This window comes from Kitasatospora sp. NPDC056184, assembly GCF_042268405.1.
Taxonomy (GTDB): Bacteria; Actinomycetota; Actinomycetes; order Streptomycetales; family Streptomycetaceae; genus Kitasatospora.
This window is the reverse complement of sequence record NZ_JBHJUI010000010.1, coordinates 111,697-168,286: the sequence shown is the minus strand read 5'-3', so window position 1 is coordinate 168,286 and position 56,590 is coordinate 111,697. Positions and strand designations below refer to the sequence as shown.

Annotated in this window: 49 protein-coding genes and 1 pseudogene (2 of these 50 running past the window's edge); 22 read left to right on the top strand and 28 right to left on the bottom strand. The window is 75.1% G+C overall.

Features of this window, described 5'->3' with window-relative positions:
- The 4 genes from ACFC0B_RS21375 to eccD form a co-directional block, all read right to left on the bottom strand.
- A protein-coding gene (locus tag ACFC0B_RS21375) for a hypothetical protein (RefSeq protein WP_376087769.1) crosses the window boundary here: on the bottom strand, window positions 1–180 show its 5' portion. Its footprint begins 123 nt before the window's first position; the window shows 180 of its 303 coding nt (coding positions 1–180); its start codon is at window positions 178–180; its stop codon lies beyond the left edge, outside the window.
- Window positions 181–264: 84 nt separating this feature from the next.
- Entirely contained in the window at window positions 265–567 is a 303-nt protein-coding gene (locus tag ACFC0B_RS21370) for a hypothetical protein (RefSeq protein WP_376087766.1), read from the bottom strand.
- A gap of 189 nt (window positions 568–756) precedes the next feature.
- The gene (gene eccB / locus ACFC0B_RS21365) at window positions 757–2,214 is read right to left on the bottom strand and encodes a type VII secretion protein EccB (RefSeq protein WP_376087763.1); all 1,458 of its coding nucleotides are present in this window, start codon (window positions 2,212–2,214) and stop codon (window positions 757–759) included.
- Window positions 2,215–2,305: 91 nt separating this feature from the next.
- Window positions 2,306–3,679: a type VII secretion integral membrane protein EccD gene (gene eccD / locus ACFC0B_RS21360; protein ID WP_376087760.1), complete on the bottom strand. Its 1,374-nt coding sequence runs from the start codon at window positions 3,677–3,679 to the stop codon at window positions 2,306–2,308.
- Between the two features lie 236 nt (window positions 3,680–3,915).
- Between eccD and eccCa the strand changes: the two genes are divergently transcribed.
- On the top strand, window positions 3,916–7,947 hold the full coding sequence (eccCa, locus tag ACFC0B_RS21355) for a type VII secretion protein EccCa (RefSeq protein WP_376087757.1): 4,032 nt from the start codon (window positions 3,916–3,918) through the stop codon (window positions 7,945–7,947).
- Window positions 7,948–7,988: 41 nt separating this feature from the next.
- Entirely contained in the window at window positions 7,989–11,057 is a 3,069-nt protein-coding gene (locus ACFC0B_RS21350; protein ID WP_376087754.1) for a hypothetical protein, read from the top strand.
- A 414-nt stretch (window positions 11,058–11,471) separates the two neighbouring features.
- Here ACFC0B_RS21350 and ACFC0B_RS21345 read toward each other — a convergent pair whose 3' ends face one another.
- A complete protein-coding gene (locus tag ACFC0B_RS21345) occupies window positions 11,472–12,293 on the bottom strand; it encodes a hypothetical protein (RefSeq protein WP_376087751.1) in 822 nt (273 codons plus the stop codon).
- A 714-nt stretch (window positions 12,294–13,007) separates the two neighbouring features.
- Between ACFC0B_RS21345 and ACFC0B_RS21340 the strand changes: the two genes are divergently transcribed.
- Entirely contained in the window at window positions 13,008–16,103 is a 3,096-nt protein-coding gene (locus tag ACFC0B_RS21340; protein ID WP_376087748.1) for a BTAD domain-containing putative transcriptional regulator, read from the top strand.
- On the opposite strand, the gene ACFC0B_RS21335 is transcribed toward ACFC0B_RS21340, so the two are convergent.
- A complete protein-coding gene (locus tag ACFC0B_RS21335; protein WP_376087745.1) occupies window positions 16,092–16,523 on the bottom strand; it encodes a hypothetical protein in 432 nt (143 codons plus the stop codon). The genes ACFC0B_RS21340 and ACFC0B_RS21335 overlap by 12 nt on opposite strands.
- 310 nt (window positions 16,524–16,833) lie before the next feature.
- Here ACFC0B_RS21335 and ACFC0B_RS21330 point away from each other — a divergent pair, with 310 nt between their 5' ends.
- Window positions 16,834–17,802, top strand: a complete 969-nt coding sequence (locus tag ACFC0B_RS21330; protein ID WP_376087742.1) for a DMT family transporter — start codon at window positions 16,834–16,836, stop codon at window positions 17,800–17,802.
- A gap of 477 nt (window positions 17,803–18,279) precedes the next feature.
- Here the strand turns inward: ACFC0B_RS21330 and ACFC0B_RS21325 are convergent, their stop codons facing one another.
- The 7 genes from ACFC0B_RS21325 to ACFC0B_RS21295 form a co-directional block, all read right to left on the bottom strand.
- Window positions 18,280–18,795: a GNAT family N-acetyltransferase gene (locus ACFC0B_RS21325; RefSeq protein ID WP_376087739.1), complete on the bottom strand. Its 516-nt coding sequence runs from the start codon at window positions 18,793–18,795 to the stop codon at window positions 18,280–18,282.
- Entirely contained in the window at window positions 18,792–19,634 is an 843-nt protein-coding gene (locus tag ACFC0B_RS21320) for a hypothetical protein (protein ID WP_376087736.1), read from the bottom strand. Before ACFC0B_RS21320 ends, ACFC0B_RS21325 begins: the two co-directional genes overlap by 4 nt.
- On the bottom strand, window positions 19,598–20,167 hold the full coding sequence (locus ACFC0B_RS21315) for a hypothetical protein (protein WP_376087733.1): 570 nt from the start codon (window positions 20,165–20,167) through the stop codon (window positions 19,598–19,600). Before ACFC0B_RS21315 ends, ACFC0B_RS21320 begins: the two co-directional genes overlap by 37 nt.
- 83 nt (window positions 20,168–20,250) lie before the next feature.
- On the bottom strand, window positions 20,251–20,676 hold the full coding sequence (locus tag ACFC0B_RS21310; protein ID WP_376087730.1) for a hypothetical protein: 426 nt from the start codon (window positions 20,674–20,676) through the stop codon (window positions 20,251–20,253).
- Window positions 20,677–20,814: 138 nt separating this feature from the next.
- A complete protein-coding gene (locus ACFC0B_RS21305) occupies window positions 20,815–20,964 on the bottom strand; it encodes a hypothetical protein (RefSeq protein ID WP_376087727.1) in 150 nt (49 codons plus the stop codon).
- 4 nt (window positions 20,965–20,968) lie between these two features.
- Entirely contained in the window at window positions 20,969–21,214 is a 246-nt protein-coding gene (locus ACFC0B_RS21300; protein ID WP_376087724.1) for a hypothetical protein, read from the bottom strand.
- Complete coding sequence (locus ACFC0B_RS21295; RefSeq protein ID WP_376087721.1) at window positions 21,211–21,378, bottom strand: hypothetical protein; 168 nt, start codon at window positions 21,376–21,378, stop codon at window positions 21,211–21,213. Before ACFC0B_RS21295 ends, ACFC0B_RS21300 begins: the two co-directional genes overlap by 4 nt.
- A 436-nt stretch (window positions 21,379–21,814) precedes the next feature.
- Here ACFC0B_RS21295 and ACFC0B_RS21290 point away from each other — a divergent pair.
- The 4 genes and pseudogenes from ACFC0B_RS21290 to ACFC0B_RS21275 all read left to right on the top strand — a co-directional run.
- Window positions 21,815–21,997 (top strand): annotated as a pseudogene (locus ACFC0B_RS21290) (helix-turn-helix transcriptional regulator); the annotation flags it as partial.
- Between the two features lie 87 nt (window positions 21,998–22,084).
- Window positions 22,085–23,083, top strand: a complete 999-nt coding sequence (locus ACFC0B_RS21285; protein ID WP_376088151.1) for a transcriptional regulator — start codon at window positions 22,085–22,087, stop codon at window positions 23,081–23,083.
- Between the two features lie 3 nt (window positions 23,084–23,086).
- Window positions 23,087–23,446 (top strand): hypothetical protein, encoded by a 360-nt coding sequence (locus tag ACFC0B_RS21280; RefSeq protein WP_376087718.1) that lies wholly within the window; start codon window positions 23,087–23,089, stop codon window positions 23,444–23,446.
- Window positions 23,447–23,732: 286 nt separating this feature from the next.
- Window positions 23,733–24,488, top strand: a complete 756-nt coding sequence (locus tag ACFC0B_RS21275; RefSeq protein ID WP_376087715.1) for a hypothetical protein — start codon at window positions 23,733–23,735, stop codon at window positions 24,486–24,488.
- An 11-nt stretch (window positions 24,489–24,499) separates the two neighbouring features.
- Here the strand turns inward: ACFC0B_RS21275 and ACFC0B_RS21270 are convergent, their stop codons facing one another.
- The 3 genes from ACFC0B_RS21270 to ACFC0B_RS21260 form a co-directional block, all read right to left on the bottom strand.
- Window positions 24,500–27,055 (bottom strand): AAA family ATPase, encoded by a 2,556-nt coding sequence (locus ACFC0B_RS21270; RefSeq protein ID WP_376087712.1) that lies wholly within the window; start codon window positions 27,053–27,055, stop codon window positions 24,500–24,502.
- A gap of 160 nt (window positions 27,056–27,215) precedes the next feature.
- The gene (locus ACFC0B_RS21265) at window positions 27,216–27,521 is read right to left on the bottom strand and encodes a hypothetical protein (RefSeq protein WP_376087709.1); all 306 of its coding nucleotides are present in this window, start codon (window positions 27,519–27,521) and stop codon (window positions 27,216–27,218) included.
- A gap of 52 nt (window positions 27,522–27,573) precedes the next feature.
- Window positions 27,574–28,092 carry a DinB family protein gene (locus ACFC0B_RS21260; RefSeq protein ID WP_376087706.1) on the bottom strand — a complete coding sequence of 173 codons (519 nt, stop codon included), beginning with the start codon at window positions 28,090–28,092 and terminating at the stop codon, window positions 27,574–27,576.
- Window positions 28,093–28,437: 345 nt separating this feature from the next.
- Between ACFC0B_RS21260 and ACFC0B_RS21255 the strand changes: the two genes are divergently transcribed.
- The gene (locus tag ACFC0B_RS21255) at window positions 28,438–29,250 is read left to right on the top strand and encodes a class I SAM-dependent methyltransferase (protein WP_376087703.1); all 813 of its coding nucleotides are present in this window, start codon (window positions 28,438–28,440) and stop codon (window positions 29,248–29,250) included.
- Between the two features lie 87 nt (window positions 29,251–29,337).
- Here the strand turns inward: ACFC0B_RS21255 and ACFC0B_RS21250 are convergent, their stop codons facing one another.
- Complete coding sequence (locus ACFC0B_RS21250) at window positions 29,338–31,224, bottom strand: flavin monoamine oxidase family protein (protein ID WP_376088148.1); 1,887 nt, start codon at window positions 31,222–31,224, stop codon at window positions 29,338–29,340.
- 339 nt (window positions 31,225–31,563) lie between these two features.
- On the opposite strand from ACFC0B_RS21250, the gene ACFC0B_RS21245 reads away from it, so the two are divergent.
- Together ACFC0B_RS21245 and ACFC0B_RS21240 are read left to right on the top strand one after the other, a co-directional pair.
- Entirely contained in the window at window positions 31,564–33,006 is a 1,443-nt protein-coding gene (locus ACFC0B_RS21245) for a GH1 family beta-glucosidase (RefSeq protein WP_376087700.1), read from the top strand.
- Window positions 33,007–33,120: 114 nt separating this feature from the next.
- Window positions 33,121–34,551: a condensation domain-containing protein gene (locus tag ACFC0B_RS21240; RefSeq protein WP_376087697.1), complete on the top strand. Its 1,431-nt coding sequence runs from the start codon at window positions 33,121–33,123 to the stop codon at window positions 34,549–34,551.
- Window positions 34,552–34,630: 79 nt separating this feature from the next.
- Here the strand turns inward: ACFC0B_RS21240 and ACFC0B_RS21235 are convergent, their stop codons facing one another.
- From ACFC0B_RS21235 to ACFC0B_RS21210, 6 genes are all read right to left on the bottom strand, one after another.
- Complete coding sequence (locus tag ACFC0B_RS21235) at window positions 34,631–36,166, bottom strand: M1 family metallopeptidase (protein ID WP_376087694.1); 1,536 nt, start codon at window positions 36,164–36,166, stop codon at window positions 34,631–34,633.
- A 201-nt stretch (window positions 36,167–36,367) separates the two neighbouring features.
- On the bottom strand, window positions 36,368–37,240 hold the full coding sequence (locus ACFC0B_RS21230; protein WP_376087691.1) for a sulfurtransferase: 873 nt from the start codon (window positions 37,238–37,240) through the stop codon (window positions 36,368–36,370).
- Between the two features lie 81 nt (window positions 37,241–37,321).
- Window positions 37,322–38,398, bottom strand: coding sequence for a class I SAM-dependent methyltransferase (locus ACFC0B_RS21225; RefSeq protein ID WP_376087688.1), 1,077 nt, complete (start codon window positions 38,396–38,398; stop codon window positions 37,322–37,324).
- A gap of 84 nt (window positions 38,399–38,482) precedes the next feature.
- Complete coding sequence (locus ACFC0B_RS21220; protein ID WP_376087685.1) at window positions 38,483–40,156, bottom strand: beta-N-acetylhexosaminidase; 1,674 nt, start codon at window positions 40,154–40,156, stop codon at window positions 38,483–38,485.
- 150 nt (window positions 40,157–40,306) lie between these two features.
- Complete coding sequence (locus ACFC0B_RS21215) at window positions 40,307–40,645, bottom strand: hypothetical protein (RefSeq protein WP_376087682.1); 339 nt, start codon at window positions 40,643–40,645, stop codon at window positions 40,307–40,309.
- Window positions 40,646–40,819: 174 nt separating this feature from the next.
- On the bottom strand, window positions 40,820–41,782 hold the full coding sequence (locus ACFC0B_RS21210; RefSeq protein WP_376087679.1) for a polysaccharide deacetylase family protein: 963 nt from the start codon (window positions 41,780–41,782) through the stop codon (window positions 40,820–40,822).
- 175 nt (window positions 41,783–41,957) lie between these two features.
- On the opposite strand from ACFC0B_RS21210, the gene ACFC0B_RS21205 reads away from it, so the two are divergent.
- Complete coding sequence (locus ACFC0B_RS21205) at window positions 41,958–42,812, top strand: SAM-dependent methyltransferase (RefSeq protein ID WP_376087676.1); 855 nt, start codon at window positions 41,958–41,960, stop codon at window positions 42,810–42,812.
- A 93-nt stretch (window positions 42,813–42,905) separates the two neighbouring features.
- Here the strand turns inward: ACFC0B_RS21205 and ACFC0B_RS21200 are convergent, their stop codons facing one another.
- A complete protein-coding gene (locus ACFC0B_RS21200; RefSeq protein ID WP_376087673.1) occupies window positions 42,906–43,775 on the bottom strand; it encodes an Fpg/Nei family DNA glycosylase in 870 nt (289 codons plus the stop codon).
- Between the two features lie 125 nt (window positions 43,776–43,900).
- Here ACFC0B_RS21200 and ACFC0B_RS21195 point away from each other — a divergent pair, with 125 nt between their 5' ends.
- The 5 genes from ACFC0B_RS21195 to ACFC0B_RS21175 all read left to right on the top strand — a co-directional run bounded on the left by ACFC0B_RS21195 (window position 43,901) and on the right by ACFC0B_RS21175 (window position 47,332).
- Complete coding sequence (locus ACFC0B_RS21195) at window positions 43,901–44,398, top strand: SRPBCC family protein (protein WP_376087670.1); 498 nt, start codon at window positions 43,901–43,903, stop codon at window positions 44,396–44,398.
- An 87-nt stretch (window positions 44,399–44,485) separates the two neighbouring features.
- On the top strand, window positions 44,486–45,145 hold the full coding sequence (locus ACFC0B_RS21190; protein ID WP_376087668.1) for a hypothetical protein: 660 nt from the start codon (window positions 44,486–44,488) through the stop codon (window positions 45,143–45,145).
- An 84-nt stretch (window positions 45,146–45,229) separates the two neighbouring features.
- The gene (locus ACFC0B_RS21185; RefSeq protein ID WP_376087666.1) at window positions 45,230–46,048 is read left to right on the top strand and encodes a DsbA family protein; all 819 of its coding nucleotides are present in this window, start codon (window positions 45,230–45,232) and stop codon (window positions 46,046–46,048) included.
- Window positions 46,045–46,677 (top strand): vitamin K epoxide reductase family protein, encoded by a 633-nt coding sequence (locus ACFC0B_RS21180; RefSeq protein WP_376087664.1) that lies wholly within the window; start codon window positions 46,045–46,047, stop codon window positions 46,675–46,677. The genes ACFC0B_RS21185 and ACFC0B_RS21180 overlap by 4 nt, the downstream gene beginning before the upstream one ends.
- Before the next feature lie 73 nt (window positions 46,678–46,750).
- The gene (locus tag ACFC0B_RS21175) at window positions 46,751–47,332 is read left to right on the top strand and encodes a dihydrofolate reductase family protein (protein WP_376087662.1); all 582 of its coding nucleotides are present in this window, start codon (window positions 46,751–46,753) and stop codon (window positions 47,330–47,332) included.
- Here ACFC0B_RS21175 and ACFC0B_RS21170 read toward each other — a convergent pair.
- From ACFC0B_RS21170 to ACFC0B_RS21160, 3 genes are read right to left on the bottom strand one after another with little or no spacing between them, the layout of a single operon-like run.
- Complete coding sequence (locus ACFC0B_RS21170) at window positions 47,296–48,306, bottom strand: adenosine deaminase (protein ID WP_376087660.1); 1,011 nt, start codon at window positions 48,304–48,306, stop codon at window positions 47,296–47,298. The two genes, ACFC0B_RS21175 and ACFC0B_RS21170, sit on opposite strands and share 37 nt — an antisense overlap.
- Window positions 48,307–48,352: 46 nt before the next feature.
- On the bottom strand, window positions 48,353–49,633 hold the full coding sequence (locus ACFC0B_RS21165) for an MFS transporter (RefSeq protein ID WP_376087658.1): 1,281 nt from the start codon (window positions 49,631–49,633) through the stop codon (window positions 48,353–48,355).
- A complete protein-coding gene (locus ACFC0B_RS21160; RefSeq protein ID WP_376087656.1) occupies window positions 49,630–50,244 on the bottom strand; it encodes an ArsR/SmtB family transcription factor in 615 nt (204 codons plus the stop codon). The genes ACFC0B_RS21165 and ACFC0B_RS21160 overlap by 4 nt, the downstream gene beginning before the upstream one ends.
- A gap of 150 nt (window positions 50,245–50,394) precedes the next feature.
- Between ACFC0B_RS21160 and ACFC0B_RS21155 the strand changes: the two genes are divergently transcribed.
- The 5 genes from ACFC0B_RS21155 to ACFC0B_RS21135 all read left to right on the top strand — a co-directional run bounded on the left by ACFC0B_RS21155 (window position 50,395) and on the right by ACFC0B_RS21135 (window position 56,557).
- Window positions 50,395–50,676 carry a DUF6158 family protein gene (locus ACFC0B_RS21155; RefSeq protein ID WP_376087654.1) on the top strand — a complete coding sequence of 94 codons (282 nt, stop codon included), beginning with the start codon at window positions 50,395–50,397 and terminating at the stop codon, window positions 50,674–50,676.
- Between the two features lie 126 nt (window positions 50,677–50,802).
- Complete coding sequence (locus ACFC0B_RS21150) at window positions 50,803–52,206, top strand: NADP-dependent succinic semialdehyde dehydrogenase (protein ID WP_376087652.1); 1,404 nt, start codon at window positions 50,803–50,805, stop codon at window positions 52,204–52,206.
- A gap of 337 nt (window positions 52,207–52,543) precedes the next feature.
- A complete protein-coding gene (locus tag ACFC0B_RS21145; RefSeq protein ID WP_376087650.1) occupies window positions 52,544–52,999 on the top strand; it encodes an RICIN domain-containing protein in 456 nt (151 codons plus the stop codon).
- A 344-nt stretch (window positions 53,000–53,343) separates the two neighbouring features.
- Entirely contained in the window at window positions 53,344–54,765 is a 1,422-nt protein-coding gene (locus tag ACFC0B_RS21140; protein WP_376087648.1) for a DUF2079 domain-containing protein, read from the top strand.
- A gap of 97 nt (window positions 54,766–54,862) precedes the next feature.
- Window positions 54,863–56,557 (top strand): DUF2079 domain-containing protein, encoded by a 1,695-nt coding sequence (locus tag ACFC0B_RS21135; RefSeq protein WP_376087646.1) that lies wholly within the window; start codon window positions 54,863–54,865, stop codon window positions 56,555–56,557.
- 16 nt (window positions 56,558–56,573) lie between these two features.
- On the opposite strand, the gene ACFC0B_RS21130 is transcribed toward ACFC0B_RS21135, so the two are convergent.
- Window positions 56,574–56,590: the end of a hypothetical protein gene (locus ACFC0B_RS21130; protein ID WP_376087644.1), read on the bottom strand. The gene runs 268 nt beyond the window's last position; only the last 17 of its 285 coding nucleotides appear in the window; the start codon falls outside the window, past its right edge; it ends in the stop codon at window positions 56,574–56,576.

Below are 56,590 nucleotides of genomic sequence, written 5' to 3'. Positions count from 1 at the left end.
GGAGAAGTTCCGAGCGGCGTCCGCGTAGAAGCCCTGGAGGTCGCCGCCGAAGTGCTGGTTGAGCGTGTTCCTGGTCTTCTCCATCGCGGTCATCATCGCGTGGCCCTCGTTGCGCAGGTAGTCGATCGCTTCCTGCACACCCGCGTGCTTGACGAACAGCGAGTCCTGGGGGGTCGTCATCTGGTCGCACTCCCGTTCCTTGGAGGTCGGCCGGGGCGGGGCGCCCCGGGCCGGGGTCGTGAGGGGGTCTCCACCGGAGGCCCGTTACTTCTTGCCGCCGAGGACGCCCTCGATGTAGCTGCCGGCACCGTTCCCGATGCCGGTGGCGATGGTGTTCGAGTGCTCCTGGCCGCTGTTGATGCCGCGCTCGCCCTGCTCCAGCTGGCTGTGGAAGATGTCGTACTTGCCGGCCAGCTCGTTGTACTTGGTCTGCCAGTCCGCGATCTTCTGCTGGAAGATCGTGCTGGAGGTGGCCTGGAAGTTCTGCCGGAGCTCCTGGATGCTCTTCTCGATGTTGGCGTCGATCGCCTTCATCGCGTTGAACTGCTCGTCCACGGTGCCCTTCACGGACCGGATCGCCGTGGCTTCCGTCCTCGTCGTCCCCGTCGTCATGGCACTCCCTCTCTCGCGCGCCCCGTCTCCCGTGCCGTTGCCGGCGGGCGGACCGTCCGGGGCGTGGTGGCGGTCCGCCAGGCTGAACGGGCCCGGGGGCCGGGCCGGTTCAGCCGCCCCGGACGGCGGTCCGCCGGCCGCCGCTCACCGGACGCACTTGCCCTCGGCCGCGGCCGGCTGGACGAGGGAGGCGCCGGCCAGTACGGCCGGGTCCAGGCTCGGCCCGGCCGGGAGCAGGGCCAGCAGCCGGCCCGGGACGGACACCGGGGCGGCCCCCGCGTAACCCAGCTTCTCGACCGCCGACGGGGCCAGCGGGTAGCGCACCCCGTTCTCGGTGACCAGGTACAGCGTCGCGCCCTGTCCGGAACCGGAGAGGGCCCGTACCAGGGCGCCCCCGCCGGGCCGGACCGCGATCCGGTCGGCCGGGGTGCAGCTGGGCACGACGCCCGGCTCGGACACCGGGGGCAGGCCCAGGACGGCGGTCGCGTCCGCCGTCCGCAGGTCGACCTCACCGGTCCCGGCGCCGGGCCCGGCGGTGGGCAGTCCGGCGCACAGCGCCTGGCCCTGGCCCGGCGCCAGCAGCGCGGGCGGCCGCTCGGGCAGGCCCGCCGGGACGAGCTCGGCCGTCGCGGCGGCGGGGGCGGAATGGGCCGCCAGGTCCGCGGCGCCGACCTGGCCCACCGTCACCGGCCCGTTGGCGTAGGCGTCCACCTGGGTGCGCGGGTCGCCCTGGACGAGGGCCAGCATCGTCGGCCCGACCGGGACCAGGCCCTGCGCGGTGAGCAGGTAGCGGTCCTCGCCGGCGCCGGCGAACAGCTGGCCGGTCCGGGTCGGCCGCCCGGAGAGCTCGGGCCCCGCCGTGCCCCGGCCCGGCAGGTCGGGCCCGCGCAGGCCGGGGCCGGTCGCGAAGGTCTCCAGGAAGGCCGCCGTCACGGGGACGGGGGTCGCCGTCTGGTAGCCGAGAGCGCGCACCGCGCCCTCGGCGACACCCAGCGCGTAGCGCCGGCCGTGCCAGAGCAGGTGCGGGGCGCCGTCGGGCCCGGCGACCAGCGCCGCCCGGTCCCCGGCGGAGCCGCCGCCGGGCCCACCGCCGACCGCCACGGCCAGCATCGGCGCGGGTCTGGCGCCCGCGGTGGCCGCCTGCACGGTGCAGGCCAGCCAGTCCGAGCGGTCCAGCCCGCCGGGGGCGGGCAGCGCGTCGGGGGCGCCGACGATCCCGACCGGCCCTCCGCGGGGGGCGCCCTCCAGCGAGTTGCGGGACACCTCGTCGACGACGAGCTGGCCGCCGGCGAGGAGCCTGGCACTGGCCTGGTTCAGCACCGGATGCAGCAGGCCGCCGGCGTAGAGGTACCGGGTGCCGGTCTCCTTGACGACGACCACGGTGCCGGGCTTGCGCCAGCCGGCCGCGCCGCCGGGCTTGACGATCCCGTAGACGCCCGCGCCCAGGCCGGCCAGCAGTGCCAGCGCCACACCGATGGCCGCGCCCCGGTTGGTCCGGCCGATGGGGGTGTCGGGGGCGTCGGGCTCGGCCCTCAGGACGCCGGCGGCGACCCGGCCCATGACGAAGAGGTGGGCCTGCACCTGGTCGCGGCGGGACTGCATGGGGTTGGTCCTCCCTGCGGTTCGTGGGGTCCGGTCCGGCGGGGCGGCCGGGCCGGGGCGGCCCGGCGGCGGGCCGGGACCGGACGGCGGCTCAGCCGCCGAGCCCCCGCATGGTCCGGTAGAAGCCGAGCACCTGGAGGGCGAGCGGCAGCAGGGCCAGCGCGGCCAGGCTGTGCACCAGGTCGCCGGCCCGGCCCCAGTACGGCAGCAGCCGGCGCCCCGGCACCGTCCAGGCGAGGACGCCGAGCCCGACCGCGAGGACCAGCGAGGCCCCGAACAGCACCAACCGGTCCGCCCCGTCGCCGTCCACGCCGAGCCGCACGGCCAGCAGCACCAGGCCGAGCGCCCCCGGGAGCAGGACGGCGAGCCGCTGCCGGATGCCGCCGATGTCGCGGGCGTGGAGCATGAGCAGCAGCGACAGGTCGACGGCGGTGGCCCGCGCGCCCCAGCCGGTGTCCGGGGACCACGCGAGGGCGGTCAGGGCCGCCGCGCAGACGGCGCCGAGGGCGATCAGGAAGGCCGCCAGGTAGCCGTCGGCCACCGTGCTGCGGGAGAGCACGTCCTCGGCGGGGAACGGCTCGATCTCCTCCTGGAGCTCGTCGGAGTTGCGCGGGAGGGCGGGCAGCCGCAGTCCGGCGAGCTTGAACGCCAGCCCCGGTACGAAGGCCCCCAGCAGCACCGCGCCGGCGGCGCCCACGGCGGCGATGCCGGCCGCGCCGGCCCCCGCGGCGGCCATCGCCCCGGCGGCCAGCGCGAACAGGGCGGCCACCAGCAGGCCGGGGAGGAAGAATCCGCCGCCCGCCACGGCCAGCGCCACCGCGGTCGCGCCGACCGCGGCCGAGCCGCCGGCCAGCATCCGGGTGGACCCGTCGAGGCCGGGCAGCAGCGCCGCGGCGGCCGCCGCGTGGGCCACGCCGGCGGCCGCCAGCGCGGTGGCGGCCGGAGTGTCGCCGACGGCCCGGCCGGCCGCGGCCGCGCCGCCGAGCAGCAGGACGGCCGCGCCGGCGGCGCAGGCCCAGCGCAGGTCCCCGTCGCCGGGCAGGGCGAGCAGGAACAGGCCGGTGGCGAGCGCGACCAGGGCGAGGACGAGGGCGAGGTGGTGGGTGACGGCGGGCCGCCAGGAGTCGCCGCGGGCTGCCATGCCGCTGCGCACGCCGTCCACCAGGTCGTCGAAGTGCACCTCCGGCAGGGTGTCGCGGCGCGGGCGCAGGTGGAGTTCCTCGCCGTCCCGCACGCCGAGCGCCTCCAGGCTCAGCTCCTCGTCCAGGGGCTCGCCGCCGGCCCGCTGGAGCACCCAGCCGTCGTGCTCGACGCCGCTCTCCTCGACGCCGGGGCCCGCGAAGCCGAGCACCGTCGGCAACAGGTCGGCGAGCACGATGTCGCCGGGCACGGCGAGTTCGAACGCGGCATCGGGTGCGCGGAACCTCAGCCTGCACAGTCCGGTCGCCGCCACTCCACCGCTCACCTGTCGCGCCTCTCGCTCGCCCGGCCTCTCCGGTCCCCCACCGGCACTACGGGCGGCGGGGGCGGCGCGGTTCACCCGCGCGGCGCACCGCGCCCGGTCCGGGTGAACCGCACGGGACGCGGCGGCCGTTGGCCAGGGTGCGGTCCCGGTCCGCCGCCCGGGCGCGGTGCCCGCGCCAGGGTGCGGCCGGCCGCAGTGGAGCGAGGCGCCGCGCGCGCGGCGAGAGGAGAATCCCGTTGAGCGTGGTCCTGGTCGACCGTCCGCCCCGGCGCCCCGGACCGGAGATGCCGGACGGCGAGATCCAGCTGCAGGAGCCGCCCGGTCTGCCGGAGCCGCAGAGCGGCGTCTCGCAGATGCTGATGATGGCCCCGATGGCGTTGAGCTCGCTGTCGATGGTGATGATCTTCCTCAACCCGAACGGCGGCAGCGGCCCCCTCCAGTACGTGGCCATGGGCATGATGGGCCTGTCGGCGGTCGCCATGCTGGTCACCCAGCTGGTCCGCGCCTCCGGCGACCGCAAGCGGCAGCTGCGCGGCGAGCGCCGCGACTACCTGCGCTACCTGTCCCAGATGCGCCGCCAGGTCCGCCGCCACATCGTGCGCCAGCGGACGGCACTGGCCTGGCGCCACCCCGCGCCGGGCTCGCTCGCCTCGCTGGTGCGGACCTCCCGGCTGTGGGAGCGGCGCTCGTCCCACCCGGACTTCGGTGACGTGCGGATCGCGACCGGCCCGCAGCGCCTCGCCGTCCGCCTGGCCCCGCTGGCCACCAAACCGGTGGAGGACCTCGAACCGCTGTGCGCGCACGCGCTGCGCCGCTTCATCCACGCCTACGGGTCGATCGCCGACCAGCCGATGGCGGTCCACGTCCGGGGCTACGCGCAGGTCCTGATCCGCTGCGCCGCCCCGGAGGGCGACGGCGGCGAGCCCGGTCCGGCGCCGGACCAGGAGCCGGCCCGCGCCCTGGCCCGGGCGATGCTCGCCCAGCTGGCCTTCTTCCACGCCCCGGACGAGCTGCGGATCGCCGCCGCCGTCGCCCCCGGGCGGCAGGCGGACTGGGACTGGCTGAAGTGGCTGCCGCACGCGCTGCACCGGACCGAGACGGACGGCGCCGGCCCGGTGCGCCTGGTGGCCGGCTCCCTGGTGGAGCTGGAGCAGTTGCTGGGGCCGGAGTTCGGCGAGCGCCCGCCGTACGAGCCGGAGTCGCAGCCCGCCCCGGACGAGCCGTTCACGGTCGTCGTGCTGGACGGCGTCCAGGTCTCCTCGGGCAGCCGGGCCGCGCTGGCCGGCTACCGCAACGCCGTGCTGCTGGACCTCGGCGACGCCCTGGAGTGGAAGCACAACAAGTACCGGCTGCGGCTGCGGATCACGGACGACCGGCTCGACCTGGTCGGCGCCGACCGCAACCGCAACGACGAGACCACCCCGCTCGGGCGGCCGGACGCGCTCGCGGTCGTGGCCGCCCGCCGCTACGCGACCCTGATGGCGCCCTACCGGTTGGGTGACGCGGTGGACGCCGCCGAGCCGCTGAACACCGACTTCGACCTCACCGCCCTGCTGGGCATCGGCGACCTGCACCGGCACGACGTGCGCCGGGCCTGGGACGGCCGACCCCGCCACCAGCGGCTGCGGGTCCCGCTCGGCCTGGGCGCCGACGGCCGGCCAGTCGACCTCGACCTCAAGGAGTCCGCGCAGGGCGGCATGGGCCCGCACGGCATGCTGATCGGGGCCACCGGCTCCGGCAAGTCCGAGCTGCTGCGCACCCTGGTGCTGGCGCTCGCCCTGACCCACTCCTCCGAGACCCTCAACTTCGTCCTGGTGGACTTCAAGGGCGGTGCGACCTTCCTCGGCCTGGACCGGCTGCCGCACACCTCGGCGGTGATCACCAACCTGGCCGACGAGGCCGCGCTGGTCGACCGGATGCGCGACGCCCTGCACGGCGAGATGAACCGCCGCCAGGAACTGCTGCGGGCCGCGGGCAACTACAGCTCGTTGCTGGACTACGAGACCGCCCGGGCGGCCGGCACCCGGCTCGACCCGCTGCCGACGCTCTTCGTGGTCGTCGACGAGTTCAGCGAACTGCTCTCGGCCCACCGGGACTTCATGGAGCTGTTCATCATGATCGGCCGCCTCGGCCGATCACTCGGCGTCCACCTGCTGCTCGCCTCGCAGCGCCTGGACGAGGGCCGGATGCACGCCCTGGAGTCCCACCTCTCCTACCGGATCGGCCTGCGCACCTTCTCCGCCATGGAGAGCCGCGGCGTGCTCGGCGTGCCCGACGCCTACCAGCTGCCCTCGCAGCCCGGCAACGGCATCCTGCGCAGCGACATCGCCACCCTCACCCGGTTCAAGGCCTCCTACGTGTCCGGCCCCTACCGCCGCCGGCGCGGAGCCGCCCGGCAGGCCGCCGCCGCCGGGCAGGTGATCCCCTACGACACCGCCTACGTGATGCCGCGCCGGCCCGATCCGGTGGCGGTCGAGGAGGAGACCACCGAGGAGGAGACGACCGTCACCCTGCTGGAACTGGCCGCCGAGCGGCTGCTGGACGCCGGTCCGCCGGCGCACCGGGTCTGGCTGCCGCCGCTGGAGGTCCCGCCGACCCTGGACGAGCTGCTGCCGCCACTCGGCCCGGACCCCCGGTACGGCCTGACGCCGGAGGGCTGGCCCGGCCGGGGAGGACTCGCCGTGCCGGTCGGCGTGGTGGACCGGCCGTTCCAGCAGATGCGCGAGCTGCTGGTCGCCGACCTGTCGGGCGCGGGCGGCCACGTCGGCATCGCCGGCGGTCCGCAGAGCGGCAAGAGCAACCTCCTGCGCACCATGATCACCGGGCTGGCGCTCACCCACTCGCCGCAGGAGGTGCAGTTCTACTGCCTGGACTTCGGCGGTGGCACGCTGTCCTCGCTGCGCGGGCTGCCGCACGTCGGCGGCGTCACCGGACGCCACGACCCGGAACGGATCGGCCGCACCCTCGCCGAGGTCACCGCCGTGATCAGCCGGCGGGAGCAGAGCTTCGCCCGGCTGGGCATCGACTCGATGGCCGCCTTCCGCCGCCGCCGGGCGGCCGGGGACCCCGAGCTGGCCGACGAGCGGCACGGCGACGTCTTCCTGGTCGTCGACGGCTGGAACACCGTCCGCCAGGAGCTTCCGGACGTCCTGCCGGTCTTCACCCTGATCGCCGGACGGGGCCTCAACTACGGCGTGCACCTGGTGGTGGCCGCCAACCGCTGGGGCGAGATCCTCGGCGGTCTGCGCGACCAGCTCGGCACCCGCCTGGAGCTGCGGCTCGGCGACTCCATCGATTCGATGATCAACATGCGGGCGGCCGCGACCGTGCCCCGGATCCCCGGCCGGGGCCTCACCGAGGAGCGGCTGCACTTCCTGACCGCGCTGCCCCGCATCGACGGCCAGGGCGGCGCGGACGACGTCGCCGAGGGCGTGGCCGACCTGGTGGACGCCGTCAACGAGCACTGGACCGGCCCGCGCGCCCCCGAGGTGCGGATGCTGCCGCTGCTCCTGGACGCCGCCGACCTGCCGGCCCCCGAGGGCCGGCTGCGGGTCCCGCTCGGCCTGGAGGACACCAACATCGCGCCGCTCTGGCACGACTTCGAGGAGTCCCCGCACCTGCTGGTGGTCGGCGACAGCGAGAGCGGCAAGACCAACCTGCTGAAGCTGATGATCAAGGCGATCACCACCGCGTACACCCCGGACCAGGCCCGCATCATGCTGATCGACTTCCGGCGCGGGCTCTACGAGAGCCTGCCGGAGGAGTACCGGCTCGGCTACGCCGTCTCGGTGGACGTGGTCAAGCAGATCGTCACCGGCGCGGCCCGGGCGATGGAGGCGCGGGTGCCCGGCGAGGACATCAGCCCGGCGCGGCTGCGGCTGCGCGACTGGTGGACGGGCCCCGAGCTGTTCGTCATCGTCGACGACCTCGACCTCGTCCCGGCCGCCTCCCCCAACCCCTTCGAGCCGCTGCTCACCCATCTCGCCCAGGGCACCGAGCTGGGCCTGCACCTGATCGTCGCCCGCGGCGCCAACGGGATCGGCCGCGCGTACGGGGACCCGGTGCTGCGCCGGCTCCAGGACATCAACACCCCGGTGGCGCTGCTCTCCTGCCCGCCGAGCGAGGGCACGCTGTTCGGCAGCACCAAGCCGCGCGAGCTCCCGCCGGGCCGCGCCCTGCACATCAGCCGCCGCAGGACGGTGCAGCTCCAGACGGCGCTGATGCCGGAGCCGGGCGGGCCCGGGGCGGCGCCGGAGGGGCTGGAGTGAGCGGTGAACCGGGGGCGCGGCGGGAACCGTAGTCCAGGACGATGAGCCTCTCCCGCACCGGTGCGCGCCCCGGCGACCCCGCACCCCCGGCCGAGCCCCGCCGCCGCTTCGGCTTCCGGCGCGGGCCGCAGGCGCTGCCCGCCGGGGGCGGCGCCGACGCGGCCGCGCCGGCGCCCGGTCCCGCACCGGCGCCCGGTCCCGCACCGGCGCCAACGGCGACGACACCGACGCCGGCCGCCCTGCCCGTCCCGGTACGGGCCGCCGCCCCGGTCCCGGGCCCGTCGGTGCTCCGCGCGGTCGGCCCGCACTTCGTGATCGCCTCGTCCACCGCCCGCGAGGACGAGCTGTCGGCGGCGGTCGGCGCGCTGCGGCCCGTCCCCGACGCCGTCGTGGTGGTCGCCGCCGCACCCGACTCGGCCAAGGTCCTGCGCGACCGGATGGCCGACCTCGGCGTGATCGCCCGCGCCCGGGGCGCCGCGCACCTGGTGCTCGCCGCCTCCGGCCTGGCCGCGCTCGCCCCCAACGGCCGGCGGCCGGCCGAGGTCGTCGCCGAGCGCGCCGGGGTGCCCGTGGTCGCGCCGGACGGCCTGGTGGAGATCACGCCCGGCGGCAACCTCAAGGTCACCGACCCCGCGGGCGCCGTCGAGGCCTCGTCCTGGTGGCGCTGCGAACCGGGCGAGGCGCCGCGCCGGATCAACGACACGATCGGCGCCTCCGCTCCCGCACCCGCCCCTTCCCCCGCGCCCTCCCCCGTGCCCGCTCCCGCGCCGGTCGTCGCACCCGCCGCCGGCCGGGCCGACGCCGTGCGGGTCCTGCGGCTGCCCGCCGGCTTCTGGCTCACCGACCGGGCCGACCCGTCCACCACCCCGCTGCCCGACCTCCGGCTGGCCGCCGCGCCGCCCGGCAACGCCGTCGTCCTGATCGGCACCCCGGCCCGGCCGGTCCTGCTGCCCGAGGACTTCACCGAGGCCGTGCTCGCGCTGCCGCTCGGCGCCGACCGCCCCCTGGTCTGCGCCCCCTGGGCGGCCCCCGACCAGCTCGCCGCGCTCACCGGCGCCCTGGCCGCCCGTACGGCCCGGCCGGTGCAGGCCTCGATCGGCCTGCCGGTGCTCGGCCCCGGCGGCCCCACCTCGCGGATCCTGGACGGCGGCGGCCGGGCCGGCTGGGAGCCGTTCCTGCTGCGCCTCGCCACCGGCCCCGGCGCGCCCACCACCCCGGCCGCCTGGCGCAACGGCGGCGCCGACTGGCACACCGACGGGCCCGCCGTCTTCCGGGCCTTCCCGCACTGGGCGCTGGAAGCCGTCCCGGCCGGGCTCTGGCTGCGTCCGGAGCCCCCGCACGTCCTCACGCCGCGCTTCCGGCGCCCCGAGGCGGCCCGGCCCCTGCTGATCATCGGGGAGCGCGACCGGCCGGTGCCGGCCGACGCCTTCGAGGAACTCGGCGCCCTGCTCGACCGGCTGCCGGCCGCCGGTGCCGAGGGGTTCGGGCTGCTGGTCCACGGGCTGCTCGAACCGACCGCCGAACGCGTCGGCCGCTTCGTGGCGCGGATGCACGAGCTGGAGTGGCTCGGGGCGGAGCAGCCGCTGAACGGCCCGCGGGGCGTGGCCCCGGTGTCGTACGGCATCGGCCGCCCGACCGCTGTGCCGCGCCCGGCCCCGGTGGCCCCGACAGCCCCGGCAGCCCCGGCGGCTCCGGCGGCCCCGGCAGCTCCTTTGGCCCTCGGAGCGACCGGCTTCGGGCCGGCCGCCCGGCCCGAACTCCCGTCTCCCCGGCGGGTGCCGACGGCTCCGGAGCCGGAAGCCGGGGCGTCGGCGCGTCACCAGGTGCCCCCGGTGCCCGAGCCGGAGCCGCTGCCGGTCCCGCTGCCGACGCCCGTCCGGGCGACCGCCGCCCCCGCCAGCGGCAGCTCCGCCGGTGCCACCGCGCCGTCCCGCCGGGCCCCGGACCCCGTCGGCGAACCGGCCGCTCCCTCGTCCGCCGCCGGCAGCGCCGCCGTCGCCGGTGCCGACCCGGCCGCTCCGCCGGCCCGGCCCGCCACCAGCGGCGCGCCCCTTGCCTTCCGGACCCCCGAGGTCCCCCCGGTCGAGTCGCAGGCCGAGCCCCCCGTCGGGCCGCCCGCCCGACCGACCGCCGAGCCCGACGCCGAAGCGCCGCCCCTGACGGCCGAACCGGAGGAGACGGCACCCGGCCCCGAACCGGCCGGCGAGCCCGACGCGGACGCGCCGGACGAGGACACGCCGGACGCGGACACGCCGGACGCGGACGCGCCGGGCGAGGACACGCCGGACGCCGGGACGTCCGCACCCCCGCCCCGCCGAACGGCGGCCCGCTACTTCGGCGTCGACGACTGCCCGGCACCGGTGACCGGGACCAGTGCCGCCGAGCGCGACGCCGTCCGCACCCTGCTCGGCGAGCACTACCACCGCTGCACCGGCCGGCTGGAGCAGCTCGCCACCCGGCTCCCCGGACTGCGCTCCACCTCCCAGGACGACTTCAAGCCCGACCTGGCCGCCGTCCTGCTCCACCACACCGACACCGGCGTCCCCACGAGCCGCGCCGATCTGGTGGCCGCCGCACGGTCCGGCGACCCGGCCCTGCAACCGTTCCTGCGGTGCCTCGGCTCCGGCCTGCGCCGACTGCCGAGCCACCACGGCGCCGTACTGCTCGGCGCCGCGGCCGGCCCGGACCCGGAGGCCGTCCTGGCCCACTACCCGACCGGCCGGCAGTTCCGCGAACCGGCACCGCTGTCCGGGCTGACCGCGCCGGGATCCGAACTCCCGGGCTCCTCCGTGGAGTTCCTCGTCTGGTCGGCCACCGGCCGGCGCACCTCGGTGTTCGACTCCGGCGACGGTCCGACCCAGGCGGTGTTCCCGCCGGGAACGGCGTTCACCGTCGTCGGCGTGGTGCCCGCCGACGACGACCGGCCGGCCTGCGTCCTGCTGCGCGAATCGGGCGGCGACCCCTCCGAACGCAACCGCAACGCCCTCACCCGCCTCCGCGCCTGGCTGGAACGCCGCGCCACCATGCCCGCGGCCGAACGTCCCCGGGCCGACTCCCCGGCCCGCTTCCACCTCACCCCGGGCGTCGACCTCGACACCCCCACCCCATGAGCCCCGCCCGTCCGGACCCTCGGCGGGACTCCGGACGGGCGGACCGGCCCGTTCACCGCCGACGCGACGTCCACCCGGATCCGGCGCCCGCGCAGGCACGCCGCACGGCCACCGCCGCGTCGGCTCCGACCCGAGGACGCCCACACCCGGCCGTCACCTGCACGGCAGGCACGGACCCGGCTTCGCCCCCCGGCACTCACGGGCACCGCCGCACACGGGCCGGACGGAGGACCACCGGCTCCAAACTCGGCACCCGGCACCCGGCAGGACACGATCACCCACCTGACCGGCGCCCTCCCCAACCAGCCCCGGCCCCACCGCATCCGCCCCGCACGGCCGCCGCGCGCGGGCAGGACGAAGGACGGCCGCGCCCACGCCCCTGTCCACGGCGCGCGACCGGCGGCTTCGCCCCCGCTACCGCCCGCTCGCCCACGTCTCGGAGGCCGTCGCCACCGGCGCGGCCGGCGGGGTGCCCGTCACCGCCGGACGGGCGGGCGCGGCGGCGACGGGTGCCGCCGACTCCGCCGGCAGCACCCGGCCCACCGTCAGCCTGGCCGCCTGGGGCTGGAGGTGACCGCCGTCCCTGCGCACCGCCGGGACGAGGGTCCCGTACTGCCCGGCCCCGACGGCCGGCACCTCCCCCGCCGCGGCCGCCGCACCCGGAACCGTGCCCGCGCCGGACCCGGGCGTCCCCCCGTGCGCGGGCACCCCGGGAACCGCCGTCGTGCCGTGCGCCGCCCGCGCGACGTACGCGGGCACGCCGGCCGGCGGCGCCGCCGGAACCGCGGTCGGGGCCTGGCCTCCCACCGTCCCGACGGCCCCGCCGACGGCCGCGCCGCCGCTGGTCCGCAGCCCGCCCCGGGTCGCCGGGCCCAGGCCCTCCGTGGGGGACGCCGCCTCGCCCGGGCGCTCGGCGACCGTTCCGGACAGCCGCAGGATGAGGTTGCGCTCGGTGGGGTCGCCATGGGGCCAGTCGCAGTCCTTGCTGCGCACGATCCGGCTGCGCAGGCCGCTCCGCGAGGTCTGCCACGGGTACGGCAGCACCCGGACGTTGGGCCGCCAGCCGACGCCGGGCACGCGGTGCTGGAGTTCCATCTCCCATTCGTCCGCCCGGACGTCCAGCGAGGCTCCGGTCCGCCCCTCCAGCACGAAGGTGCCGTACGGGGTGCGCACCACCACGCGCTGGTCGAAGTCGGCGTCCTTGTCGAGGACGGTGATCCGCAGCGGCTCGTTCATTCGCAGCATGGTCGCCCTTCCGGCGCTCGAAGCCCGCGGAACCGCCACGGCCCCGCCACTTCTGTCGACGGCGCGTCCGGAGGCCCGGGTTCACGGGCACCCCCGCCCCGGCCGCGACCGCACCCGCCGGTGAACCCTTCACCCCGACCCGGCCGTTGAACAGCCGTGACGGGTCGCCCCCGCACGACCCCGAGGTCCGTGCGACCGGCGCGACCGGCCACGACGGCCTCCGCGCCGGTTTCCCGATCGGGCAGGCCGACCCTCCCCATCGCGCACTCCTCCGCAACCTCCGTGCACGCACGGTGCACCGGACGGCCGGGCCGGCCCGGGACCCTGGTCCCGCCCGGCGCCGCCCCGCTCCCCGGAGGTCCCACCCGCCCCACCCGCCACATCCGCCACGCCGTCCCCGGCCCGGCGGGCCCGGCCGCCCGGCGCCGGGCCCTCGTTCGCCCCCGGAAGACACCGGTCCGGCCGCGCCGCCGCGGCCGACACCGCAACCGGGCCGCCCCGGCCGCCGTCCATGACCACCGGGGGAGCGGCGCCCGGCCGCCGCCGTGGAGACGGCGGACGGGCTCACGTCAACCCCCCGGACGGCCCGATCCACAGCTTCTCCAAGCCATCCACCGGAGGTCACGAACCGAACATTTGCCGTGGCTAGACTGCGCCCGCATCGGACGGGGACCCTCGTCCACCTGCTCTCACCTGGGAGAATCCGTGTTCGTTCGGCTGCTGGGCCCGGTGGAACTGCGGACCCCCGACGGCCGGTCCGTCGAGCCCGCCGCCGCCAAGCGGCGTGCCACGCTCGCCCTGCTGGCACTCGAACTCGGCCGCACCGTGCCGGTCGGACGGTTCTTCGAACTGCTCTGGGGGGACACGCCTCCGGCCCGGGCCCGGGCCGCCCTGCAGGGCCACGTCGCGGCGCTGCGCAAGGTGATCGCCGGCTCCGACCTCGTCCTGTCGACCCGTCCGCCGGGCTACCGGCTGGACGGCCCGGCCCACGCGGTGGACTCCCTGCTGTTCGAGCGGCTGGTCACGCAGGCCGCCGCGGAGAACGCCCCGGCCGGCGACGAGGCGGCGGCCGGTCTGCTGCGCCGGGCGCTCGACCTGTGGCACGGTCCCGAAGCCCTGGCCGACCTGCCCGAGACCGACCTGCGGGACGCGCTCGCCGACCGCCTCCGCAAGGACCGGTCCCGCGCGCTGGAGGCCTGGGCCGACCGGCTGCTGCGGCTGGGCCTCGGGGCGGACGCGGTGTCCGAACTCGACCGCGCGCTGGAGTCCGACCCCTGGAACGAGCCGCTCGCCGCCCTGCTGGTGCTCTGTCTGAACCAGGCCGGGCGCCCCTGGGACGCGCTGAACACCTATCACCGGACCCGCCGCCGGCTCGCCGCCGACCTCGGCGTGGGCCCGGGCTCCGCCCTGCGGTCGGCGGTCTCGGGACTCCACGCCGAGGAGCCGGCGCGACGTCCGGCCGGCACGGCCCCCGTCCGGATCATCGGCCTCCCCCGCCAGGGCGGCACCACCGCGGCGGCCGCCGCGCCCGCCGCCGCCCCGCGCTCCCCCCTCCCGGCCCCGGCCCCGACTACGGCCCCGGCTTCGGCCCCGGCGCCGCCGCCGTTCGCGAGCTGCAAGCCCACCCCGCGCGCGTCCACCGTGCGGGGCGAGGGCCGGAGCCTCGGCCGGGTCCCCTCCCAGGCCGACGCGTTCCCTCCGACCCCGGCCGCCCACCTCGCCGCGCCCGACCGCCGTGCCACGCCCACCCACCTCGCCGCGCCCGACCGCCGTGCCACGCCCACCCACCTCGCCGCGCCCGACCAACTCCCGCGCCCGACCACCGGATTCGTCGGCCGTTCCGCCGAACTCCGGACGCTCGGCGAGCGGTTGCGGCACGGCGGCGGCATCGGCGTCCTGGTCGGACCGGCCGGCACCGGGAAGACCGCCACCGCCGTGCGGTGGGCGCACGACGCGGCCGCCGCCTTCCCGGACGGGCGGCTCTTCGCCGACCTCAACGGCTTCGGCCCCGGCCGGCCCGCCGAACCGGCCGCCGTGCTCGGCCGGTTCCTCCTCGCCCTCGGCGTGCCGGAGGCCGCGCTGCCCGGCGACCGGGCGGCCCGCGCCGCGCTCTTCCGCTCGCTCACCCGCGAGCGCCGGCTGCTGGTGGTGCTGGACGACGTCCGCGACGCCCGGCACCTCACCGACCTGCTGCCGTCCGGCCCGTACGGCGCGACCGTGATCACCAGCCGCAGCAGCCTGGAGGACCTGGTGGTCACCGAGGGCGCCGCCCCGCTGCGGCTCGGCCCGCTGCCCGCCGAGGACGCCCGCGGCCTGCTGGAGCACCTGCTCGGCCGCGCCCGGGTGGCCGCCGAGCCCGAGGCCGCCGACCGGCTGGCGGAGCTCTGCGGACGGCTGCCGCTCACGCTGCGGATCACCGCCGCCCGGCTGGCCACCCGCCCCGGCTGGGCGATCGCCGACCTGCTGCCCGAACTCGCCGACGAGCGGACCAGGTTGAACGCCCTGGACACCCGGGGAAGCAGCAGCCTCCGGGCCGCCCTCGACCTGACGCTCGCCCATCTCCCGGACACCGCCGCCCACCTGCTGGCCCTGCTCGCCGTCCACCCCGGCACCGAGACCGACGTCCCGGCGGCCGCCGCGCTGCTCGGCGCCGACCCCGCCGACGCGGGCGCCGCCCTCGCCGCGCTCGCCGCGCACCACCTGCTCACCGAGACCTCCCCCGGCCGCTACCGCCGCTGCGACCTGGTCCGGCTGTACGGCACCGAACTCCTCGACGCACGGCCCGCAGACGAGCGGGCCGAGGCCGTCGAGGCGCTGGCCGACCACTACCTCGCGGCGGTGGCCCACGGCGCCGCCCTGCTCCAGCCCGCCCCCGGTGCCGCCCCCGCGGGCGCCGGCACCGGCGGCGGCGTCCGGCGCGCCGTCCGCGCCGTCCGCGCGCGCTTTCCCACCGTCCGATCGGCCCTGGACTGGTTCCAGGCCGAGGAACCCGCCGTCCGCGGCCTGGTCACCGCCGCCGCCGAGGGCGGCGACGCCCACCGCGCCTGGCAACTCGCCTACCGCGCCGACGGCCTCTACTACAGCGTCGGCCGCCGCGCGGACCGGCTGTCCTGCCTGCGGACCGGCCTCGACGCGGCCGGCCGCACCGGCGACCCGGCGGCCGTCGCCGCGATGGAGGCCGTGACGGCCCGCGCCCTGAGCGGCCGGGGCCGGACGGCGGAGGCGCACCGGCTGGCCCGCCGGGCGGTCGACCGCACCGACGGGACCCGCGACACCGTCCGGGTGCAGGCCCTCACCGTGCTGGCCGTGACCACGGCGGCCGGCGGCCGGCCGGCCGAGGCGGTCCGGCTGGGTGAGCGGGCGATCGCCCTCGCGGAGGCGCAGGGCCATGCCGAACATGCCCCCTACGCGCTCAGCAACACCGCCGGACTGTACGGGCTCGTGGGCGAGCCGGCGCGGGCGCTGCGGCGCGCCCGCGAGGCCCGGGCGCTGCTCTCCGAGCACCCGCTGGCCGTCTTCCAGCTGTCCGCGATGATCAACGAGGCGCACGCCCTGCACCTGCTCGGCCGGTCCACGGAGGCGGAGACCGCCTGGCGGCAGACCCTGGAACGCTGCCGGCTCGCCGGCGCCGTCCACCCGCACGCGGTGGCGGAGCGGCACTTCGCCGACTTCCTGCTGGCCTCCGGCCGCGCCCCGGAGGCCGTCGGAACGCTGCGCTCGGCCCGCGGCCTGTACCAGCGGCTCGGCGACACCGCGGTCGTCCGCCGACTGGACGAACGGCTGGCGGCTCTAGCCGGCTGAGCGCCGCCCGGCCTCCGGGTCCGCCATCCCGGGGTCCCCCGGCACCCCCGCCAGTTCCGCCGTCAGCGCCGCCACGCCGTCCTCGCCGAAGCGGTGCAGCAGCAGCGCCACCCACTCCACCGCCTGCGCCCGCTCCAGCGGCGACCACCGCGCCGCCGAGGGGTGCTCGTCGACCACCAGCGCCTCGGCGATCCTCCGCAGCCCGTCCGGGACCACCGTCCGCGGCCCGCGCCGCCCCAGGCCGTCCACGGCCAGCCGGCGGGCGGCCGCGACCACCTCCGCCCCGTCGGCCGGCGGCACCGCCCACCCGCTACCGGCCCGCTCGTCCGCCCCGGCGCGCCCGTCGTCCTCGGCCGGCTCGGCCGCGAGCCAGCCCGCGACCAGCTCCCGGATCCCCGTCTCGCCCACCGCATCCGCCATGGCAGCCAGCTTGCCAGCACCACGTCCCGTGGTCATCACCGTCACGGTGACGAGTACGGCTGCCGGCCCGTGCCGCGTTCACCGCGGGCCCCGGCCGGGCCGTCGGCGGCGGGCGGTAGCATCGCCGCATGACCTCGTACTGGCACGTCGTGCTGCCACCGCTGTCCGCCTGACCGGGCGCACACACCGGCAGTCCTGATCCCGCGACCCCGGCCGGCCCGCAAGGGCGCCGGGGGTCCGTGCCGTGCGCCCGTTCCGAATCCAGTCCGCCTGCCGGAATCCCGGAATTCGACAACGGAAGTCCACGACTGTGCCGAACCGCGCCTCCACGCCCGCGTCCCCGTCCGTCTGCGCGCCCGCGCCCGCGTCCCCCGCCGTGGGGGCCCGCCGCCCCGGGGCCCTCGCCGGCCCCCTGCCGGTCCTCGCCGCCGCCGTGCTCTGGGGCACCACCGGCACCGCCGGCTCGCTCGCCCCCGCCGGCGCCCCGGCCGCCGCCATCGGCTGCGCCGGGCTGGTGCTCGGCGGGCTGCTGCTCCTGCTGTCCGACCGCACCGCCCACTCCCTGCCCCGCACGTGCACGCCCCGCGAACGGCGGCTGCTGCTCCTGGGCGCGCTCGCGGTGGCCGGATACCCGCTCACCTTCTACCCCGCCGTGGCCCGGACGGGGGTGGCGGTGGCCACCGTGATCGCCCTGGGCAGCGCTCCGGTCCTCACCGGCCTGCTGGCCTGGCTGACCGGCGGCCCCCGGCCCACCGCCCGCTGGGCGTGCGCCACGGCGACGGCCGTGCTCGGCTGCGCCCTGCTGGTGCTCGGCCCCCGACTCGGCGGCGGCGCCACCCCGACGGACCTCGCCGGCGTCCTGCTGGCGGCCCTCGCCGGACTCTCCTACGCGGCCTACTCGCTCGTCGGCGGCCGGCTCATCGCCCGGGGCCATCCGTCCGCCGGGGTGATGGGCGCGATGTTCGGCGCGGCCGCCGTCCTGGTCCTGCCCGTCCTGCTGATCGGCGACCCCCACTGGCTGGCCGCGCCGCGCGGACTGCTCGTGGTGCTGCACCTGGGCGTGGTCACCACCTTCCTCGCCTACCGCCTCTTCGGCCGCGGCCTGCGCCACACCTCCGCCCAGACGGCCACCGCCCTGACGCTCGCCGAACCGGCGGTCGCCGCCGTCCTGGGCGTCACCGCCCTCGGCGAACGCCTCCCCGCCGCCTCCTGGTCCGGCCTCGCCGTCCTCACCCTCGCCCTCGCCGTCCTCACCGCCCCCCTCCCCCGCCGCCGCTGAGGCCCGCCGCCGAGACCGGCCGCCCCACCCGCCGAGCGCCGCCGGCCGGCGCACCGTGGCCGATCGGCGCGGCCCCCGGCGAACGCCCCCGCCTCTCCCGGCCCGGCCCGGCAGCCCTCACCCGCCCAACGCCGCCAACCGACGCGCCAAGGCCGGGTTGGGACGGCCCTCGGCGGTGTGCAGGGCGAGGGCGCGCCGCCAGCAGTCGGCGGCTTCCCCGGGACGGTCGAGTTCGGCGAGCACGGCACCGTTGAAATCGAGGGCCAGCAGAGCGAGCCGGGTCTCACCCTGCTCCTCGGCGACAGCGAGTGCCGCGCGAGGGCTCGGATCACGGCCCGCCGGCCTGGTTCGGTGGTGGCCTACATGGCTACTCCTTGTGACGTGGAGAACGCCCCCGTTTCGTGACTGCGGGGGTCGTCACAAAACGGGGGCAGGCCCACCCTCGGGGGTCGAAGCCGCCGGGGCCGGAGCTGTCACTCATGGGGTGTCCCTGCGGGTCGGGAGTGCGGGTTCGAGAAGGGAGCCGCCGACCGTTCGCGAGGGCCGGACGACGTACGTCAGGCATTCGGTGTGCTCCCCGGTCGGGACGAATCCCGCTTTGAGGAGGACGCGTCCGGAGGCCGGGTTGTCAGGGTGGTGCTTGGCGTGGACCTCCGGCAGGCCGAGGCGGCCGAACGCCAGGGCGAGGATCTTGTGAACCCCTTCGGTGGCGTAGCCCCGGCCCCAGGCGTCGGGGCGCAGGACGTAGCTGATGGCGGCGGCGGGGCGGTCACAGTGCAGCTTGACGATGCCCAGGAGGTCGGCGTCCACGACGAGGCCGAGCATGTACAGCGTGCGGGGATCCTGGGCTGCGTGGGCGGCGGCGCTTTGGGCGTAGTAGCGGGCTTCGGCGGGATCCATCGGTGCCCGGCCCAAGTACTCGGTCGCCTCCGCGCTGTAGATCCGCAGCAGGGCCTCGGCGTCGCAGGGAACCAGCTCCCGTAGCTCGATCACCCGTCCACCGCTTCGATGAGCTTGACGAGTTCGGTGGCGGTGGGCCGGTCGTCGGGGGCGGCCAGCAGGACGTAGCGCAGCCGGGCCTGGAGGGCAGGCCAGGGCGTGGCGGTGGACATCGGGACGGCACGGTGGGCGATGGCCTTGCGTTTCGCCTCCACCGGGGCGTCCTCGGCGAATCCGCCGGCCTCGTAGTCCAATGGCCAGGCACCGGTGGCACAGGTCCACAGGGTTGCGGCGAGGGCGTAGACGTCGGCGGGCTGGGTCGTTCGGACGGGCTGGGGGCCGTTGATGATCCGGGCGGCCAGTTCGGGCGAAGTGAGGTGGATCATCGTGCCGTCGAACCTCGACCAGGGGGTCTCGCCGAGTCGCCGGGACCAGGCGAAGTCGAGGAGCCGGACGCCGTGCTCGGTGTGGATGCCGTGCTGCGGTTGGAGGTCCCCGTGCACCCACCCGGCGTGGTGCAGGTCGGCCACGGCGCGACACAGGTCGACCGCGGCGGCCAGGGCGTCGTCCCTGCCCTCGTCCTTCTTGCACAGGGGCCGGAAGACGTCCCAGGTGGACGGTCCGGCCAGCCACGGGGTGACGTACCAGACGCCGTGGTCGAAGCGGCCGGCGGTTACGGTGTAGCCGGGGAGCTGGTCCAGCACGGAGGCTTCGCGGGCGGTGACCTCGGCGGCCTCGCCGGTGCCGAGCTTGATGCTCACCGCCCCGCGCGGACCGCTGGCCTTCCAGACCGCCGAGCCCCGCCGGTCGCTGATCTCCTCCAGCTCGACCGGTCCGCAGGCTGCCTCCGCGGCCTTCAGCGCGGCTGCGGCAACGGAAGTGAACTCGCCCATTCTCGTACTGCCTTCCACTCGCAAGGGATGTGCTCGAAGACGTCCCGACCGTCATCGACTGCCACGGACAGCGCCGTCGCGAGGTCGGGCGTGGTCTCCAAGAACTTCGGGTCCAACGGCCGCACGCCCGCCCGTACCGGGAGGAACGAGAACGGCGGCGGCGGGATGCTCTGCCCGCGCCGACCGGTCTCGACGGCGCCCTGGGCGAACTTGCCGAACATGATCCCGACCGGGGCGTACAGGTTCTTCAGCGCCCAGTGCGGCCAGGTCAGCAGTTCGCGGTGGTCCGCGCCTTCGCAGCGCCCGAGCAGCACCACGTTCTCGCACGCGAGAACACCGTACGGTCGGCCCATCAGCGGCCGGACCCATTCCGCGGCCTGGACCCCGGCGTAGAACAACTCGGCCTCCACGGCGTACCGGTGGCTGCCCGGAGTGATCTCGTACACGGTCCATCCGGTCATGCCCCGTCGGGTGGAGGGGCGCAGGAACGGACAGTGCTGGTAGAGCCCGGTGAGATAGTCGTCCACGTCCACGCTGGCGGGGTTCTCCGTCCGGGCCTCGGTGAGGCGGAGCGCCCCGGTGGTCGGCCGGGACGCTCCGTCGAACGGTGCGGTGATCACAGGTAGGACGACGCCGGGGCCAGGTCGTCGCCGTCGCCGGGGCCGGGATTGGGGCCGCAGTCCCACTCGGCGGTGACGGTTCCGGTCTCGCGGTACTGCGTGAGGGCTTCGGTGTTCACGGTGCCGTCGACGTTGGTGAACCAGATCTCCGGCAGGGGACCGTACGCCTCCTCGTACGCGGCCACCCAGGAGATGGGCCCGGAGCCCGTCATCTCGACGTGGGTCAGCTTGCTGCCGGCGTGCCGGAGGGTGAACGCCTCGTGCGCGGCCGGGTCCGCGAGGAGGGCGTGCCACGCGGAGTCGACGGCGGCGGAGAACATCTGCGGCGCGGTCTGACCCGCGTCGATCCGGCGCGCGGCGATCGTGAAGAACTTGCCCAGCTCGTCCAGCTCGACGCTGGGCTTGAGGGTGGTGGTGCTCATGTGCCTCTCCAATCGGGTTGGCCACTGCTCGCCCGGGAGTGGGCGAGCAGTGGTGGGTGGTGGTGCGGCCCGGGTTCGGTGGAGGGCCCATTCCGTCGAACCGGGGGCTCATGGGGCGCCCGACGGCGCGGTTGGGGGTCAGAAGCGGCTGGAGGCGATCAGCGCCGTTGCCAGCGCTATCAGCGCGAACAGCGCGAGGGTGTAGGCGACGGCGACCGAGCGAGGGGTGGGAGCCCCGCGAGCGAAGCGTTCGGCCGCCTCTCGGTAGTCGTCCTGGCCGTCGTCCACAGGCCTACCCCGGCCGCTTGGCGCGCGCGGGCCGCAGGGCGGCCCGGCGGAGGGGCGTCCGGGCTCGGGCGATGCAGTCAGCGCAGGTCATGTGGCAGGTGCTCCGGGTGTCGCCGGAGACCTGGAGCAGAGCGCCCGCGCAGACCAGGGTCTCCCGCCGGCAGGCCCAACAGGTCCCGTTGCGGTAGCCGTCGGGGCGGTCGGCGATGGTCCCGTCTTCAGCAACCCGGATGGTCGGCAGGGTGCTCAATCCGCCAGCTCCAAGTCCTCCAGGAGAACCAGCTCCGGGTAGGGGTCGGAGCTGGTCCGGTTCACCCAAGCGTGGTTGGCGAGCTTGCTCGGGGTCTCCGCGACGGTGCCCGTCCAGCCCTCCGTGCGGTGCCGGACCGGGTCGCCCTGGATCACACTGTTCACAGTTGCGCCTCTCCATCGAGTCGTGGACACGAGGGTGGTTGAGCCGATGCCCGTCAGGCCGATCGGGCCGGCAGATCGGTGCGACGAGCCGTACACTCCCGGCAGGAGCAGGTCGAGCGCACGGCGGCGATCTGGAGCAGCGTTCCGACGGACGGGGCTTGACCGGCCGCGTTGGCCGCTCGGTAGTCGTCCAGCGGGTTCCAGTCACGGGGAGGCCCGTGAGACTCAGACTTCGAGGGTCTGGTCACGATCTCGCGGTACACCAGTGGGGCGGTGCGTCTCGCCATCGCTCTGCCTTCCTTCGCCGCCTGGAATAGATGAATCCAGTGAACGACCCGGGAGTTGTACCGAACCAGAGCAGAAGGTGAGCACCTATCAGGCATAATCAAGGCACTGTCCGGCCTGACCTGGGCCTTCGATCCGAGCGGAGGCCGTTGTGGCTCCGAGAAGGACGCGACTCGCGCAGCGCCGCAAAGCCCTGGGCTACAGTCAGGAAGCGTTCGCCGAGGCACTGGGAGTGGCGGTCTCCACAGTCACCCGCTGGGAGGCCGGCAGGAACGACCCCCAGGGGTACGTACACCCCAAGATGGCAACGGCCCTCAAGGTCACCCCTGAGGGGCTGGCGGACCTCCTCACACCAGAGGTGACAGCCCCTGACTGTTCGGTGGTCTACGCCGCTGCCCCGCCTCTTGGTGATACTGACGACATGAAGCGCCGCGATGTCCTGAGTCTGCTCGCCGTGACTGGTGCGCTCATTGCACTGCCGGGCTCTGAAGGGCCCTCGTCTCGGCCCGGAACGACTGCGTCCCTGGCCGAAGCCGGGCCGGAGCTCAACTCGCACCTCTGGAAGGTGTTCGTACTCTCTGACTCCAAACAAGCCGTGTACCCAATGGTCAGGCACCAACTAGGTCTCCTGGCCAAGGGGCTGGGAGAGAGCCGGAGCGATACCTCTCATCGGCAGCTCTGTGCGCTGGTTGGAGACCTGTATCAGCTGGCCGGCGAGATCTTTTTCGATGCCAACCGGTACACAGACGCAGCACACTGCTACACCCTGGCCGCCAGCGCCAGCCGCGAGGCCGGCGCTTTCGACATGTGGGCCTGCGCACTGACCAGGCACGCCTTTGTGGAGCTCTACGAGAGGCGTTTCACCCTCGCTGCTCCGATACTTGCAGCGGCCTCTCGAATCGCCGAACGAGGAGACAGTCAGCTGTCGACCCGATACTGGGTGGCAGCGGTCCAGGCGGAAGTTCATGCCGGGCTCGGCGATCTCGACGCCACCAAGCGCGCCCTCGACGACGCCGAGCGAGTACACAGCTTGTCGGGAGAGCTCCATAACGGCGGCTGGCTCCGATTCGACGGTTCGCGTCTCGCCGAGGAACGCGGGACCTGCTATCTCGCGCTCGGCCGTCCGGATTTGGCGGAGCAAGCGTTGACAGCCGCGCTCTCGCAACAGCTCTCGCTACGTCGCCGCGGGGCAGTGCTTGCGGAGCTGGCAGCCCTGAGTGCCGAGCGCCGTGATCTCGACAAGACGAGCCACTACACTCGCAAGGCCCTGGAACTGGTGGACCAAACCGGCTCGGGCTTCATCAGCAGGAAGATGCAGGGCGTCAGGAATCACCTTGTCCCGCTCATGGCCGATGGCCGCGCTTCAGCACTGCACCAGCAGATTTCGGCGCTTGACAGTGCCCCCTTGGCGAAGGAGTAATGAATGGCGTCTGACGGGCGGATCTTCCGCGATGCGTGGATCGAGGGTGTTCGGAAGCACTTCCCGGGCGAACCAAAGGCCGGCTACGTCGCTCCCTGGGACGAGACTCCGGATTGGGAGCGGGAGTGCGCCAGCGCGGTCTACGGCCAGGTCCGTGACTTCATCGTCGTGAGCGGCGGCAATACGTCGAAGCTCACTCGGGAACAGAAAGGCCGGTTCGTGGCGACGTGCTGGATCGCTCAGATCCACAAGCACATCGAGAATCCGAAGCCTGGATACGTCGCCGACTGGAGCGACCTCCCGCTCTGGCAACAGGAGACTGACGCGGACATCTTCGAGGCGATCGAGCGCGCGCACTCCTGAGCGGCCTGACCCTGCCCCGCCCGCCCGCTCTCCCAAAGTCGGAGAGGTGATGGGCGGGGTGGGGGCAGCGGGGGTAGGGCCTGGGGTTCCGCGCGGGCGGGCCAGGGCTCGGCGAGGTCGGCGCGGTGGTGCTGCCAGATGGTGCGCATGGCGCGGCCGTCGGGGGTGGCCACGATGTCGCCGTTCTTGTCCTGGCGAAGGAAGCCAGCGGCGATGACCAGCTCGACCACGCGTCGGCGTACCCGGCACACACCGATCCACATGTCCCGCACATGCCAAGAAACCCATGTCTTCGCCCTGCATCACCCCCGCCCTGATCCGCCAGGCCCAGACCCCCAAGCCCCTTCCTGCCCTGACCGGCCTGGGCCGGCTCGACCGGGGCCGCGTCGCCACCGAGGAGATCCTGAACGGGCTTGAAGACATCGCCCGGTCCGTCTCCCGCAAGCGCGCCCATCAGATGGAGGGCGACAGCCACCACACCGCCCAGGAGATGCGACTGAGCTTCTGGCGCGCCCTCCACACCTGCGACACCGACGCCGACAACCGGGCCGAGTTCACCTCGTACGCCTTCCAGCGAGCCAAGCTCGACGGCCGCGCGGCTGCCACCCGCGAGATCGCCCCCGGGGTGTCGCGCGATGAAGGGCGTCGGCAGCTGACGCGTGAGCGGGAGGAATACTTCCGGCTCGTGAAGCAGGGTGTCAGCTATGCCGAGGCCGCCAGGACCGTCGGGATCAACCTTCGTACGGGCAAGAGATGGCGCAACGGCCGGAACGTCTCCGGTCGGAACAGGGCGGCAGCACCGGTCAGGCCGGTGCTGCCGCCCTGTGGCGCGTCGCGGTACCTGCGCGAGGAGGACCGCATCTACATCGCCGACCGGCTGCGGGAGAAGGCCACCGCCCTGACGCTCGCCGAACCGGCGGTCGCCGCCGTCCTGGGCGTCACCGCCCTCGGCGAACGCCTCCCCGCCGTCTCCTGGTCCGGCCTCGCCGTCCTCACCCTCGCCCTCGCCGTCCTCACCGCACCCCTCCCCCGCCACCGCTGAGACCCGCCGCCTCACCCGCCCAACGCCGCCAACCGACGCGCCAGGGCCGGGTTGGGACGGCCCTCGGCGATGTGCAGGGCGAGGGCGCGCCGCCAGCAGTCGGCGGCTTCCCCGGGACGGTCGAGTTCGGCGAGCACGGCACCGTTGAAATCGAGGGCCAGCAGAGCGAGCCGGGTCTCACCCTGCTCCTCGGCGACGGCGAGTGCCGCGCGTGACGCGGCCAGCGCCTCCTCCGCGCGGCCGAGGACGCGCAGGGCCTCCGCCCGGCTGAAGCGCAGCGCGCCGTGGAGCGGGTCGTCGGGATGGTCGCGGACGAGGTCGAGAGCGCGGTCGGTGTGGGCGAGGCCGCGCTCCGCCTCCCCGACCCGGTGCAGGCAGTGGGCGAGGTGGTCCAGGGCGCGGGCCGTCGACGGGCCGTCGCCGCGCGTCTCGCAGGAGGTGACCACGCGTTCCAGCACGGCGATGGCCTCGTAGCCGCGGCCGGACGCCGCGAGGGTGCCGGCCAGCGCGGTGAGGCAGCGGTCGCGGACGGCGGTGTCGTCGACGGCCCCGGCCTCGGCGACGGCCTCCTCGGCGGTCCGGGCGGCCTCGGCGAAGCGCTTGCGGGAGACCAGGGCGAGGCCCAGGTCGGTCCGCAGCCGGAGCCGGGCGGCCCGGTCCCCGAGGCGTTCGGCCGCCGCCAGGCCCTCCCGGGCGAGTTCCTCCCACGCGTCCGGGTGGGCGCCGTCGTGGTAGTACAGCGGCCCGCAGCCGTGGGCCAGCCGCCACACCGCCGCGTCGAGGCCGTGCGCGGCACCGGCGCGGGCCAGGGCCGGCAGGGCGGGCCGCACCCGGCGGAACCACGCCACGGCGCCGGCCCGCTCCCCCGGTTCGTGCGACCCGGCGGAGGCCGCCTCGGCGGTGTCCGCCCACCGGCCGAGCAGCCGGCCGAGCGCGGCCGCCCGCTCGCCGGCCGGGAGCCCGGCGGCGAGTTCGGCCGCGTACCGGCGGACCGGGCCGGGCCGTTCGAACCCGCCCGGCCCGGCCGGCTCCACCAGCCGGGCGGCGACGAGTGCCGCGAGCAGCTCGCGCGCCCGGGGCTCCGGCACCTCGCCGAGCGCGGCGAGGTCCCGCGCCTCCAGGCTCCCGCCGGGGAGCAGGCCGGTCAGCGCGAGGACCCGCCCGGCCTCCGGCGGCAGGGCCCGCAGCCCCACCCGGAGGGCTGCCGCCACCGCGGCGGAGCCCGCCCGCCGCTCCTCGGCCAGCTCCTCCACCAGGGCGGCGGCGCTGTCGCCACCGGCCGCGAGCCGGGCGCCCACCACTGCGACCGCGAGCGGCAGTTGGTCGCAGAGCGCGGTCAGCCGCGCGGCGGCCGCCGGTTCCCGGGCGACCGGCCCGGCGCCGGCCGCGGCGGCGAGCAGGCCGACCGCCTCGGCGGGGGCGGGGGCGCCGAGCGGCAGCGGGACGGCTCCCTGCCGGGCGACCAGGTCGGTGGTGAGCCCGGAGCGGCCGGTGACCAGGACCAGCACCTCGGGGTGGCCGGGCAGCAGCGGTTCGATCTGCTCGGCGGAGCGGGCGTTGTCGAGCAGGAGCAGCAGCCGGCGGTCGGCGGTCGCCGTGCACAGCAGGGCGGCGCGGCCGGCAGTGTCGGCGGGGAGTTCGCGCTCGTCGGCGCCGCCGCCCCCACCGGTCCCCACGCCGGTCCCGTCTCCGGCGCCGTCTCCGGCACCGAGGTCGCGGAGCAGCGCGGCCAGCGCGGCGGCGGGGGTGAGCGGGGCGGTGTCGTCGTCGCCCCGGAGGTCGACGGTGTGGCGGCCGTCGGGGAAGCGGTCGGCGCGGCTCTCCGCCCAGGCGCGGGCGAGGCGGGTCTTGCCGACGCCGGCGGGTCCGGTGAGCAGCAGGGGGCGGCCGTCGGCGGCGGCCGCGGCCGCGTCGAGGCGGGCGAGTTCACCGGCCCGTCCGACGAACCCGCCCGGATCGTCCGGCAGTTCGCCGTTCCGCGCCGCGCCGCCCCGGTCCGCGGGCGGTGCGGGCCGTTCGCGGCGCCGGGCGGGCGCGCCGGCGGCGAGCCGTTCGGCGGCCCGCCGGCGGGCGGCGGTCAGCGGCGGTCCGGCCTCGGCGGCGAGCCGCGCGGAGCCGCACCCGTCGAGGGCGGGCCCGCGCCAGAGGGCGAGCGCGCTGCCCAGCAGGCCCGCGGTATCGGCGCCGGGCTCCTCGGCGGCGGCGCAGAGCCGCTCGAAGCGGTGGGCGTCGACGGCGTCGGGGTGGCCGAGCAGCGCGTAGCCGGCGCCCCGGGTGACCAGGTGCAGCCCGTCGGGGTCCTCGGGTATGGAGCCGGCCGGGAGGGTGGCGTCGGCGGCGGCCGCGAGCAGGCGGCGCACGCCGGTGACGTGGCCCTGGAGGGCGGCGCGGGCGGTGGCCGGCGGGGTGCCGCCCCAGAGCAGCTCGGCCAGCCGCTCGGCCGGGACGGTCCGGCCGAGCTCCAGGGCGAGCGCGGCGAGCAGCGCGCGCCGTTTGGGGCCGGGTCGCGGCAGGACCCTGCCGTGGTCGTCCTGGAGCTCGAAGCGTCCGAGCAGATTGATGCGCACTGCCACTCCCACCGCGTTCCGATCGGTCGATCAGGGTGAGAGCATAGGGAATGTCTGGATTGGTCCACACCTTTCCTGGTGGGCGCCCGTTGTCCCGAACTGCGCCGCCCCGCAGGCCTCATGACCAACCGTCGGAACATCCGTCACACGCCACCTCCGCTCAGGAGGTCTCCAGACCCAGCCCCGCGGTGCGGAAGAAGCCGTGGCCGCCGAGCTGGTGGGAGAGGCCGGGGGAGAGGCGGCGGGCGGTGACCCGGCCGGGCCCGAGGCCGTAGCCGGAGTCGCCGTTGATCCCACGCGCCGCGAGTTCGGTGGTGATCAGGGCGGCGACCTCCCCGGCGGTGGCCTGCGCCGGGGCCGTGAACTCGGCCTTGAAGCGCCTGCCGGAGGGCGGCCGGCCGTCCGCCGTCATCGCCGCCGCGGCCTCGGCCGGATCGCCGGGGCGCGGGCCGACCCGCAGCAGCACGCCCTTGACGGTGCTGTAGGCGACCGGGGGCCCGCCGGCGGTTCGCCGCCGGTCAGGCGCCGACCGCGCCGTCGATCGCCTCGCGCAGGAAGTCGGCGTGCCCGTTGTGCCGGGCGTACTCGTGGATCAGGTGCAGCATCACCAGCCGCAGCGAGACGTCCGCCTGCCAGCGCGGCTGGTAGCCGGTGACGTCCAGCGAGGGGGCCTCCCGCTCGATCCGCCGGGCGTGCTCCACCTCCGCCTCCCAGGCCGCGAAGGCCTCCGCCCGGTCCGCGCCGGTCGTGTCGTAGGCGGCCTGGTAGTCGCCCTCCGGGGACCAGACCAGCGGGACGTCCTCGCCGTTGATCACCCGCCGGAACCAGGTCCGTTCGACCTCGGCCAGGTGGCGCACCAGGCCGAGCAGCGTCAGCGTCGACGGCGGGCTCGACCGCAGCCGCAGCTGCTCGTCCGTCAGCCCGGCGCACTTCGTCGCCAGCGTCTCCCGGTGGAAGTCCAGGTAGGCCCGCAGGGTCTCCCGCTCACCGCCGGTCAGCGGCGGCGCGACCCGCCCGTCCCCCGTGCCCATCCCCATGCCGGCGCTCCTCGTCTTCCCCTGGTCCGAACGGTTCCGCCGCCCAGTCTTCCAGCGCGGCGGTCCGCCCCGCCGATCTTTTCCGCCCGCCGGGGCGGCACCTCCGGGCGCGGGAGCGCGGGAGCGGACGTGAAACCGGCAAGCATGCTCATCATCCCGTATCACTCACAACCCGATTGGCCTGCGGTTGTCGCGCGAAACCACTTCCTTCGGGTAGTTCCGTGTTGGGCGTGTTTGGGTACGTACTGCGGCGCGCGCCCGCGAGGGGCCCGGAGCACCGGCGCTCCCGCCCGCCGCCGCCACCCAGCGGCCGCCGCCACTACACACGAGGAGCCCGAGCGAGCCATGAGCCAGGACCGCATCCCCGGACCGGTACGCCAGACCTACGGCGCCGACGATCTGTCACGGACCGCCGGCTTCGGCGGCGGATTCATCAACTTCGGTGACTGGAGCGGCATCCGCACCGACGCGCCCACTCCGGAGGACCGCGTCCGCAGCCAGGAGGACCTCTACCGCCGGGTGCTGCGGGCCTTCCCCGGGCCGAGGGAGTCGCTGCGGCTGGGCGAGGTCGGCTGCGGGCGCGGGCTGGGCGCGGCGCTCGCGCTCTGCGAGTTCCGCTTCGCGGCGGTGACCGGGGTCGACATCCACCCGGACCAGATCGAGCGCGCCCGCGCCGTCAACGCCAAGGCCCTGGCGACCTTCCCGGACCGGCTGGGCTACTCGCTGGGCTCGGCGGACGACCTGCCGTTCGCGGACGCCTCGCTGGACGGCGTGTACTCGGTCGAGGCGGCGCAGCACTTCCGCGAGCTGACCGGGTTCGCCCGCGAGGCGGCCCGGGTGCTGCGGCCGGGCGGGCGGCTGGTGGTCACCACGTTCTTCAGCGCCGACGGGCCGGACGTCGCCGAGCGGCTGAGCATCCTGCTCGGCAGCTTCGCCAACGGGCTGGACGTCGCCCACCCGCTCGGCGCGTTCACCGCCGACCTCGCGGCCGCCGGCTTCACCGGCATCGGCACCGAGTCCATCGGGGCGGACGTGTGGCCGGGGCTTGACCGCTTCCTGGAGGGCGCCGTCCCGCGCGGCCACTGGACCCGCAACTTCCTCAGCACCTGGCGCGACGGCCTGCTCGACTACCACCTCGTCACCGCCACCCGCCGCTGACCGGGCGGCCGGAGCCGGCCGGGAGGACCGACCGCCCGGCCCGGAGCGATCCCCGCCCGCCACGGGGATCGCCCGGACCCGGCCGCGTCAGCCCTGGTGGACCAGCAGCGCCGTCCGGACGGCCGATTCGAGCGCGCCCTCGACCCAGGCCGGCTTGGTGGAGGTGTGGTCCCCCGCGAAGTGCAGCGGCCCCTCGGAGCCCGGGATGTCCGGGAACAGCTCCGTGTGCTGGCCGGGGAGCAGCACCGAGGCCTCGCCGTAGGCGTAGTGGTCGCGCATCCACGACTGGGTCTTGCCCCGGGTGGTGAAGAAGACCTCGCAGCGCCGCCCGAAGACGGCCTGCACCCCGGCGAGCGCCCGCAGGTAGCGCTCCTCGTCGGCGTACGCGTCCCACTTGAGCGCGTCGTCGGACCAGCTGTAGGAGGCGAGCACCACGCCGCCGTCGCTGCCCTCCATCGGGTGGGCGTGCTCGAAGTAGACGAACCGGTTGGCGTTGTCGCTCACCGAGCCGCCGCCGCGGATGTGGGCGGCCGCCGGGTCGCCGCCGGAGGGGCGGAAGCCCGCGAAGCACGTCCTGAGGTCCTCCGGGACGCTCACCCCGAGCCGCCGCACGGAGTCGTGCGCGCCGAGGTGGCGGCCGTCGTCGACCCGGCCCGACCGGTAGCGCTCGTAGAGCCCGGCCTCGATGCCGTCCAGCGCGGCCTTCCAGTCCTCCTCGGTGAACTCCCACCAGCGGCGGGAGAACTCCAGCAGCACCTTGGTCGCGGCGTCGTAGTGCAGCTCGGTGACCGCCCGCCGCTTGCCGTAGCCGAGCGGCGGCTCGAAGGCCACGTGCCGCAGCCCGGCGAACGGGACGGTGATGATCGCCTCGTCGCCCTCGAAGACCTCGGTGGCCCCGCCCCTGCCGCTCTGGCCGTCCTCGGAGACGGTGTGCACCCGGACCTTGCCGCCCTCCCGGTCGATCCGCACCGCCCGCCGGTCGAAGCGGACCTTGCCCTTGACGGCCGCGTAGAGGGCGTCGACGAGCCGGGCCGTGCCGCCCTTGATCTCCCAGAACTTCGTCCTCGGGTCGATCAGCGCGGCGGACAGGAAGCAGTGCACGAAGGAGAGGTGCAGCCGGGAGGTGACGTTCTGGACGGTGCCGACGAGGTCGACGGTCCTGGTGTCCAGACCGGCCTCCTCGGTGAGGTAGCGGTACATCGACCAGTGGCCGTAGCGCCGCAGGACGGTGGACCAGCCCTCGACCAGGGCCGCGCCCTCCTTGCCGCGGACCAGCGCGAGCGCGGGTTCCAGCGCCGCGGCGTAGATGGCGGCGGCGGTCCGGTCGCGGTCGGGGCCGGTGACGCCGAAGCTCCCGTTGACCTCCGCCGGATCGGCCTCGTAGTCGGCCTTGCGGACGTGCAGGCCGTTGACGTGGATCCAGGCCCGGTTGGCCCGGACCGACGGGTTCTCCACCTCCACGTCCACCAGCAGGAACTCCTGCCGCGGCAGGTCGTACTTGTCGAGCAGCGCCATCACCAGCGGGTGGCTCTCGGGCAGCCGCATCGCGCCGGCCTCGGCGTACTGCTCCGGGTCGGCGAACGGCTGCTGGCCGTTCTCGTGGCCGCCCTTGCGGAAGGTCTTGATCCGGCCGCCGGCCCGGTTGCCGTTGGCCTCGATCACGGTGATGTCGTGGCCCGCCCGGTTGAGCAGGTCCGCGGCGAGCAGCCCGGCCGGTCCGGCGCCGACGACCAGGACCCGCTTGGTCGCCCGCGCCCGCGCGGCCGGCAGGCCGTCGCGGACGATCTTCAGATAGCCGGGGACGAGCGGCCGGTCGTGCTCGTCGTAGACGGCGATCGCGCGGGCCACCGTGGTGAAGGCCTGCTCGTCGGTGCCCGGGGGCACCACGGCCGGGGCGACGGCCGGGGCGAGCGCGGTCGCGGGCGCGGCGGAGGCGGTGGTGAGCCCGGCGGCGAGCACCGAGGCCCCGGTCATCGTGACGAGGGTGCGCCGCGAGGGCCCGGCGGGCGGCGCCCCGCCCTCGGCGGTCGTCGCGGTGGATGGTGTGTCGACGGCGTGTGCGTCCAAAGTGGTCATGGCGCACCACTCTTGGCGCATACGGGACGGTACGGAACCGACATCACCCGGACGAGAAGATCAACCACTCGATCTGATTTGTCAGTCCGCGTCTCATTGACGCCCCGGCGGGACGGTCTTCCCCCGACTCCCCCGTGCCGGCGGCCGTCCCGCCGGGCAGACACCTCCTGGGCGGCAGCACCGCCGGCGCGGTCGGCGACCGACCCCGTCCCCTCTCCCCCGGTTCGGAGGACCACCATGACCCCACCCGACTCCGGTGCCGCCACCGCGGCACTCCGCTTCCCGGCCGGCTTCCACTGGGGCGCCGCCACCTCCGCCTACCAGATCGAGGGCGCCGCCGCCGAGGACGGCCGCACCCCGTCGATCTGGGACGCCTTCTGCCGGACGCCCGGCAAGGTCCACCGGGGCGACACCGGCGACGTGGCCGTCGACCACTACCACCGCTTCCGCGAGGACGTCCGGCTGATGGCCGAACTCGGCCTCACCGCCTACCGGTTCTCGATCGCCTGGCCGCGGGTCCGGCCCACCGGCCGCGGCCCCGCCTCCGGGCGCGGGCTGGACTTCTACCGCCGCCTCGCCGACGAGCTGCTCGCCGCCGGGATCACGCCCGTCGCCACGCTCTACCACTGGGACCTCCCCCAGGAGCTGGAGGAGGCCGGCGGCTGGCCCGAGCGCCGCACCGCCGAGCACTTCGCCGCCTACGCGGCCCTCGCCGGCGAGGCGCTCGGCGACCGCGTCACCCAGTGGACCACCCTCAACGAGCCCTGGTGCAGCGCCTTCCTCGGCTACGGCTCCGGCGTGCACGCCCCCGGCCGGACCGATCCGGTGGCCGCCCTGCGCGCCGCCCACCACCTCAACCTCGGCCACGGCCTGGCCGTCTCGGCGCTGCGCTCGGTGCTGCCCGCCGACGCCCGGGTGTCGGTGTCGCTCAACCTGCACGCGCTGCGCCCGCTCACCGGGTCCGCCGCCGACCGGGACGCCGTGCGCCGGATCGACGCGGTCGGCAACCGGGTCTTCCTCGGCCCGATGCTGGACGGCCGCTACCCCGAGGACCTGTTCGCGGACACCGCGCACCTCACCGACTGGTCCTTCGTCCGCCCCGAGGACACGGCCGCGATCCACCAGCCGCTGGACTGGCTGGGCGTCAACTACTACACCCCCAGCGTGGTCTCCGCCGCACCCGAGGGCGCCGACCCGGCCCGCGAGGACGGCCACGGCGCGGGCGGCGCCTCCCCCTGGCCGGGCGCCGACCGGGTCGGCTTCCACCGGGCCCCGGGCGAGCGCACCGCGATGGACTGGGCCGTCGACGCCTCCGGCCTGTACGAACTGCTCACCGCGCTCGCCCGCAGCCACCCGGGACTGCCGCTCATGGTCACCGAGAACGGCGCGGCCTACCCCGACGAGCCCGGCCCGGACGGCACCGTCGACGACCCCGACCGCAGCGCCTACGTGCACGCGCACCTCGCCGCCCTGCACCGGGCCGCCGCCGACGGCGCCGATGTGCGCGGCTACTTCCTCTGGTCGCTGCTGGACAACTTCGAATGGGCGTACGGCTACGCCAAGCGCTTCGGCCTGGTCCACGTCGACCACCGCACCCTCGCCCGCACCCCGAAGTCCAGCGCCCGCTGGTACTCCCGGGTCGCCCGGACCGGCACCCTCCACCCGCCGGGAACGGTATAGGGCCCGGGTCTCGACGGGCGTCCGGGCGGTGCAGCAGACTCTCCAGGACGGCTCCCACCGCACCCATCCGCACCAACCGCCGCGTCCGAACCAGTACATCGGAGAACCACCACGGTGACTACGAGTCGACAACTGGAGATCCCCTTCGCCGACGGCCGATCCGGCAGCGGACCCGCCACCTGGGGCCAGCGCGCCATCTGGGACGTCGTCAACCGCTCCGCGCCCGCCGACCGCCCCCGCTTCAACATCGGCACCGCCGCCCCGCTGGACCCGGGCATGCCGCTGCCGGCCGTCCTGGACGCCCTCGGGCACCTGCTCCACCTGCACGACTCCCTGCACACCCGGCTGCTGCCGGAACCGGACGACACGGACGACACGGACGGCACGAACGACACGGACAGCCCGGACGGCACCCGGCTGCGCCAGCGGGTCGACCCGTCCGGCCGCCTGACGGTCCACGTCCGCGACTGCCCGCCGGACACCGGGCGGGACGAACTCGGCGCCGTCGGCGGCGCGCTGCACGAGGAGCTGGCCGGCCGACCGTTCGACTGCGCCACCGAGTGGCCGATCCGGGTCGGCGTGGTGGTCGCCGACGGCCTGGTGCGGCACATCACCCTGGTGCTGTCCCACACCGCGGTGGACGGCACCGGCATGGGCCTGCTGGTCCGCGACCTCAGCGAACTGGCCGTGGGCGCCGACCCGAAGGACCTCCGGGCCGCCCGCTCACCCCAGCAGCCCCTGGAGGAGGCCGCGTTCCAGACCTCGGAGCGCGGCCTGAAGCGCGACGCCAACGCCCGTGCGCACACCCTGCGCAAGCTGCGGTCCGCCCCGCCCCGGCTCTTCCCGCCGAACGGCGCCCGGGACCGGGCCGGGACCGGGCCCACCGAGCGGTTCCCGAACGCCGTGCTCAGCTCGCCCGCGCTGCTGCGGGCGGTCGACACCGTCGCCGCCGCACACCGGACCGGCTCCTCCACCGTCCTGCTCGCGGCCGCCGCCGCGATGACGGCCCGGCTGGCCGGCCGCTCGGACGCGGTGCTCCAGGTGGTGGTCAACAACCGCTTCCTGTCCGGCCTGACCGACGCCGTCAGCGTGGTCGCCGGCGACGCCCTGCTCCACCTCCCCGACGCCGACGGCGAGTTCGGCGAGGTGGTGCGCCGCACCCACGCGGCGTCGATCGCCGCCTACCGGCACGCCTACTACGACCGGCGGCTGCTGGACGCGGAGGTCGCGCGCCTCACCGCCGAGCGGGTCCCGCTCGCCGACCGCTCCTGCGTCTTCAACGACACCCGCGAACTGCTCCCGAGCGGCCTGGCCGCGCGGCCCGCGCCGACCGGCGGCGAGGACGGGCGCACCACGCTCGACTGGCCCGTCGACTTCGACCCGCGCCCCGGGCTGACCTACGCCCTGGACGCCCTGCGCACCCCCACCGCCCTGCAACTCGCCATGACCGCCGACCCGGAGGTGCTCCCCCGGCCCACGATGGAGCGCTTCCTGTACGGCATCGAGGAGTTGGTGCTCACCGAGGAGAACGCCGTCCGGTCCTGAAGAGCACCGGACACACCGGGGCCCGCCCGTCCGCTCACGTCCGGACGGCCGGGCCCCGGCCTTGCCGCATGATGGATCGTCAGCGCGTGTGCTCGTGAACGCTGTTGGTCTCCTGGATCTTCTTCCAGGACTTCGGCTCCGGCCGCGCGCCCGCCGCGTCGCCCGCCGTGGCGCCCGGCGCGAGGCTCGCCGCGGCCGGGGCCGGGGCCCCGATGCCGTCCGACCCCGCCGCCGGCCTGCCCACGGTGAACAGCCAGGTGTTGAAGAGCGAGGCCAGCGGCCGGCCGGCGATCTGCTCGGCGTACGCCTGGAACTGCTGGACGGTGGCGTTCCCGAACTTGTGCTCGGCCGCCCAGCCCTTGAGGATCTTGAAGAAGGTGCCGTCCCCGACGGTGTTGCGCAGCGCCTGCAGGGCGATCGCGCCCCGGTCGTAGACGGCACCGGAGAACTGGTGGTCCGCGCCCGGGTCGCCCGGCTTGATCGACCAGAAGGCGTCGGCGGCCGGGTAGTAGTCGTAGAAGAAGTCGGCCAGCTCCTGGGCCGTGCCCTCGTTCTCGTGCTCCGACCAGAGCCACTGCGCGTACCGGGCGAAGCCCTCGTTCAGCCAGATGTCGCTCCAGCGCTGCACGGAGACGCTGTCGCCGTACCACTGGTGGGCCAACTCGTGCACCACGACGGAGGTGTTGGCGCCGCGGGCGAACTGCGCCGGGCTGTAGAAGATCTGCCCCTGGGTCTCCAGCGCGTACCCGGTCGGCACGTTGGGCACGTAGCCGCCGACCGTGTCGAACGGGTAGGCGCCGAAGACGGTGCTCAGCCAGTCGGTCAGCTCGCCGGTGCGCTCGACGCTGGCCCGCGCCGCACCGGCGTTGACGCCGAGGTCGGGGCTGTAGGCGGTGATGACGGGCAGCCCGCCCGGGGTGGTGTCCTGGCGGACGTCGAACTTGCCGATCGCCAGCGTGGCCAGGTAGGTGGCCTGCGGCTTGGTCTGCCGGTAGTTGTAGCGGGTCCAGCCGGGGCGCTGGCTGGTGGTCCGGGTGCCGTTGCTGATCACCTCGGTGCCGTTGGGCACCAGCACCGAGACGTCGAAGGTCGCCTTGTCGGTGGGGTGGTCGTTGCTCGGGTACCACCAGGCGGCGCCCTCGGGCTCGTTGGCGGCCACGCCGCCGTCGGGGGTGCGGAGCCAGGCGGAGTAGCCGCCGCGCTCGACCTCGCCGGGCTTGTCGGCGTAGCGGACGACGACGGTGATCGGGCTGCCCTTGGCGATCGTCCGGGCCGGGGTGACCTCCAGCTCCTGCTCGCGGGAGATGGCGACCGACGCGGCGCGCCCGTTGACCAGCACCTCCTTGACCTGGAGCACGAAGTCCAGGTTGAAGCGGGTGAGGTCCTGGGTGGCGGTGGCCAGGATGGTGGTGGTGCCCTCCAGCTCGTCGGTGGCGGGCTGGTACTTCAGCCGGATGTCGTAGTGCGAGACGTCGTAGCCGCCGTTACCGGCGAAGGGGTAGTAGGGATCGCCGATGCCCGCGGCGCCCGGGCCGGCCTGGGCGGCGGAGGCGGGGACGGACAGGAGCAGGGCGAGCGCGCCGGCGGCGGCAGAGACGATCAGCCTCTTGCGCACGGTGGTCCTCCACAGGGTCACTGGGACAACGGGTCGGATCGATCCTTGTCCCAACGGCCCCCGGCCTACGCCTGAACAATGAGATGTTCATAAGAAGATACAGGCCGACATGGTGCCGCTTCCGGCCGGTGACGGACCGTCATGAACTTCCGACGATCCCTCATTCACCGTATGGAAGAACACGGCCCCGCGCCCCGCGCGCTACGCCCCCAGGGCCACCGGCGCCCGCACCAGCGAGCCGTACTCGGTCCACGAGCCGTCGTAGTTCTTGACGTGCGGGTACCCGAGCAGCTCGGTCAGCGCGAACCAGGTGTGCGCCGAGCGCTCCCCGATCCGGCAGTAGGCGATCACCTCGCGCTCCGGCTCGACGCCCTCCCCGCCGTACAGCGCCCGCAGCTCCTCCGCCGAGCGGAAGGTGCCGTCCTCGTTGGCCGCCCGGGACCAGGGGATGTTGACCGCGCCGGGAATGTGGCCGGGCACCTGCGCCTGCTCCTGCGGCAGGTGCGGCGGGGCCAGCGCCTCGCCCCGGTACTCGGCGGGCGAGCGGACGTCCACCAGCACCGCGTCCGACCCCGGCTTGGCGAAGACCTCCGCCTTGGCCAGCACCTCGTCCCGCAGCGCCCGCACCTCGGGGTGCTCCGGCCCGGCCGGCCGGTAGGCGCTGTGCTGGTAGTCCATGACCTCCTCGGTCAGCTCGCGCCCCTCCAGCTCCCACTTCTTGCGCCCGCCGTCCAGCAGCCGCACCGGGCCGAAGCCGCGCAGCCGCAGCAGCCAGTAGGCGTAGGCGGCGAACCAGTTGTCGTTGCCGCCGTACAGCACCACGGTGGTGTCGTCCTCGACCCCGGCGGCGCGCAGCAGGTGCTCGACGCCCGCGCGGTCGGCGTAGTCGCGGCCGACCGGGCTGTGCAGGTCGGCGGTCCAGTCCCAGCCGACCGCGCCGGGCAGGTGGCCGCGGGCGTAGGCCGCGGTGTCCTCGTCCACCTCGACGACCCGGAGCGTGCCGTCGTCCAGGTGGTGGGCCAGCCATTCGGTGCCGACCAGCGCCTCGGGGTGTGCGTAGCCGTTGCCGGTCATCGCCGCCCTCCCTTCACGCGGGGACCCTTCGAACCTACGTCCGCACCCCCGCCCCCGGCCACCCGGACCCCGCCGGGCCCGCTACGCGGCCGTGGGCAGCCGGGCCACGTAGTACTGGTTGAGCGGGTCGCCCTCGATCCGCTCGACCTCCACCGAGCCGAAGCCCGCCTCCGCCAGCATCCGGCGGGCGGTCTGCTCGCCCCAGACGGTGCCGAGACCGGCGCCGCCCTCGCCGAGCGAGACCGTCATGCAGTAGAAGGTCGAGAAGGTGTACAGCGCCGGGGCGAGCGGGTGGTCGATGTTCTCCTCCAGCCGGCTGCTGGCCGCGATGTCGCCCATCAGGAAGACGCCGCCGGGCCGCAGCACGGCCGCGACGGCCCGCAGCGCGCGGTCCGGCCGGGCCAGGTCGTGGACCACGTCGAAGGCGGTGACCAGGTCGTACGCGCCGGTCAGCTCGGCCGAGTCGCCCAGCTCGAAGCGGGTGTTGTCCAGGCCGTGCGCGGCGGCCTCGGCCTTGGCCGCGCCGATGCCCTGCTCGGAGATGTCCAGGCCGGTGAACCGGCTGGCCGGGAAGGCCTTGGCCAGCACGTTGACGGCGTGGCCCTGCCCGGTGCCGATGTCGACCGCGTCGATCCCCTCCCGCAGCCGCTCGGTGAGCCCCGGCACCAGCGGCACGACGACGTCCACCAGCGCCAGGTCGTAGAGGGCGGCGGTCTCCTCGCCCTGCAGCGCCTGGAACCGCGGGTAGGCCGAGTAGGGCAGCCCGCCGCCCTTGCGGAACGCCTCGACGATCCGCTCCTCGACCTCGCCCATCAGGGCCAGGTACTGCATCATCCCGGCCAGGTTGTCCGGCCCGGCGGCCCGGGTCAGTGACGCCGCGTGCTCGGGCGGCAGCCGGTAGGTGCCCTGCCGCGGCTCGTACTCGACGAACCCGCCGACCACCATGGCGCCGAGCCACTCGCGGACGTAGCGCTCGTCCAGCCCGGCGGCGCGGGCGACCTCCTCGCTGGTCGACGGTGCGAGACCGGCCATGGTGTCGAAGAGGCCGGTCCGGTGGCCGATCCCGGCCATGAATCCCAGGCAGGCGTCATTGAGCACCTGCACCACACGACCCGCGAACTCCTGCTGCCTCGCCGGGTCCGGTTCCCGTTCGGACATCGTTCCTCCTGCGCCGTCTCGGGACCTGCGCGAACCCTCCCCTCGTCACGCTACGCCGCCCCCGGACGATCCCCCACCGCTCGCCTACCGGGCCGGCCAGGGAACCTCGCTCCGCCTCTCGTAGCGGAACCCGGCGGCCTCCCAGCGGGCGCCCTCCTCGGCCAGGCGGGTCCTGAACCGCTCCCAGGAGTGGCTCTCCCTGGCCGACCAGCCCAGTTCGGCGAGCGCGGGCAGCCGGGGCAGCAGCATGAGGTCGAGCTCCTCCGGGGTGTCCAGGGTCTCCGTCCACAGCGGCGCCTCGACGCCGAGCACGGAGCCGGCGGGCAGCGGCACCAGGGTGTCCGGATCCCAGGAGTACGCGGTCCGGACGTCGATGGTGCCGGCCCAGACCAGGCCGAGCGGGTAGCCGGACTCGTACTTCATGTCCAGGTAGCTGCGGCCGGACGGCGACATGATCACCTTGGCGCCGCGCTCGGCGGCCTCCTTCAGCTCGACGTCGCGCCCGCCCCGGCCGTCCCAGAACTGCAGCACCCCGACCCCGCCCGGGGCGGTCTGGTTCCAGCCGACCGGGGTCTTCCCGGCCGCGATCACCTGCTCGTTCACCCGCTTCACGAACTCCGCGTACTCGGCCGGGGCCATCTTCTTCACCTCGTCGCCGCCGAGGTGCAGGTACGGCCCCGGGGTGAGCCGGGCCAGCTCGGTGACCACGTCCCGGGTGAAGGCGAAGACCTCGTCGCCGGTCGGGCAGAGCGTCGAGAAGCCGACCTCGATCCCGGTGTACGGCCAGGGCCGGGCGCTCCCGGTGCAGTCCAGCTCGGGGTAGGAGGCGAGGATCGCGTTGCTGTGGCCGGGCAGGTCGATCTCGGGGACGACGGTCAGGTACCGCTCCTGCGCGTAGCGGACGATCTCCTGGTAGTCGGCGGCCGTGTAGAACCCGCCGGGCGTGCCGTCGACCTCGCTGACCGCGCCGGTCCTCGTCAGCGCCGGCCGGGCCGGGACCTCGATCCGCCAGCCCTGGTCGTCGCTCAGGTGCAGGTGCAGGTGGTTGAGCTTGTACAGGGCGAGGCGGTCGATGAACCCCTTGACCTCGTCCGGGGTGAAGAAGTGGCGGGCGACGTCGAGCATCGCGCCCCGGTAGCCGTAGCGCGGGCGGTCCTCGACGGTGACCGGGGCGACCGTCCACTCCGGCCCGGCGGCGACCGGGTGCGGGCTCTCGATCTGCGGCGGCAGCAGCTGCCGGAGGGTCTGGGTGCCCCGGAACAGGCCCTCGGGGGCGCGGGCGGTGATCCGCACGCCGGTGGCGTCGGCGGTCAGCCGGTAGCCCTCGGTGCCGGTCGCCTCGGGGAGCGCGGGGTCGAGCAGCAGGCTGATGCCCCCGGCGCCCGCCGGACCGGCGTCGGCCGCCACCGGGAGCGGCAGCCCGGTCGGGCGGCGCAGCGCCCCGGCGAGCTGCTCGGCGATCCGCCGGACCTCTCCGGCCTGCCGCTCGACGGCCTCCACCCCGGGGACGGTCCGCACGACGGTGCTTCCGGTGAGCCGGTAGCCGGGACCGGAGCCGGCGGCGACGGAGAGCGGGACCGGGATGATCCGGTCCGCGGTGCGCGGGCCGGCGGGTACGGCGACGGCCCCGCCGGGGTGGCCGTCCTCTCCGCCGATCGCCCGCTGGACGCCGAAGCCGACCGCCGCGAGCAGCAGGACGGCAGCGAGCACCAGCGCTCTGCGGGTCCGGGCGGAGAGCCCGGCGATTCGGATCTGCACGGCCGCTCCCGGTGGCGTCACGGACTCCGCCGGCCGCCGTTCACGGCCGGTTCACCGGAATGGTCTCAACCAATTGCCGCCGTGTCCCGCGCTTCGTACGAATTCGCTTCGTACGGGTGCGCCCGGCGGGGCCCCGGCCGCCCGGCCGGCTCAGGAGAAGACCACCGAGCGGACCAGCAGCCGGTCGCCGGCGCGCCCGCCCGGCCGCAGCACGAAGTACGTGTCGCCCGCGCAGCCGAAGTCACGGAAGACGGTGGCGGTCGAACGGGTCTGGTTCGACGGTGCGAACGCCGGTTCCGCGTCGGTGGCCTCCGGCAGGTCGACGCACGTGCTGCCCTTCGGGTCGATCAGCGCGCCCGTGAAGTCGGAGCCGTACTTGTAGCGGAATTCGCCGTCGGCGGCGTTGGCGGAGACCGGGACGGCGAGGACGAGCGCGATCGCACTGGTGGCGGCGAACACGGCGTTGCGCAGACGCATGGGCAGACGCATGGCGGGTGGCCCTTTCAGGCGGTACTCGGGTGGTACCTGGGGAATTGGTGCGAGATCACCCTAGAGGCCCAAAAATCGGGGAAACGATTCTGCTCAGCCATCCTTTCGAGTGGTTTAAGTGCGTTTCCCGCGACTTTTCCATTCGCCCATTTGCTCGGGCGCCGACGCCGTCGCTCAGCCCGCCGGGGCGGTGAAGAGGTAGCCGGAGTCGATCAGCACCGGCAGGTAGGCCTTCAGCGCCGCCACCGTCTGCGAGCGGTCCCCGCCGCCGTCGTGGTTGAGCACGATCGCCCCGGGGCGCACGTCCTTGAGGATCCGGTCGGTGATCACACCCGTCCCGGGCCGGGCCCAGTCCCGGGGGTCGACCGACCAGGCCATCGGCCGCATGCCGAGTTCGCCACTCACCCGCAGGGCCGTCGTGGACCAGTCGCCGCCCGGTGCCCGGAACCAGGTCGGCACCTTCCCGGTGGTCCGGTGCAGCAGGTCGGAGGTGCGCTCCAGCTCGTCGCGGACCTTGCCCTCGGAGAGGCTCCGCAGGTCGGGGTGGGTCCAGGTGTGGTTGGCGATGTGGTGGCCGCGGGCGGCGATCTCACCGACCAGGCCGGGGTGCTCGACGGCGTTCTCGCCGATCAGGAAGAAGGTGGCCCGGATGCCGTACTGCTCCAGCAGCGCCAGGACGGTCGGGGTGTGCCGGGGGTCGGGGCCGTCGTCGATGGTGAGCGCGACCACCTTCCGCGCGGAGTCCAACTCGTACACCGGCCGGCTCTCGGCGGCCGTCAGCGCCCGGGCGGGCGTCGGCGCGGCCGGGGCGGGGGCGGTGGGGACGGGCACGGTGGGGACGGGCACGGTGGGGACGGGCACGGCCGCCGAGGGAGCCGCGGCGGCCGAGGGGCTCGGAGCAGCGGCGGAGGGGGCCGGAGCAGCGGTCGGCGCCGCGGAGGGGACGGCGGACGGGCCGGATTCGCCGGAGAGCCCGGCCGGGGCCTCCCCCGGAACGGCCCCGGGCTCCGGGTGGCGCGCCGCCCGGGCGGCCCTCACCACCTCCTCGGCCCGGCCGCAGCCGGTCAGCCCGAGCAGCGACATCCCCGCCGCGACCAGCAGCAATCTTCGCGAAGTAATCTGACGATCAGACAGCATGGCGAATGTCTCCCCCGTTCACCGGCCGGCCTCCCAGCGGCTACCCCGACGGGCTCGATCACCATCCCAACGGCCCACGTCGCGGCCGGTTCACCCACCCCGTGACCGAAAACCCGTCCGGCCCGCTAATCTGACGTCTCCCAAGTGTGATGATCTGTCTTCAGAGGACGTGGCCATGACGAAAAGTCAGGATTTCGCCGACCGCTCCGACAACGACGAGGCCGAACTGAGTCAGTGGGAGAAGTACGGGGTGGACACCAGCACCCCGCACTCCGCCCGCGTCTACGACTACTGGCTGGGCGGGAAGACCAACTTCCCGCCGGACCGCGCGATGGGCCAGGCCATCGAACAGGCCGTGCCCACCATGAAGGCCCAGGCCAAGGAGAACCGCGGCTTCCAGAAGCGCGCCGTGCGCCACCTCGCCGAGCGCTACGGCATCCGCCAGTTCCTCGACCTCGGCACCGGCATCCCCACCTCGCCGAACACCCACGAGATCGCCGAGTCGGTCAGCGCCGGCACCCGGGTCGTCTACGTGGACAACGACCCGATCGTGCTGGCCCACGCCCGCGCGCTGATGGTCTCCACCCCGGCCAGCCGCACCACCTACATCCACGCCGACCTGGGCAAGCCCGCCGAGCTGCTGGCCGACCCGGCCCTCAACACGACGCTGGACCTCACCCAGCCGGTCGGCCTGCTGATGATCGCCGTGCTGATGCTGATCGCCGACGAGGACGACCCGTGGGCCAAGGTCGCCGCGCTGCGCGACGCGCTCCCCTCCGGCAGCTACCTCGCGCTCACCCACCCCACCCAGGACTTCAACGAGGCCGCCGTCGCCCAGGTGACCGCCTCCGCCCGCTCCGCCGGGATGACCCTGGTGCCGCGCAGCAAGGAGCAGGTCACCCGCTTCTTCGACGGCTGGGAGCTGGTCGAGCCCGGTGTCGCCCCGGTGATGGCCTGGCACCCCGAGGGCGAGCAGCCCGAGGACCCGCACGCCGCGTACTACTGGGGCGGCGTCGCCCGCAAGCTCTGAGCCACCGCCCGGAACCCGGCCGCCACCGGCCCCGCCCACTCCCACCGGGCGGGGCCGGCGGGCCGGCCGGCAGACCGGGCGGGCCGCCGGGCCTCACTTCAGCAGCCGGGAGAGCCTCCGGTCCGCCAGCGGCTTGCCGCCGGTCTGGCAGGTCGGGCAGTACTGCAGCGAGGAGTCGGCGAAGGACACCTCCCGCACGGTGTCCCCGCAGACCGGACAGGGCTGCCCGGTGCGCCCGTGCACCCGCAGGCCCAGCTTCTTCTCCGCCTTCAGCTCCCCCGCCGCCAGCCCCCGCGAGCGCTCCACCGCCTCGCGCAGCGTCGTGCCGAGCGCCTCGAACAGCCGCGCCGTCTCCTCCTCCGACAGGTCGGCCGCCAGCTTGTACGGGGACATCCGCGCCGCGTGCAGCACCTCGTCCGAGTAGGCGTTGCCGACCCCGGCGAGCACGCTCTGGTCCCGCAGCACGCCCTTGATCCGGCGCCGCTCGCCGCTCAGCAGGGCGCGGAAGAGCTCCAGGCCGAAGCCCGGGTCCAGCGGGTCCGGACCGAGCCGGGCCACCCCCGGGACCTCCGCCGCCTCCCGCACCACGTACACCGCGAGCCCCTTCCTGGTGCCCGCCTCGGTCAGGTCGAAGCCGTCCGCCTCCGGGCCCTCCAGCCGCACCCGCAGCGCCAGCGGGTTGCGCGCGCTCGGCCGCGGCGGCAGCGGGGGCAGGCCCTCCTTCCAGCGCAGCCACCCCGCCCGGGCCAGGTGGACCACCAGGTGCAGCCCGCCGGCCTCGATGTCGAGGAACTTGCCGTGCCGCACGACCGGGCCCACCGTCCGGCCGGCCAGCGCGGTCACCGGCGGGTCGTAGGTCTTGAGGGCGCTGATCGCCACCGGCTGGACCTCGGCGATCACCCGCCCGGTCAGCCGCTGCGACAGGTAGGCGGTCAGGGCCTCGACCTCGGGCAGCTCCGGCATGCGCCCAGTCTCGCGCAGCCGCCCGCGCCCCGCCCGTCCCCCGCCCGCCGCCTTTGCCGTCCACCGGCCCCCGGCGCAGTCTGGAAGGGTCGACCGCGCGCCAGCCGAGGAGGTCCGGCCCCGCCATGAGCACGCTCGAGGAACAGATCGACATCGACGCCCCGGTGCTGGCCGCCTGGGAGCAGCTGCACCGGGTCCACGACTACCCGCGGTTCGTCGACGGCGTCCGCAGCGCCCAGCCGCACGGCAGCAACCTCGCCCACCTCGAAGTGGAGGTCGCCGGCGCCGGTCTGGACGTCGAGACCGAGATCACCGACCGGGGGCGCGGCCGGGTGATGACCTGGCGCACCCTGGACGGCCTGCCCCTCCAGGGCGCCTTCGCGCTGCGCCCGCTCGACCGCGCGCACACCCGGGTGCAGATCCGCATCGAGTACGACCCGGAGGAGGTGCACGAGGTGTTCGGCGGACCGCGCGGCTTCGCGCTGGCCGGGGCCGTCGAACGCGCCGTCCGCACCGACCTGGCGCTGTTCCGGGACCTGGTCGAGGCCCGGGTGGCGGCCGCCGCCGCACCGGCCGCGCCGGTCGTCGAGCCACCCCCGATCGTGGATGTAAACGGGATATAAGACCAGCTCAGAGGTGGTGGTGAGGATCTTCACAGCAACCCGCCGAGCCCGCCGTCCGGCTCCCCGCCTGTGGCACACTCGGGTCCCATGAGCACGGCCCCGCTCCCCAGGACGCTGCGCGCGGCGATCTTCGCCGCGCTGCTCGTGCTGCTCGCGGGGCTCGGCCAGGTGCTGGTCACCGGCCGTCCGCTGGCGCTCGGCACGCTGGCCCTGGCCGGCGCCGCCGTCTTCGCGGTGTCCTTCGCGCTGGCCGGCCGCGAGCGCGGCTACCGGACCGTCGCGGCGGTCTTCCTGCCGCTGGAACTCGGCCTGAGCGCCCTGTTCGGCTTCGCCCAGTCGACCTGCCCCTCGCTGCCGCCCGGCACCGCCCGCGGCCTCGAACCGCTGCTCTGCGGCGGCGGCTCGCTCGGCGGGCTGCTGCTCGGCCACGGCCTCTCCCGGCCGGTCGGGCTGGCGGTCCTGCTGCTCCTGCACACCGCGCTGGCGCTGGCCGCCGCCGCCTGGCTGCGCAGCGCCGACGCCGCGCTGTGCGGCCTGGCCCGCTCGGTGCGGATCCTCGGGGACTTCGCGCAGCGCTTCGCCGCCGCGGCCGTCCGCGGGCTGCTGCTGCTCGCCGCCCCGCTGCCGGCCCGCCCGGTGGCCCGGGTGCCGTTCCCGCGCGCCAGCCGCGTCCGGGTGCCCGCCGAATCCGTCGTGCTGCGCCCCGCCGTCCGGCGCGGGCCGCCGGTGCTCGCGCACGCCCGCTGAGGACGCCGCCCGCGAGGGCCCCTCGGCCGGCCGTGCCGCCCCCGCGCCCGCACGCCGTTCCACGAGCACCAGGACGACCTCCCCATGAGCACCTCCCCCAAGAAGACCCCGAAGACCGCCGCCGCCGACCGCAAGGCCGCCCGCCGGGCCGCCACCGAGCGGATGCGCGAGGAGCGCGAGCGCGCCGAGCGGTCCGCCCGGATCCGCCGCCGCACGGTGGTCGGCGCCGCCTCCGCCGCCGTGCTCGCCCTGGTGGCGGGCGTGGCCTTCGCCGTCGGCGGCTCCGGCTCCGGCGACGCCGCGGCCTCCGGCCCGCTGGTCGTCCCGGCCAACGCGAGCGGCCCGGACGGCACCGTGATCACCTACGGCAAGGCGGACGCCGCGCACACCCTGGAGGTCTACGAGGACTTCCGCTGCCCGTACTGCGAGCAGCTGGAGACCACCACCGGCGCGACCGTGCAGCAGCTCGCCGACGCCGGCACGTACAAGGTCGAGTACCACCTGGCGACCTTCCTCGACCAGGGCCTCGGCGGCAAGGGCTCGCGCACCGCGCTGGCCGCCGCCGGCGCGGCGCTGAACGAGGGCGTGGACAAGTTCAAGCAGTTCCACGACGTGCTCTACGCCAACCAGCCGGACGAGCGCGACGACGCCTTCGCGGACGTCAACCACCTGCTCGACCTGGCCGACGAGGTGCCGGGCCTGAAGACCGACGGCTTCGTCAAGGCCGTCCGGGAGGGCACCTACGTTCCGTGGGCCGACCAGGTGAACAAGGCCTTCGACAAGAGCGGCGTCACCGGCACCCCGACGGTCCGCCTGGACGGCCGGAAGCTCGACGTCTTCGCCGGCGGCGCGCCCGTCTCCCCCGAGAAGTTCACCGCGATGGTCAAGCAGGTGACCGGATGACCGCCCCCGCCGCCCCCGCGCCCACCGCCGCCCGCCGCACCTACGGCGCGAGCCGCCCCTTCGCCCTGCTGCTGGTGATCGGCGGCGCGGTGGGGCTGTTCGCCTCGGCCGTTCTCACGCTGGACAAGATCCGGCTGCTGAAGGATCCGTCGTACGTTCCGAACTGCAATATCAATCCGATCATCAGCTGCGGCTCGATCATGCGCAGCGACCAGGCCGAGGCCTTCGGCTTCCCGAACTCGCTGCTCGGCCTCGCCGGGTTCGCGGTGGTGATCACGGTCGGCGCCGGCCTGCTGGCGGGCGCGGCGTACCGGCGCTGGTTCTGGCTCGGCCTGCAGGCCGGGACGGTGTTCGGGATCGGCTTCGTGACCTGGCTGATGTACCAGGCGCTGTACCGGATCGGGGCGCTCTGCCCCTACTGCATGGTGGTGTGGGCGGCGATGATCCCGCTGTTCTGGTACACCACGCTGCACAACCTGCGCTCGGGCGTCATCCCGGTGCCGCGCGGCCTGCGCCCGGCGGTGCGGGAGGCGGCGCGCTACCACTGGGTGGTGCCGGCGCTCTGGTACGCAGTGATCGTGCTGCTGGTCCTCAAGCGGTTCTGGTACTACTGGTCCACACTGATCTGACCTGACCCCCCGCCCGCCTCCGGAGCCGCCCGGGCCCCGGGGCGGGCGCCCCGCGATCCCGGGCGAGGCCGCGATGTCGAAGATCGTCCTTTTCATGTCCGTCTCGCTGGACGGCTACTTCGAGGGACCGGACCACGACATCTCGTGGGGCCGCGTCGACGAGGAGGTGCACCGCTACCTCAACGCCGAGCTGGGCCGGATGGGCGGCTTCGTCTCCGGGCGGATCACCCACGAACTGCTGGCCGACTTCTGGCCCACCGCCGACCGGGACCCGGCCCTCGAACCCTGGATGGCCGAGTTCGCCCGGATCTGGCGGCGGATGCCCAAGACGGTCTTCTCCCGCACCCTGCGGCACGCCGACTGGAACACCACCGTGCTCCCCGAGGTCACCCCGGAGGCGGTCGCCGCGCTCAAGGCGGCCGCCTCCGGGGACCTCGCGCTCGGCGGCGCCGACCTGGCCGCGTCGTTCCGCGCCCTCGACCTGGTCGACGAGTACCACCTGCTGGTCAACCCCGTCGTCCTCGGGCGCGGCCGGCCGCTGTTCCCGGCCGGCACCGCCCCCGAGGACCTGGAGCTGCTGACCACCCGCGCCTTCGGCAACGGCGTGGTCCTGCTGCGCTACGCGCGGACGGCGGCCCGGGGCGCGAACTCGTAGGCGGCGACCTCGGCCAGCAGGGCGGCGCGGCGGCCCTCGTCGAGGAAGGAGGCGTGGAAGGAGTTGGCGGCCAGCAGGCGCAGGGTCTCGTCGTCCAGGCCGAGGGCCTCGGCGAGGGCGTCGAAGTTGTCGCCCGCGTAGCCGCCGAAGTAGGCCGGGTCATCGGAGTTGACGGTGGCCAGCAGGCCGGCGGCGAGGATGGCGGGCAGCGGGTGGTCGGCGAGGGTGTCGACGCAGCGCAGCCGGACGTTGGAGAGCGGGCAGAGGGTGAGCGGGATCCGCTCGCGGACCAGCCGCTCGACCAGCTCCGCGTCCTCCAGGCAGCGCAGCCCGTGGTCGATCCGCTCCACACCGAGCACGTCCAGCGCCTCGGTGATGTACGCGGCCGGGCCCTCCTCGCCGGCGTGGGCGACCCGGTGCAGGCCGGCCTCGGCGGCGCGCCGGTAGACCTCGCGGAACTTGGCCGGCGGATGGCCGACCTCGGCGGAGTCCAGCCCGATGCCGGTGATCCGGCCGCCGAACCAGGGGCGGGCGGCCTCGAAGGTCTCCAGCGCGGACTCGGCGGACTCGTCGCGCAGGAAGCACATGATCAGCCGGGTGCTGATGCCGTGCCGCTCCTCGCCGCGGTCCAGCGCCCGCCCGAGGCCGTCCACGACGACGGACAGCGGCACACCGCGCGCGGTGTGCGCCTGCGGGTCGAAGAAGATCTCGGCGTGCCGCACGCCCTGCTCCGCCGCCCGGGCCAGGTAGGCGTCGGCGAGCTCGGCGAAGTCCTCCTCGGTCCGCAGCACGGCCATCAGCGCGTAGTACAGGTCGAGGAAGGACTGCAGGTCGGTGAAGGCGTAGGCGCGCCGCAGCTCCTCGGTGTCCGCGTACGGCAGGGTGACGCCGTTGCGGGCGGCGAGCGCGAAGGCGAGCTCGGGCTCCAGGGTGCCTTCGATGTGGAGGTGCAGTTCGGCCTTGGGGAGGGGCATCGGGGGGCCTGTCCGGGGATCACGGTGCGGATACGAAGTGGTCATCCTACGATTCCACCGGCTCCGACCACGCATCGGGCAGGTCGCGCACCCGCCGGTACGGCGAGGCGATGAGCAGGCCGGCGGAGGCCAGCAGCAGGGAGACCATGATCCACACGGTCGGCCGCAGACCGACCACCTCCCCCAGCAGGCCGCCGATCACCGCGCCGAGCGGGATGGTCGCCTGGTTGGCGGTCATCGAGGCGGACACCACCCGGTTGAGCAGCGCGGGCGGCACGTAGCGCTGCCGGAAACTTCCGAGCACGACGTTGGCGAGCACCACGCCGCCCACCATCACCACCAGCCCGGCCGCGTACAGCAGCACCCCCGCGCCGGGCCGGGCGGTCGGCAGCAGCAGGCCGAAGGGGGTGACGGTGAGCAGGGCCAGCAGCACGCCGCGCGCGGTGCCGTAGCGCCGGGTGACCGGGCGGGCGAGCGCCGCCCCGGCCAGGCCCCCGAGCGCCCCGGCCGCGCCCAGCCAGCCGACCCCGGAGGGGCCCACGCCGAGTTCGTCGATCAGGAAGAGCACCGCCACCGCCTGGTAACCGGCCAGCGCGAGGTTGGCGACGGCCCCGTAGCGCAGCAGCGCGCCCAGGTACGGGTCGCGGCGGACGAAGGCCAGTCCCTCGCGGACCTGGCGGCCGAGCGGGGCCGGATCGGGCGCCGGAGCCGAGGTCCGCCGGTCGCGGATCAGCAGCAGCGCGGCCACCGCGGCCAGGAAGCTCACCGCGTCGACCAGCAGTCCGGCGGCGGCGCCGAAGGCCTGCACGGTGAACCCGGCCGCGCCCGGCCCGGCGACCTGGGCCGCCGAGGCGCCGCCCTGGAGCTTGGCGTTGCCCTCGGTGAGCTGCTCGGGGCGCAGCAGGTCCGGCAGGTAGGCCTGGTGGGCGGCGCCGAGGAAGACCGCGGCGGTGCCCGCGAGCAGGGCGACCAGCAGCAGTTGGGCGAAGGTCAGCACGCCGGACCAGGCGGCCGCCGGCACCGAGGCGTACAGCACCACCGAGACGAGGTTGCCGCGGAGCAGCACCGCGCGCCGGCCCCAGCGGTCGATCCAGACCCCGGCCGGCAGGCCGACCAGCAGCCAGGGCAGCCAGACGGCGGCGTTCAGCAGGCCGGCCGCGAGCGGTCCGGCGTCCAGGGAGACCACCGCGACCAGCGGCAGGGCGACGGCGGTGACGGCGGAGCCGAAACGGCTGATCGTCTCGCCCGCCCAGAGCAGCCGGAAGTCGCGGTGGGCGAACAGGCCGGCAGGCAACCGGGGCGCGCCCCGCAGTCCGGTGTCGGTCACGGCCGGGCCGGAACGCTGTGGGCGAAGGCGAACACGGACTCCCGCGCGCGCCCGTCCTCCGGAACCGGGCGGTCGGCCCAGCGGGACAGCACCGCGACCAGCTCGCCGGCCAGCTCACGGGCCTCCTCCGGGGTCAGCCGCAGCCAGGTCTCGGTGGCGACGGCGCAGCCCTCCCGCCAGGGCTCGGGGTAGTCGTGGCGGGCGGTGGACCAGCCGCGCACCAGGGCGGCCTGGCGCTCCAGCTGGAGCGAGCCGGCCGCGTCCGCGACGGCCTCGGCGACCGGGTCGGCGGCGAAGTCGGCGCGCCGCCAGCGCGGGGTGCCGGCGGTCGGGCGCCACCAGCGTTCACGGCGGTCGCGGGCCAGCTCGGGGGCCTCCTCGACGAGGTCGGCGCCGGCCAGCACCTTGAGGTGGTGGCTGATGCTGCCGACGGCCTGGCCGGTGCGCCCGGCGAGCAGGCCGACGGTGGCGGGGCCGTCCACCGCGAGGAGGTCCAGCAGGCGGCGGCGCACGGGGTGGGTGAGGGCGGCCAGCACGCGGGCGTCGGCGATCTGCCGGACGCCGTCCGCGGCGGGCTCGGTGGGCTCAGTTGGCTCAGTTGGCTCGGTCATGCGGCGAGGATATCCACAAGACCTCTTGTGCAACAGCCCTTGTACGAGAACGCTTGTCCGTCCCGGCGGGCGCCGGACGCGTGTACCGGAGGGGCTCACGGGGCACCGGGTACTCGGGGGGTTCCGGTTCCCGCCGAGGAGGGAGTGGACATGCGGCACCCCGACGCCCCGCACAGCAGGCCCGAGGGCATCTCCCCGCACGCCCTGGACAACGACACCCTGGTGCACGAGCTGGAGCAGCTGCACCGGACCAGGCACGAGACCTTCCTGTACGGCTCCGAGGAGGCCCTGAAGCGGCACACCCTGCGCACCGGGCAGCTGGAGGCGGAGTACCTGCACCGCTTCCCCCACCGCCTGGTCACCGCCGGGCGGACCAGGGCCGGCGCCCGCGCCCGCGAGGCCGCGGTCCGGGCCGAGGCGCTGCCCGAGTAGGCCGGCGGCCGGCGTGCCACCGCCCGGCGGGACACGCCGGGCGGCGTCGGCGTGCCGCGGCGCGGGCGGTGGGCCAGGGTGGGAGGACCGACACGTCCACCCCGCGCACCCCTGGGAGGGCCCGCGATGCCCATCGCAAGCGTGAACCCCGCGACCGGCGAGACCCTGGAGACCTTCGAACCCCTGGACGCGGCCGGCCTCGAACAGCGGCTCGCCCGCGCCGAGGCGGCCTTCCGGACGTACCGCACGACGTCCTTCGCCCAGCGGGCCGGTCTGCTCCGCCGGGCCGCGGACCTCCTCGACCGGGAGCGCGAGACGGTCGCCCGGACGATGACCGAGGAGATGGGCAAGCCGCTCACCGCCGCCCGCGCCGAGGCCGCCAAGTGCGCCAGGGCGATGCGCTGGTACGCGGAGAACGCCGAGGCGCTGCTCGCCGACGAGCACCCGGACCCTGCCGACGTGGCCGACTCCGGGGCGGCCCGCGCGTACGTCCGGTACCGGCCGCTGGGAGCGGTTCTGGCGGTGATGCCCTGGAACTTTCCGTTCTGGCAGGTCGTGCGGTTCGCTGCGCCCGCGCTGATGGCCGGCAACGTCGGCCTGCTCAAGCACGCGTCCAACGTGCCGCGCACGGCGGTGGCACTGGAGGAGCTGTTCCGCCGGGCCGGCTTCCCGGAGGGCTGCTTCCAGACCCTGCTGATCGGCTCGGGCGCGGTGGAGGGGGTGGTCCGCGACCCGCGGGTGGCCGCCGTGACGCTCACCGGCAGCGAGCCGGCCGGGCGGGCGGTCGCGGCCGCCGCGGCCGACGAGGTGAAGAAGGCGGTGCTGGAGCTGGGCGGCAGCGACCCGTTCGTGGTCCTGCCGAGCGCGGACCTGGACGCCGCCGTCGCCACCGCCGTCACGGCGCGGTCGCAGAACAACGGGCAGTCCTGCATCGCGGCCAAGCGGTTCATCGTGCACACCGGGGTCTACGACCGGTTCACCGCGGCGTTCACCGAGGCGATGCGGGCGCTGAAGGTCGGCGACCCGATGGACGAGGCCACCCAGGTCGGCCCGCTGGCCAGCCGGCAGGGGCGGGACGACCTGGCCGAGCTGGTCGACGACGCACGGGAGCACGGCGCCCGGGTCGAGTGCGGCGGGCGCCGGCCCGAGGGCCTGGACGCGCGGGGCCTGGGCGGCGGCTGGTTCTACGAGCCGACCGTGCTGACCGGCATCACGCCGCGGATGCGCATCCACCAGGAGGAGACCTTCGGCCCGGTCGCCACCGTCTACCGGGCCGACGACCTGGACCAGGCCGTCGCCCTGGCCAACGACACCCCGTTCGGCCTCAGCTCCAACGTCTGGACCGAGGACCCGGCCGAGCAGGACCGCTTCGTGCGGGACATCCAGGCGGGCGGGGTGTTCTTCAACGGCATGACGGCCTCGCACCCGGCCCTGCCGTTCGGCGGCGTCAAGCGCTCCGGCTTCGGCCGGGAGCTGTCCGGCCACGGCATCCGCGAGTTCTGCAACATCACCACGGTCTGGGTCGCCTAGTCCGCCCCTCCGCGCCCCCGGCCGGGGCCGCGCGCCCCGGCCGGATCCGGCCAAGTTTCCGGACAGTCGATTGTTCCGCTTTGTCCGCTTACCGGGAAAGCGGAACGATGCACACCGAGGGCCGCCCGCCACATTCCCCGGACAGGCCCTCCGCGGAAATCCCTTCGTTGACAAACCGGCATAATTACTGGGCTCATATGCAGAAAATTTGAACCGCTTCATTCCACATGGCCGAACGCTGACATACCCCGTGCGAAGGAAACCCGGCGGAGGCGCTTTCCGGCTACGTTCTGCGATGACCGGCCGACAGGTCGGTCACCACGGGAAAGGAAACGCGATGAACTCCCTCAAGCGCGCCGCTGCTCTCGTCTCCTCGGCGGCCGTGCTGGCCGGCGGCATGACCGTCCTGGCCGCCGGCCCGGCGAGCGCCGCCACCGAGATCACCCTCCAGAACGTCGCCACCAGCCGCTACCTCGACAGCAACGGCAACGGCAACGTCTACACCCTCCCCGGCAACGGCGGCTCGTACCAGCGCTGGTACGCCACCAACCTGGGCAACAGCACCTACACCCTGCAGAACAAGGCCACCGGCCTCTACCTGGACAGCAACGGCAACGGGAACGTCTACACGCTGGGCGGCAACGGCGGCAGCTACCAGAAGTGGGTGAAGCGCGCCTCCACCTACGGCAGCACCTACCAGAACCTGGCCACCGGCCTCTACCTGGACAGCAACGGCAACGGCGACGTCTACGCGCTGGGCGGCAACGGCGGCTCGTACCAGCAGTGGAAGTGACGTGTCATCACGATGAACGACGGTCCGACCGGGCATCCGGTATGACCGTTCGTCACTCCTGAACTGCCCCTTGGTCATTCAGGGGCTGCCCTCCCCGGCGCCTCAATCGCCGGGGAGGGCTTCCCCATGCTACGGTCCCCACTCCGGGGCCGACATACCCGGCGGCGTTCGCTCACGGCTGAACCAGCCCGCCGCCCCGGACCTCCGACCAGAATCGGCCGCAAGACCACTCGCACCCGGAACGACGGGGATGTTCAGTGACAATTAGTACACTCACATCAGCACTCCACCGCAGGACGGAGAGTGACGAGTCGTCGGTCACGTTAGCCCCCGCCGGCCGGCGGGTGCGGTTCATCCCCTGGGCGGTCGCCCTCACCCTGTTCCTGGTCTACGCGTTCTTCACCGTCCGCCGCCACGAGCTCCTGCTCACCAGTGGGTACGACCTCGGAATCTTCGAGCAGGGCGTCCGCGGCTACGCCGAGGGCCGCGGCCCGATCGTCGAACTCAAGGGCCCGGACTTCAATCTGCTGGGCGATCACTTCTCGCCCGTCCTCGCCGCCCTCGCCCCGTTCTACTGGATCCGGCCGTCCGCCACGACACTGCTGCTGGCCCAGTCCGCCCTGGTGGCCGTCGCCGCCGTACCGATCTGCCGCTGGGCGCTGCGCGGCGCCGGGCCGGCCACCGCGCTGGTCGCCGGCCTCGGCTACGGACTCTCCTGGGGGCTCGCCTCCGCGCTCGGCTTCGACTTCCACGAGATCACCTTCGCGGTGCCGCTGATCGCCTTCTCGGTCGCCGCGCTCGGCGAGCGGCGCTGGACCGCCGCCGCCCTCTGGGCCGCGCCGCTGGTGCTGGTCAAGGAGGACCTCGGCATCACGGTGGCCGCCGTCGGCGCGTACATCCTGTGGCGCGGCGACCGCCGGATCGGCGCGGCCACCGCGGTGTTCGGCATCGGCGCCTCGCTGCTCGAACTCCTGGTGCTGCTCCCGGCGATGAGCCCCGGCGGCAGCTTCGCCTACTGGGACAACCTGAGCGGCGGCTCGGGCGGCCGGAACCTGCTCACCCTGCCGCTCGACCTGATCACCCCGGGCGAGAAGGTCACCACCGTCCTGATGCTGATCGCGCCGACCGCGCTGCTGGCCGCCCGCTCGCCGCTGATGCTGGTCGCGCTGCCCACCCTCGGCTGGCGGCTGCTCTCCAACAACCCGGCCTACTGGGGCACCAGCTACCACTACAGCGCCGTGCTGATGCCGATCGTCTTCCTCGCCTTCGTGGACGTCCTGGTGAAGGCGCGGCAGCGGGACGGCGTGCTGCCCCGGTGGCTCGCCCGGGCGGCCCTGCCGGTCAGCGCGGCGGTCACCCTCGCGCTGCTGCCCGGTTTCGCGTTCAGCCAGCTGTTCACCCTCGACCTGTGGCGCACGCCGGCCCGGGTCGAGGCCGCCCGCTCGGTGCTGGCCGCCGTCCCGGACGACGCCCGGGTCGCCGCCTCCAACCGGCTGGTGCCGCAGCTGACCAACCGCTGCGAGGTCATCACCTTCGGCTGGCCGCAGCAGTGGTCGAGCGCCGAGTGGATCGTGGTCGACGAGGACCAGCCGATGGGCTGGCCGCTGTCACCCGACAAGGAGCGGCAGGAGCTCGCCACCGCCAAGCGCAGCGGCTACCACGTGGTCCGCAGCGAGCACGGCATCACGCTGCTGCAGCGCACGGCCGGAGGCACCCCCGACGCGGCGGCCGAAGCGCCCGCGCCCGGCACGCCCGGGGCCGGCTGACCCGCCGCCCCGGGCCGGGCGCGCCCCGGCCCGCCCGGCCCGGGGTCGTCCGCCCCGCTCCGCACCTGCCCCCGTCTCCGACCAGTTCAGGGATCCCGTGCCAGTCGAAACCGGGCTCAGCCCGTCCACCCGAACGCTGCTGCCGCGCGCCGTCCGCCCGTCCGCGCCCGGCGGCGCCGGCCCGCTCTCCGGGCGCCGGACCGCCGTCCTGACCCTGCTCTGCTTCGCGGTGACCGCCGCCTGCGGGCTCCAGCAGTGGTCGGCGGTCCTGCTCGGCGGGTTCGACCTCGGCATCTTCCACCAGGGCGTGGCCGGGTACGCGGACCTCGGCCTGCCGGTCTCCCCGGTCAAGAGCTACCACCACGAGTTCCCGCCCGGCTTCTCGCTGCTCGGCGACCACTTCTCGCCGATCCTGGCCGCGCTCGCCCCGCTGTACTGGATCTGGGAGGACCCGCGCACGCTGATCCTCGGCCAGGCCCTGCTGCTGGCGGCCGGCGTCCCGCTGATCCGCCGGATCGCGGCCCACTGCTTCGCCCGCCCGGCCGAGGAGGGCGCGGAGGGCGGCGAGGGCGCGGAGCCCGACGCCGCGCACACCCGCGCCGTCGGCCGGATCGCCGACCTGGCCGGCCTGGTCTACGGCCTCGGCTGGCCGCTGCTGGCCGCCGGGCGCGGCGGCTTCCACGAGGTCGCCTTCGCCGTCCCGCTCATCCTGCTGATGCTCGAACGCGGCCTCGCCCGCCGCTACGCCACCGCCGCCCTCGCCGCCGCCCTGCTCTGCGCCACCAAGGAGGACCTCGGTCTGCTGGTCGGCGTCTACGGCCTCGTCCTGCTCTGGCGCAACCGCCCGCGCGGCGACCGGCGGGGCGAGCGGGCCGGGGACCGCCGCGGCCTCGCTTACGGCGCCGGCCTGCTGGTCGGCGGCCCGCTGGCCTCGGCGCTCGCCATCGTCTGGCTGATCCCCGCGATGGGCGGCCAACCGGACTACTACTGGGTGTACGGCCCGATCGGCCCGGACGCCGGCACGGCGTTCACCAACCTGCTCGGCGACCCGCTGCTGCTCCTCCGGGCCGCCACCGACGAGACCATCAAGCCACTGCTGCTGCTCTGGCTGTTCGGCACCCTGCTCCTGCTGCCGCTGCGCTCCGCGACCACGCTCTGCCTGCTGCCGCTGCTCGCCGAGCGGGTGCTCTCCGACAACCCCAACCACTGGTCGATCGCCCACCACTACGACGCCCTGCTCTGGCCGGTGCTGCTCACCGCCTCCCTGGAGGTGCTCGGCCGCCTGTACGCCCGGGGCGGGACGCACCGGCGGGCCGCCTACGGCCTGGGCACGGCGGTGGTGGCGGGCTCGCTGGTGTGCAGCCTGCTGCTGGGCGGGATCAGCGTGCTCACCCCGGCCTTCTGGCGCCCCTCGGCGAGCAACGCCGCCCTGGTCCGTGGGGCGGAGCAGATCCCGGACGGCGCGCGGGTGGAGGCCGACAACCAGGTGGTGCCCCGGCTGGTCGGCCGGACCGACGTCGTCCTGGTGGACGCCACCCCGCGCGGGCGCGACTACGTGCTGATCCGCTCCGACACCCGGACCTTCCCGTTCCAGACGGCGGACGAGCAGGCCGACCGGATCGAGCTGCTGCTCGCCCACGGCTACCGGCAGGTCTGGGCCGAGGACGGGGTGGTGCTGCTGCACCGCGAGAGCGACGAGCCGGTGCCGGGCGCGTCCGTCCCGGACGAGAACAGCACGCCGGTCAAGGAGATCGTCCCCTCGGACGTCGGCCACAACCTGTTCAAGGGCTGAACCCGGCCCGGTGGCGTCAGGCGGCGGCCATCC

What these genes read in the sequence shown, in the direction of transcription:
- eccB (WP_376087763.1), bottom strand. Translation starts at nt 2,214, where the DNA reads ATGCAGTCCCGCCGCGACCAGGTGCAGGCCCACCTCTTCGTCATGGGC.
- ACFC0B_RS21350 (WP_376087754.1), top strand. Translation starts at nt 7,989, where the DNA reads ATGAGCCTCTCCCGCACCGGTGCGCGCCCCGGCGACCCCGCACCCCCG.
- ACFC0B_RS21345 (WP_376087751.1), bottom strand. Translation starts at nt 12,293, where the DNA reads ATGAACGAGCCGCTGCGGATCACCGTCCTCGACAAGGACGCCGACTTC.
- ACFC0B_RS21335 (WP_376087745.1), bottom strand. Translation starts at nt 16,523, where the DNA reads ATGGCGGATGCGGTGGGCGAGACGGGGATCCGGGAGCTGGTCGCGGGC.
- ACFC0B_RS21320 (WP_376087736.1), bottom strand. Translation starts at nt 19,634, where the DNA reads ATGGGCGAGTTCACTTCCGTTGCCGCAGCCGCGCTGAAGGCCGCGGAG.
- ACFC0B_RS21310 (WP_376087730.1), bottom strand. Translation starts at nt 20,676, where the DNA reads ATGAGCACCACCACCCTCAAGCCCAGCGTCGAGCTGGACGAGCTGGGC.
- ACFC0B_RS21285 (WP_376088151.1), top strand. Translation starts at nt 22,085, where the DNA reads ATGAAGCGCCGCGATGTCCTGAGTCTGCTCGCCGTGACTGGTGCGCTC.
- ACFC0B_RS21280 (WP_376087718.1), top strand. Translation starts at nt 23,087, where the DNA reads ATGGCGTCTGACGGGCGGATCTTCCGCGATGCGTGGATCGAGGGTGTT.
- ACFC0B_RS21275 (WP_376087715.1), top strand. Translation starts at nt 23,733, where the DNA reads ATGTCTTCGCCCTGCATCACCCCCGCCCTGATCCGCCAGGCCCAGACC.
- ACFC0B_RS21260 (WP_376087706.1), bottom strand. Translation starts at nt 28,092, where the DNA reads ATGGGGATGGGCACGGGGGACGGGCGGGTCGCGCCGCCGCTGACCGGC.
- ACFC0B_RS21255 (WP_376087703.1), top strand. Translation starts at nt 28,438, where the DNA reads ATGAGCCAGGACCGCATCCCCGGACCGGTACGCCAGACCTACGGCGCC.
- ACFC0B_RS21250 (WP_376088148.1), bottom strand. Translation starts at nt 31,224, where the DNA reads ATGACCGGGGCCTCGGTGCTCGCCGCCGGGCTCACCACCGCCTCCGCC.
- ACFC0B_RS21245 (WP_376087700.1), top strand. Translation starts at nt 31,564, where the DNA reads ATGACCCCACCCGACTCCGGTGCCGCCACCGCGGCACTCCGCTTCCCG.
- ACFC0B_RS21230 (WP_376087691.1), bottom strand. Translation starts at nt 37,240, where the DNA reads ATGACCGGCAACGGCTACGCACACCCCGAGGCGCTGGTCGGCACCGAA.
- ACFC0B_RS21225 (WP_376087688.1), bottom strand. Translation starts at nt 38,398, where the DNA reads ATGTCCGAACGGGAACCGGACCCGGCGAGGCAGCAGGAGTTCGCGGGT.
- ACFC0B_RS21215 (WP_376087682.1), bottom strand. Translation starts at nt 40,645, where the DNA reads ATGCGTCTGCCCATGCGTCTGCGCAACGCCGTGTTCGCCGCCACCAGT.
- ACFC0B_RS21210 (WP_376087679.1), bottom strand. Translation starts at nt 41,782, where the DNA reads ATGCTGTCTGATCGTCAGATTACTTCGCGAAGATTGCTGCTGGTCGCG.
- ACFC0B_RS21205 (WP_376087676.1), top strand. Translation starts at nt 41,958, where the DNA reads ATGACGAAAAGTCAGGATTTCGCCGACCGCTCCGACAACGACGAGGCC.
- ACFC0B_RS21200 (WP_376087673.1), bottom strand. Translation starts at nt 43,775, where the DNA reads ATGCCGGAGCTGCCCGAGGTCGAGGCCCTGACCGCCTACCTGTCGCAG.
- ACFC0B_RS21195 (WP_376087670.1), top strand. Translation starts at nt 43,901, where the DNA reads ATGAGCACGCTCGAGGAACAGATCGACATCGACGCCCCGGTGCTGGCC.
- ACFC0B_RS21190 (WP_376087668.1), top strand. Translation starts at nt 44,486, where the DNA reads ATGAGCACGGCCCCGCTCCCCAGGACGCTGCGCGCGGCGATCTTCGCC.
- ACFC0B_RS21185 (WP_376087666.1), top strand. Translation starts at nt 45,230, where the DNA reads ATGAGCACCTCCCCCAAGAAGACCCCGAAGACCGCCGCCGCCGACCGC.
- ACFC0B_RS21180 (WP_376087664.1), top strand. Translation starts at nt 46,045, where the DNA reads ATGACCGCCCCCGCCGCCCCCGCGCCCACCGCCGCCCGCCGCACCTAC.
- ACFC0B_RS21175 (WP_376087662.1), top strand. Translation starts at nt 46,751, where the DNA reads ATGTCGAAGATCGTCCTTTTCATGTCCGTCTCGCTGGACGGCTACTTC.
- ACFC0B_RS21170 (WP_376087660.1), bottom strand. Translation starts at nt 48,306, where the DNA reads ATGCCCCTCCCCAAGGCCGAACTGCACCTCCACATCGAAGGCACCCTG.
- ACFC0B_RS21160 (WP_376087656.1), bottom strand. Translation starts at nt 50,244, where the DNA reads ATGACCGAGCCAACTGAGCCAACTGAGCCCACCGAGCCCGCCGCGGAC.
- ACFC0B_RS21155 (WP_376087654.1), top strand. Translation starts at nt 50,395, where the DNA reads ATGCGGCACCCCGACGCCCCGCACAGCAGGCCCGAGGGCATCTCCCCG.
- ACFC0B_RS21150 (WP_376087652.1), top strand. Translation starts at nt 50,803, where the DNA reads ATGCCCATCGCAAGCGTGAACCCCGCGACCGGCGAGACCCTGGAGACC.
- ACFC0B_RS21145 (WP_376087650.1), top strand. Translation starts at nt 52,544, where the DNA reads ATGAACTCCCTCAAGCGCGCCGCTGCTCTCGTCTCCTCGGCGGCCGTG.